This is a genomic window from Collimonas antrihumi, from assembly GCF_018304965.1.
Lineage (GTDB): Bacteria > Pseudomonadota > Gammaproteobacteria > Burkholderiales > Burkholderiaceae_D > Collimonas > Collimonas antrihumi.
In genome coordinates this window covers 1-57,671 of the sequence record NZ_JAGQED010000012.1, presented here as the reverse complement: position 1 = coordinate 57,671, position 57,671 = coordinate 1, and the positions used below count along the sequence as shown (strand labels likewise).

The following is a 57,671-nucleotide window of genomic DNA, read 5'->3' as shown; positions in this document are numbered from 1 at the left end:
TCGTAAGTGCTTGAATGAATGGTCAAATTTATAGTTATCCACAGAAAAGCAGGGCGTTAACTACTACTACTATTTATATATATAAATCTTTAAATACAAAACCGAAAAGCTTTTTCTTTTGAAGTTGCTTTAAAAAAATAATTAACAAAAAAAAGTTAAAAAACCAACTTCTCAAAAAAAATTGGTTTTTTGTTCAAGTTCCTTTTGATGAAATTTACAAAAGACATCTACAGCGAAAGTAGAAAAGAAGGAGATTCAGAAAAGCAACTGTGGATAAGTCTTTGGATAACTGCAGGAATCCATTGTGAATAATCGCGTTAGATATCCACACCTCATTTTTTATCCAAGAAATGTTCTTTCCAGATACAAGGTTTACTCAGCCTTTATCCAAGTCGTAAGTGCTTGAATGAATAGTCAAATTCATAGTTATCCACAGAAAAGCACGTGGTTAACTACTACTACTATTTATATATATAAATCTTTAAATACAAAGCTGAAGAAACTGGTTTTCCAAAAAAAGAGGATTTCTGCTCTAAAAAAATGTTTTTAAGACATTAATTACGCCAAATCGTCTTCAATATGGCAAATATCGCAGCTATGACTGGTTCGTCTTTACGTTTATCCAGGGTAATAAACGAAAGTTCGGTGGATAAATTGACCGTATCTGAAATTACGAGGCCATGAGCATGTGCTTCACGCAATGCAATTGACTCACGCACTAAAGATAGACCGACTCCGGATTTCACCAGATCCAGCATCGATGGTTCCTGGTCAACCAAAGCAACTTTGTATTGAGCAAAGGTTTTACTGAGTAAACGATGATGGGCCGACTCTGGCGGCGTCCAAATCCAGGGTAATTCAGCCAAAGCCGGCCAGTCTTTTCCAGAAACACGGCTTTTCCAACCTGATGGTGCAAGCACGCAGTAAGTAAATTGTGTCAGTGTGAGCCGATGGAAAGTTTTGTTTGGTATACCAAGGTAGTAACCGACATCGAGATGGCCTGATTTGATCTGCCGCAGTACATCGTCAGACATGCTGTGTTGCAACTGTGTGGAAAGCTGTGGATAACTTTCTACCAAACGCTGGAGAAAGGTACCGAGCCGGATGAATTCAGGATCGAGAATTGTACCGATCGCGAGTTTTCCGCTCAGGATTTCTGAGCTGTTTGAATGCAGGCTTTCTGCTTGTTGGCGTAACTCGGACACGGCAGCAATTGCACGTTCTGCAAATGGCAGTAACTTGCTGTCATCGTCGGTCAACGTCATGCTACTTGGAATGCGTATAAATAATTGCAGATTCTAGCGGCTCTGCAATGACTTGATTTGCAGGCTGACAGCCGGTTGTGTGACATGTAGTAATTCGGCAGCGCGGGTCAGGTTTCCTTCCCTGGCGACGGTGACGAAGGCGCGAAGTTGGGTAATATCCATTTGATTAATTTTTCATCAGGTGATTTGATTGTTAGCATTTATTAAATAGTATAAATAATTAAAAATAGAAAGAGACGCATGGAAACAGCAGGTAAGTACGACTACATCGTGATTGGCGCGGGCACCGCCGGCTGTGTGTTGGCGAATCGTTTGACGCAGGATGGTTCGGTCAAGGTATTGCTGATTGAAGCAGGCGCAAAAGACGATTACATCTGGATCCACATTCCTGTCGGCTACCTGTATTGCATCAATAATCCTCGTACCGACTGGATGTACCGTACTGAACCTGATGTCGGTTTGAATGGGCGTAGCCTGATTTATCCGCGCGGTAAGGTATTGGGTGGAAGCTCATCGATCAATGGCATGATTTACATGCGCGGCCAGGCCCGTGATTATGATCAATGGGCGCAGCTTACCGGCGATCCGGCATGGCGCTGGGAGCAGGTGCTGCCGCTGTTTAAAAAGAGCGAGGATCACTACGGCGGCGCTAACGAATTCCACGGCGCGGGCGGTGAGTGGCGCGTTGAAAAACAGCGTTTGTCGTGGAAAATCCTGGATGCTTTCCGGGATGCCGCGGCTGAAGTCGGCATTCCCAAAGTTGACGACTTTAATCGCGGCGACAATGAAGGATCCGGCTACTTTGACGTCAACCAGAAACGCGGCATTCGCTGGAATGCAGCCAAGGCGTTTTTGCGTTCAGCCAGCGGCCGCGGCAACTTGACGATCATGACTGGTTGCCAGGTAAAGCGCCTGTTGCTGGAGCGTGGCGAGCAGGGGCTGGTGTGCAAAGGAGTTGAGTTTTCCGGTGGCGGCAAGGAGTGGCATGCCGAGGCCAGCCGCGAAACTTTATTGAGCGCGGGCGCTGTAGGGTCTCCGCAAATTTTGCAATTGTCAGGCATCGGTCCGGCGGCGCTGTTGCAGCAACATCAAATTCCGGTCATGCAGGATACGCCAGGCGTGGGCGAGAATCTGCAAGATCATCTGCAGATCAGGATGGCGTTCAAGATTAGCGGCGTCAAGACCCTGAATACGATGAGTAACAGCTGGTTTGGCAAAGCGAAAATCGGCATGGAATATTTGCTGAGGCAGAGCGGACCGATGTCGATGGCGCCTTCGCAATTGGGGGCGTTTGCCAAATCCGATGCGATGCAAGCGACTGCAAATCTGGAATATCACGTGCAACCTTTATCGCTGGAGAAATTCGGCGATCCTTTGCACGCGTTTCCAGCCTTTACCGCCAGCGTCTGTAATTTACGCCCGACCTCGCGCGGCCATGTGCGGATTGGCTCCGGTAGGGCAGAGGGTGCGCCAAAAATCACGCTGAATTATCTGGATACCGATGAAGACCGCAAAGTGGCGGCGGCTTCGCTGCAACTGACCCGCAAGATCATCGCAGCGCCGGCGCTGCAAAAATATGCGCCGGAAGAATTCAAGCCTGGCATGCAATACCGGACTGAAGAGGAATTGATCAAGGCCGCCGGCGAGGTCGGCACCACGATTTTTCATCCGGTAGGGACTTGCAAGATGGGCCGCAGCGACGATCCGATGGCGGTGGTGGATAGCCAGCTCCGGGTCAAAGGCGTGGCCGGATTGCGCGTGGTTGATGCCTCCGTGATGCCGACGATCACTTCCGGCAATACCAATTCGCCAACCTTGATGATTGCGGAAATGGCAGCAAAATTCATAAAGGAAGGCCGCTAGGAGGAAGAATCAAACAAAATTTGGTTTCCTGACATAAATATTTAGCAAACTATTTTGTCAGGCATAGTTAATTTCTGTAAAGTTTTTGTATAGTATTTCTACGTATTGCTCCAGTAGAGTGGCACCGGTAGTATCCATAAAAAAATATAAGGCTGATAAGATGATTGCCATTTCATCTTTGAACCAGGAATGTTCCGAACAAGCAATATCAATAGGAGACCAGATGACCGACATCATCTTGGAGACAAAAAATCTGACCAAGGAGTTCAGGGGGTTTACGGCCGTCAATGGCGTTAACTTGCAGGTCGAGCGCGGCCATATCCACGCACTGATCGGTCCCAACGGGGCAGGGAAGACGACTTGCTTCAATCTGCTGACTAAATTCCTGGTGCCGACTTCCGGCCAGATTCTGTTCAACGGCCGCGACATCACCACCGAAGCGCCGGCCCAGATCGCCCGCCAGGGGATCATCCGTTCCTTCCAGATTTCTGCTGTTTTCCCGCATTTGAGCGTGATGGAGAACGTCCGCATAGGATTGCAGCGCACACTGGGGACTTCTTTCCATTTCTGGAAAAGCGGCAGTTCGCTGGCGCAATTGAACGAGCGCGCGATGGAATTGCTGGCAGAAGTCGACCTGACCGAATTTGCCGATACCCTGACAGTCGATCTGCCATACGGCCGCAAGCGGGCGTTGGAGATTGCCACCACCCTGGGCATGGAGCCGGAACTGATGCTGCTGGATGAACCCACGCAAGGCATGGGACACGAAGATGTCGATCGGGTCACGGCGCTGATCAAGAAGGTATCTGCCGGCCGCACCATCCTGATGGTGGAGCACAACATGAATGTGGTGTCAGGCATCTGCGACAAGATCAGCGTGCTGCAACGCGGTGCGATGCTGGCGGAAGGCCGCTATGAAGAAGTCTCGAAGAACCCGTTGGTAATGGAAGCCTATATGGGCACCACTACCGAGGTACTGGCAGGAGCGCATTGATGTCTGCAGTTGAATCCCCACAATCTCCATCTGTCGGCGCGGCTGCAAAAGGTACGCTTGGTACGCCTGCGCTCGATATCGAAAATCTGCAAGCCTGGTATGGCGAATCGCACATTTTGCACAATGTGAACCTCAGTGTGCACAAGGGCGAAGTGGTGACGCTGCTGGGCCGCAACGGCGCCGGCCGCACTACTACCATGCGCGCGATCATGGGCTTGACCGGTGCGCGCAAGGGTTCGATCAGGATCGGCGGGGTCGAGACGATCGGCCTGCCGACCCACAAGATTGCGCATCATGGCGTCGGTTATTGTCCTGAGGAGCGCGGCATATTTTCTTCCTTGTCGACGGAAGAAAACCTGTTGTTGCCGCCGTCGCTGTCGACCACTGAAAAGGGCATGTCTGTCGAAGAAATCTATGACATGTTTCCCAACCTGAAAGAACGCAGGAACAGCCAGGGTACGCGGCTGTCCGGCGGTGAACAACAGATGCTGGCAGTTGCGCGCATCTTGCGCACCGGCGCGCGTTTGTTGTTGCTGGATGAAATTTCCGAGGGCCTGGCGCCGGTGATTGTGCAAACGCTGGCACGCATGATCACCACGTTGAAAGCCAAGGGTTACACGATCGTGATGGTTGAGCAGAACTTCCGTTTTGCAGCGCCTTTGGCAGATCGTTTTTATGTGATGGAGCACGGCCAGATTGTCGAGTCGTTTGCGTCGTCGCAGCTGGAAGAAAAGATGCCGGTGTTGAATGCACTATTAGGTGTGTAGTTTTTGGGCAGATGGAGTCTCGGTGATTGCGAGATGACGAGTCGTTTAAAAAATGGAGAAGACAATGAATATCAAATTAAAGACTTTGGCAGTCGCGGTGAGTAGCACCATCGCTCTCGGTTTTGCGGCGCCGGCATCGGCGCAGATTTCCGGGGACGTTATCAAGATCGGCTTCATCACCGACATGTCGAGCGTCTACTCCGACATCGATGGTCCTGGCGGCGCCGAGGCGATAAAGATGGCGATTGCCGATATGGGCGGCAGCATCAACGGTAAGAAAATCGAACTGGTGACGGCCGATCATCAGAACAAAGCCGACATCGCATCGAGCAAGGCACGCGAATGGTTTGACCAGCAGGGACTGGACGTGCTGATCGGCGGCACCAACTCCGGTACGGCTCTGGCGATGGCAAAGATTGCTGCTGAAAAGAAAAAGCCATTCTTCGAAATCGGCGCCGGCAGCACGCGCCTGACTAATGAAGAATGCACGCCTTACACCGTGCACTATGCTTACGATACCTACGCCTTGGCCAAAGGCACCGGCTCGGCCGTGGTTAATCATGGTGGCAAGACCTGGTATTTCCTGACTGCCGATTATGCGTTTGGCGCCTCGCTGGAAAAAGATACGACCGCGGTGGTGAAAGCTGCCGGCGGCACCGTATTGGGCGCGGTCAAGCATCCGCTCAACGCTTCCGATTTCTCTTCATTCATGCTGCAGGCGCAATCGTCCAAAGCGCAAATCATCGGCCTGGCGAATGCCGGCGGCGACTTGATCAATGCGGTCAAGGCTGCGAATGAATTCGGTGTTACCAAGAACGCCAAGCTGGCCGGTTTGCTGGTGTTCATCAACGACATCCATTCGCTGACGCTGAAACAAACTCAGGGCATGTACCTGACCGACAGCTGGTACTGGGATCAAAACGACGAGTCGCGCAAATGGGCCAAGCGTTATTTCGAAAAAATGAAAAAGGAGCCATCCAGTTTGCAAGCTGCAGATTATTCCGCTGCGATGCAATACCTGATAGCGGTCAAGGCAATCGGCACGGATGACGGCGAGAAAGTCATGGCGCACCTGCGCACCGCCAAGTTCAACGACATGTATGCCAAGAACGCTTATCTGCGCCCGGACGGCCGGGTAGTGCATGACATGACGCTGTATCAGGTCAAGGCGCCGGCTGACTCCAAATATCCTTGGGATTACCTGACCAAGATCCAGACCATCCCAGGCGAACAAGCTTTCACCACCAAGGCCGAGAGCAAGTGCGGATTGTGGAAATGATATAGCAGCTCTGCAGTAACCGCACTTGACCTTGGTTAAGAATCAAGCTCAAGGACCGAGGTCGAGAACCAAGGTCGAGGACCAAGGTCGTATGCGTGGTCCGAAGATATGCCTGGCGCATCATCAACCTGATGCCGGCCTGCACATTTCTGATGAGATGTGCAGGCCGGTGCGCTGTTTGATATTTTTTTGATGCGCTGTTCGATAGTTCTTCACTCGCCCGAGTGATTTTTTTGATGACATTGCCATGGAAATATTCGGCATTCCCTTTCAAGCCTTGATGAGCCAGTTGTTGCTGGGGCTCGTCAACGGTTCGTTTTACGCCATGCTGTCGCTCGGCCTGGCCGTGATCTTCGGCCTGCTCAACGTGATCAATTTCGCTCACGGTGCGTTGTACATGATGGGCGCGTTCCTGGCCTGGATCGGCCTGACTTATTTCAATCTGAATTACTGGGTGATGCTGATCCTGGCGCCGCTGCTGGTGGGCTTGTTCGGCATCGTCATAGAGAAGACCATGCTGCGCTGGCTGTACAAGCTGGATCATCTGTACGGCTTGCTGCTGACTTTCGGCATCACCTTGATGGTGGAGGGTATCTTCCGCTCCTTCTACGGCGTCTCAGGCCAGCCGTTTTCGGTTCCGGACCTGCTGAATGGCGCTACCGATCTCGGCTTCATGGTGCTGCCGAACTATCGCGCCTGGGTGGTGGTGGCGTCACTGGCGGTGTGTTTCTCAACCTGGTTCGTGATTGAAAAGACCAAGCTCGGCGCTTATCTGCGTGCCGGCACCGAGAATCCGAAGCTGGTTGAAGCGTTCGGCGTCAACGTGCCGCTGATGGTGACCTTGACCTACGGCTTCGGCGTCGCTTTGGCGGCCTTTGCCGGGGTGCTGGCGGCGCCGGTGATCCAGGTCTCGCCACTGATGGGTTCGAACCTGATTATCGTCGTATTCGCCGTTGTAGTGATCGGTGGCATGGGTTCCATCATGGGATCGATCATTACCGGCCTGGCGTTAGGCGTAATTGAAGGATTGACCCGCGTGTTTTATCCGGAAGCGTCGGCCACGGTGGTGTTTATCGTGATGGCGATTGTGCTGATGATCCGGCCCGCAGGCCTGTTCGGTAAAGAGAAATGAGCGGAGCAGCTATGAGGATGAGTATGAGTATGGATACCAAGAAGATCGGCTACGGTTTGCTGTTAGTCGCCTTACTGGCGGCACCGTTCGGCATTTATCCGGTGTTTCTGATGAAGGTCATCTGCTTTGCGCTGTTTGCCTGCGCTTTCAATCTGCTGATCGGCTTTACCGGTTTGTTGTCGTTTGGACATGCTGCGTTTTTCGGTGGCGCCGGTTACATTGCAGGTTATACGCTGACGACTGTGGGCTTGCCAACGGAAGTCGGGCTGATTGCCGGAACTGCCGCGGGTGCCTTGATCGGCCTGGTGATGGGTAGCCTGGCGATCCGTCGCCAGGGGATTTATTTCACGATGATCACCTTGGCGCTGGCGCAGATGCTGTATTTCGTTTGTCTGCAAATGCCGTTCACCGGTGGCGAGGATGGTTTGCAAGGCGTACCGCGCGGGCATTTGCTCGGCTTTATCGATCTCGGCAATGACTTGAGTTTGTACTATGTGGTGCTGGCGATTGCCGTGGCCGGCTTTGCGCTTATCGTGCGTACCGTGAATTCTCCGTTCGGCCAGGTATTGAAAGCCATCAAGGAAAATGAACCGCGCGCCATCTCGCTGGGCTACGACGTCAATCGTTACAAGCTGCTGGCCTTCGTGCTGTCGGCGGCGTTGTCCGGTTTGGCCGGTTCTACCAAGACGCTGGTGCTGGGCTTTGAAACGCTGACCGACGTGCACTGGACCATGTCCGGGCTGGTGGTATTGATGACGCTGGTAGGTGGCTTGGGCACTATCGTCGGGCCGATTGTCGGTGCGGTGATCATCATCATGCTGGAAAACAAGCTTGGTGATATAGGCAACTGGCTGGCATCTGTTACCCACATCGACTGGTTTAGCGGGTTGGGCGAATCGGTGACTATCGTTACAGGCTTCATTTTCATCGTTTGCGTGTTGGCGTTCCGGCGCGGGATTGTGGGGGAGATTTCTGCTTTGATTGATAAGCGATCTTCCGAGAGTAGATGATGTAATCCTGATCGGTTTTTAAAGGCCCGTACGCAGCTTAGCTGGTACGGGTTTTTTTGTTTCTGTCTGCTTAAATAATAGGCAGGTATATCAATGTTGCTTATCCAAACTTTTCGATCCGAACCTTTCAAGTTTTTCTGGCCAATCGAAATACTTGGATAGCTATGACTAAATAACATATCCATCCAGCATGTCTACTTAGCCTCAGGCACGTAAAATTGCATGTCTTCAATATTCGTCAAACTTCGTTTGCCACACCATGCCTGAGTTATTTCCCGATTTTCTTATTTTGGCTATTGCCAGTTTCGTTGCAGGTCTGATTGATGCCGTGGTTGGAGGAGGGGGCTTGATCCAGATTCCAGCCCTGTTCTCGATGCTGCCCAATACCGCGCCGGCCACCATTTTCGGAACCAATAAACTGGCAGGGATATTCGGCACTAGCGCTGCCGCGATCAATTTCGCCAAGCGGGTCAAGCTGGCGTGGAGCGCTGCACTACCGGCTGCTGGAGCGGCATTTTTGCTTTCGTTCCTGGGTGCTTATGTGGTCACCCATATACCGACCGAGGCGATTCGTAAATCTCTGCCTTTCATTTTGCTGGCTGTCGCCATATACACGGTGAAGAAGAAAGATTTCGGCAGTATCCATGCTCCCCTTCATACCGGGTCGAAAGAGAAGTTGTTAGCGGTATTGATCGGCGGCGGCATCGGATTTTATGACGGTGTTTTTGGCCCTGGTACAGGTAGCTTCCTGATTTTCCTGTTTGTGCGATTTTTTGGTTTCGATTTCCTTGCTGCATCAGCCGTATCCAAGGTTATTAATGTCGCGACCAATTTGGCTGCCTTGCTTTGGTTTGGATATAGCGGACATATCATCTGGCAGCTTGGATTGATAATGGCTATCTGTAATGTCGCTGGGTCATTGGTCGGTACGAGGCTTGCACTCAAGCATGGCAGCGGTTTTGTGCGGAAGCTATTTTTGCTGGTGGTATCGGTATTGATTTTGAAAACTGGTTACGACGCCTTCCTTAAGTAGATACTAGATATGTAAATCAGTTTTGAGAGCGGCGATTGTTTCACGTGAAACAATCGCCGTTTTGTTCTCACGTTTTCAAAAATCCGATATTGCAATGTTTCACGTGAAACATCTGTTGTGTTGTTGAGCGGCATAGTGATCCGGAGTGTAGGCGAGGGCTGCATGCTTTATAATCACGCCTCTGCTCACCGTTTTTCATCGTCTCCAAGAGGCGCACTATGCTTTTTCCTACACATTTTGACGTAATCGTCGTTGGCGGCGGTCATGCCGGCACCGAAGCCGCACTGGCATCCGCTCGCATGGGCCAAAAGACTTTATTGTTGACCCACAATATCGAGACCTTGGGCCAGATGTCGTGCAATCCTTCAATTGGTGGGATAGGTAAGGGCCATCTGGTAAAAGAGGTCGACGCCATGGGTGGTGCGATGGCAATTGCCACCGATGAAGCCGGTATCCAGTTCCGTATCCTGAACTCCTCAAAAGGACCGGCAGTACGCGCAACCCGCGCGCAAGCCGACCGCATCTTGTACAAGCAAGCGATTCGCTCACGCCTGGAAAACCAGGAAAACCTTTGGTTGTTCCAGCAAGCCGTGGATGATCTGCTGGTAGAGGGCGATCGCGTGGTTGGCGCCGTGACGCAAGTTGGTATCCAGTTCCGGAGCAGGGCAGTGGTGTTGACCGCTGGTACTTTCCTGGATGGGAAGATCCACGTTGGTCTCAATAACTATTCCGCTGGCCGTGCCGGAGACCCACCGGCGATTTCCTTGTCGGCGCGTCTGAAAGAATTGAAGTTGCCGCAAGGCCGCCTGAAGACAGGCACGCCGCCACGTATCGACGGCCGTACTATCGATTTTTCTGTAATGCAGGAACAACCGGGCGATCTCGATCCGGTGCCGGTATTTTCCGTGATGGGCAATACCGCGATGCATCCGGCGCAATTGCCATGCTGGATTACCCATACCAACCAGCAAACGCATGACATCATTCGTGCCGGCCTGGATCGCAGCCCGATGTATACGGGCGTGATAGAAGGAGTAGGGCCGCGCTACTGTCCGTCAATCGAGGATAAGATCCACCGCTTTGCCGGCAAGGATTCGCACCAGATATTCCTGGAGCCGGAAGGCTTGACCACCAACGAGTTTTATCCAAATGGCATTTCGACAAGTTTGCCATTCGATGTGCAGCTGGCCTTGGTGCATTCGATGCGCGGCTTGGAGAACGCTCACATCCTGCGTCCAGGCTACGCTATCGAATACGACTATTTCGATCCACGTGGTTTGAAGGCTTCGCTGGAAACCAAATTGATTCAAGGCTTGTATTTCGCCGGGCAGATCAACGGCACCACAGGTTATGAAGAGGCTGCTGCCCAAGGCATGCTGGCCGGATTGAATGCCGCACTGCAAACACAGGAGCGCGATGCCTGGACTCCACGCCGCGACGAAGCTTACCTTGGCGTATTGGTCGACGACTTGATTACCCAAGGCGTCCAAGAGCCTTATCGCATGTTCACCAGCCGCGCCGAGTATCGCCTCAGCCTGCGTGAAGATAACGCCGACTTGCGCCTGACCGAGATTGGCCGCCAGTTGGGTTGTGTCGGCGATGCGCAATGGGCGCAGTTCGAGAAAAAGCGTGAAGCGGTGGCGCTGGAAATGGAGCGCCTGCGTTCGACCTGGGTGAATCCCCGTATCGTGGCCGAAGCAGAAGCTGAGCGTTTGCTCGGCAAGGCCATTGAGCGCGAATATTCCCTGGTCGATCTGTTGCGCCGGCCAAACGTTACTTATGATCAACTGATGACGCTCAAGGGTATCGATGGCCAGGATCTGGGTGGTCCCGGTGTGCAGGATGACACGGTCAAGGAACAAGTCGAGATCCAGGTTAAATACGCCGGTTACATCGACCGCCAGGCGAAGGAAGTAGAGCGCCATGAGAACAATGAAAACCTGAAGCTGCCTGCCGATCTGGATTATATGGACGTACAAGCCTTGTCGATCGAGGTACGCCAAAAGCTGAACCAGCACAAGCCGGAAACTTTTGGCCAGGCTTCGCGGATCTCCGGCGTTACGCCGGCGGCATTGTCACTGCTGCTGGTACACCTGAAAAAGGGTGGCATGAAGCGTCTGGGTGCTGACGATCAGGCTGCCTGATTAGCTAATTGCTTAGTTACGTAATTGCTTAATAATCAACTACCATCAAGGTAATTGCCGGGATATACAAGGAGTGGCACCATGAGTTCAACGCAGACCGCGCCGGCGGCACAGCAAGCGCTGGAAGCGAGCCTGCAGCAAGGTGCGCAAGCATTGGGAATTGCATTGGATCAGCAACAGCAGCAGCAATTGCTGGCTTATCTGGCATTGTTGGCGAAGTGGAACCGGACCTATAACCTGACTTCGATCCGCGAACCTGCGCAGATGATGACGCACCATTTGCTGGACTCTCTGGCGGTGGTGCCGGCCTTTGCGGCGGCGGAACATGTGCTGGATGTCGGCTCCGGCGGCGGCCTGCCAGGGGTGATCCTGGCGATCTGGGCCGCCAAGGCGAAGCCGGCGATGCGGGTGTCGATGATCGACACGGTGCACAAGAAAACGGCATTTCTGACGCAAGTCAAAGCCGAGCTCGGCCTTGGCAACGTCACCGTGCATACCGCAAGAGTAGAGCAGTTGCAGGTAGCGCAAAAATTTGATGTGATCACTTCCAGGGCATTTGCCGAACTGGCGGATTTTATTAACTGGTCGGCGCATTTGTTGACGGATAATGGCCAATTCATCGCCCTCAAAGGCGTACAGCCGGACGAAGAAATCGCCCGTCTGCCAGCCGGTTGGCAAGTAACGGAAGTGCAGCCATTGGCGGTGCCGGGACTGGATGCGGAACGCCATCTGATTTTTATCAAGCGCAGTGCAGCGTAGACATGGCAGCAATACCAGGCAACAGTAAGGTAGTCGGACTAATCTCAGCCAGATTCATCACAGGAGTAAATTCATCATGGGCGCCTTGTTTCATACTCTCGGCATTACAGATGTCTGGCAATTGATCGTTGCCACCATGGTGTTTCTGATGCTGCCGGGCGCAGGTACTTTTTGTATCCTGACCAGCGCCGGCCGGCATGGCGTGCGCGGCGGCTATGCTTCGCTGTTCGGCATCATGATGGGCGACGCCGTGCTGATGTTTTTGGCAGCGGTAGGCGTAGCAGCCTTGCTGACCGCGAATCCGCTGGTGTTCAAGGGCGTGCAATATCTGGGCGCGGCTTATCTGGCCTACCTCGGCTGCAAATTGTTATTTGCCAGGAAAGGCGGTGACGCCAGTGCCGCCGTCGGCTTTGCCGGCGCCGGTAATTTTTCCCGCGGCTTCCTGGTGACATTGATCAATCCCAAGGCGATTGTGTTTTACATGGCGTTTTTTCCGCTGTTCATCGATCCGGCGACGCAGCGCGGCAGCCTCACATTCCTGACCATGGCTGCAATCATCTCCAGTTGCGCACTGTTTTACGGTAGTCTGCTGGTACTGCTCGGGAACACTGCTGCCAAACGCCTGGGACACAATCGCCGTATCGCCGCATTCGCCTCCAAAGCCGCGGGAATTTTCCTGATCGGCTTTGGCATCAAATTAACGACTAACTAAATCACGACCTTCATACCAATACATGGCAAAAATATTTTGTGTCGCCAATCAAAAGGGCGGGGTCGGTAAAACCACCACCGCCGTCAATCTGGCCGCTGGCCTGGCGCAACTGAATCAACGCGTCTTGCTGGCCGATCTCGATCCACAGGGTAATGCCACCATGGGCGCGGGGATCAACAAAGGCACGCTGACGGCTTCGATCTATGAAGTGCTGTTGGGAATGTCGGATATCAAAACGGTGCGCAAAACTTCAGAGACGGGTCGTTTTGACGTGCTGCCGGCAAATCGCGAACTGGCCGGCGCTGAAGTGGAAATGGTCGAACTGGAAAATCGCGAGAAGCGTTTGAAAGACGCGTTCATCAGCGTTGCAGACGAATACGATTTCATCCTGATCGATTGTCCGCCGGCGCTTTCGATGCTGACCTTGAACGGTTTATGCGCAGCGAATGGGGTAATCATCCCGATGCAGTGCGAATACTATGCGCTGGAAGGCTTGTCGGACCTGGTCAACACCATCAAGAAGGTGCATGCCAATCTGAATCCCGACCTGAAGATCATCGGCCTGCTGCGCGTCATGTTCGATCCGCGCATGACGTTATCGCAACAGGTTTCTGAGGAATTGGAAAAGCACTTTGGCGATAAAGTGTTCAAGACGGTTATCCCGCGTAATGTGCGCCTGGCGGAAGCGCCTTCATATGGCATGCCGGGAGTCACTTTTGACGCGGCTTCCAAGGGCGCACAGGCTTATATCGCCTTTGGCGCCGAGATGGTGGAACGTATCAAGACAATGTAATACATAAGTTGTACACCGGCTATACACCGCCTATGCACAGACTTATACGCAACTGATCAACAGCTTATTAATACGGTTGCAAACAGGGTTATCAACAGAGTTATCCACAGCCCGTTGTAATGTAATCAGTAATTTACGGTAGGAAAAGATGGTCACGAAAAAATCAAAAGGACTGGGCCGCGGCCTGGAAGCTCTGCTGGGCGGCTCCACCGATATCACGGAAGCCGTGCCGACTATTGTCGGCGCGCCATCGGTATTGGCGGTCACTGTCATGCAAGCCGGCAAGTACCAGCCGCGTACGCGCATGGATGAGGGTGCCCTGGCCGAACTGGCGGCGTCGATCAAGGAGCAGGGCTTGCTGCAGCCGATCCTGGTGCGGCCGATCGCCTTGCACAATGGTTCCCAGCACTATGAAATCATCGCTGGCGAGCGGCGCTTTCGTGCGGCTCAGCTAGCCGGCCTGATCGAGGTGCCGGTGCTGGTCAAGGATGTCGACGACCAGACCACCGCGGCGATGGCGCTGATCGAAAACATGCAGCGCGAAGACCTGAATCCGCTGGAAGAAGCGCAGGGTATTCATCGCCTGATTACCGATTTCAGCTTTACCCACGAGCAGGCGGCGGTATCGGTAGGGCGTTCGCGCAGTGCGGTCTCGAATCTGTTGCGTCTGCTGAACCTGGCCAAGCCGGTGCAAACCATGCTGATGGCCGGTGATATCGATATGGGCCATGCGCGGGCGCTGCTGGCGGTGGATGCGGCAACCCAGATCACGCTGGCCAACCAGGTCGTGGCCAAACGGATGTCGGTGCGCGATACCGAAAAGCTCGTGGTGCGCACCACCACCGAAGCCGATGCAGCCAGCCGGCCTGCCAAAACCAAGGAAAAGTCGCGCGATATCGCCCGGCTGGAAGAAGAATTGTCAGATTTGCTGGCGACTCAGGTAACAATCAAGACCGCGGCCAAGAATCGCGGCCAGCTGATTATCGATTTTTCCGATCTGGATACGTTGGATGGTTTGATTGCACGCCTCAAAGGTGCTGAATAAAAACGCAAAACGGAAAAAATAGGGCGGTCTCACAATATTGGTGCATGGATCACAATCAAATTGACTGCCGATCCGATTGTACGGACCAGCAAGGCCGACCATTTAAAGCCAATCCAGGTGTTGCATAAGCTTATGATTCGGCAGCAAAAGTTTGACGAAAGCCGCGGCCAGCCTTTATAATCCTCGGGCTTCTAAAACAGCCGTAGACTAGAATGAGCTGGAGGAAATTAGCTGCGCTGCATCGACCACGATGCAATCGCGTTCTGTTCGGCGAGTAGCTTTCGCACAATATTGGGTCAGTATGCTGCGCATCGTGCTTACGCAATTTATTACTACGGTCGTGCTGGCAGCTGTGGCAGGTTTACTGGCCGGCGTATCCGGATTTTGTTCCGCGCTTTTAGGTGGTGTGTGCTGCGCGGTTCCCAACGGACTGTTTGCTCTCCGTCTTTACATCAGCGCGCGCAAACCAGGTGGCGCCAATCCGATGTCTTTTTTCATCGGCGAGTTTGTCAAAATTGCTACAACGATTGCGCTGGTTGGCGCGGTCGTATGGTTGTATCACGATTTGAATTGGCCGGCATTTATCGTCAGCTTCATTGTGGTACTCAAAAGTTACATAATTTTACTTTTTAGACATCGATCATGACTGTAGCTCCAAGCGAAGCACTAACCCCCTCAGAATATATTGTCCATCACCTCGGACATTTTTCCACTGGCCATCAATCCAAGATAGTCGATTTTTCGATTATCAATATCGACACGATTTTCTGGTCGGTATTTGCCGGCGTAGTTGGTTGCCTGCTGATGTATCTCGCCGCGCGTAAAGCGACGGCGGGCGTGCCAGGACGTTTCCAGGCTTTCGTCGAAATGGTAGTCGAGATGGTCGACGATCAAGCCAAGGGCATCGTCCACGGCGATCGCAGCTTTATCGCACCGTTGGCGCTGACAGTATTCATCTGGGTTGCCTTGATGAACTCGCTCGACTTCCTGCCGGTCGACATGTTCTCCAGCCTGTTCAAGCTGGTTGGCCTGGACGGCTTCATTTCCCATCATCGCGTAGTGCCGACCGCCGACTTGAACGGCACCATGGGCATCGCCCTGGGCGTACTGGTGCTGATGCTGTACTACAGCTTCAAGATCAAGGGCATCGGCGGTTTCCTGCACGAGCTGGTCGCCGCGCCTTTCGGTATCTGGCTTGCTCCAGCCAACCTCTTGTTGAACGTCATTGAATTTGCTGCAAAAACCGTGTCGCTGGCGATGCGACTGTTCGGCAACATGTATGCCGGTGAATTGCTGTTCCTGTTGATCGCGCTGCTGGGCTCCACCGCTACTGCGTTTGGTTTTGTCGGCCACGTGATTGCCGGTTCTATCTGGGCGATCTTCCATATCCTGATCGTGTTGTTGCAAGCGTTTATTTTCATGATGCTGACTCTGGTGTATATCGGCCAGGCACATGAGGCTCACTAAAGAGCCAGAGCGCCGGTTTTGAATTTGTAGTTTTAGTTTTAGATCTGTTTTCAGTATTAGTTTCAGTATTGGTTTTTTGTATTAATTTTCTGTATTAATTTTTGTATTCACTTAACTTTGAAGGAATTGTCATGACTGATCTGTCTTTTGTTGCTTTGGCTTGTGGTTTGATCATCGGTTTGGGCGCTATCGGTGCTTGTATCGGTATCGCAATCATGGGTGGTAAGTACCTCGAAGCATCGGCACGTCAACCAGAACTGATGAACACCCTGCAAACCAAGATGTTCCTGCTGGCCGGTCTGATCGACGCTGCGTTCCTGATCGGTGTTGGTATCGCTATGTTGTTCGCATTCGCAAATCCGTTCATCGCTAAGTAATTTAATCGAGCGTAACCGAATCGGCTGAAAGCATTTCAGCCCACGTTATTCTGAGAAGGAAATTACTGTGAACTTAAATGCAACATTGTTTGCGCAGTTCCTGGTCTTCTTCATCCTCGCCGGCTTCACGATGAAATTCATCTGGCCGCCGCTGATGAAAGCGCTCGATGAGCGCGCCAAGAAGATCGCGGACGGCCTGGCAGCCGCTGATCGCGGCAAGGCAGATCTGGCAGCCGCTGAAAAGCGTGCTTCGGCAGAACTGGCAACCGCGCGCGACGAAGGTCAAAAGCGTATTGGCGAAGCTGAAAAGCGCGGTCAATCGATCGTCGACGAAGCCAAGAAAACGGCTTCCGAAGAAGCTGCCCGCATCATCGCTAACGCTAAAGCCGAAGCGGAACAGCAAATGACTAAAGCACGCGAAGCTCTGCGCGGTGAAGTTGCGACCCTCGCGGTCAAAGGCGCCGAACAGATCCTCAAGCGCGAAGTCGATACAGCGGCACATGCCGATTTGCTGAACCAACTGAAAACAGAGCTGTAATCATGGCTGAACTTGCAACGATTGCTCGTCCTTATGCAGAAGCACTGTTCCGTGTGGCCAAGTCGCAAGACCTGGCTGCGTGGGCGGATCTGGTTGTCGAGATGGGCCAGGTAGCGGCCAATTCCGATGTCAAGGCGCTGGCGCACAATCCTGCGCTGACGCATCAGCAAATCGCCGATACGTTCCTGGCGCTGTTGAAATCGCCGCAAGCAGCCACCGCCGAAGTGAAAAACTTCGTCGCGACGCTGGTTGATAACGGTCGTTTGATCGCGCTGCCGGAAATCGCCGAGCAATTTCAAGTGCTGAAGAACGCACAAGAAGGCGCTGCGGATGTCGAGATCACCAGTGCTTTTGAAATGACAGAAGCGCAAGTGAAAGATTTGACCGCCACGCTGGAAAAGAAGTTCGGCCGCAAGCTGAACCCATCGGTAACTGTGGATAACTCGCTGATCGGCGGCGTACGTGTAGTAGTCGGCGATGAAGTGCTCGACACCTCGGTGCGCGCCAAGCTGCAGGAACTGCATGCTGCCCTGGCTGCGTGATCATCGATTGGCTTTGACTTTTGCGTATCTGCGTAACTGAGCAACGAGAAAAATTTTAGGAGTTAATATGCAACTCAACGCGTCTGAAATCAGCGAACTGATCAAGAGCCGGATTCAAGGCCTTGGCGATACCGCTGAAATTCGCAATCAAGGCACGGTTATTTCCGTGTCCGACGGTATCTGCCGTATCCATGGTCTGTCTGACGTGATGCAAGGTGAGATGCTGGAATTCCCAGGCAACACATTCGGCCTCGCGCTGAATCTCGAGCGCGACTCTGTCGGCGCCGTTATTCTGGGTGACTTCGAACACATTTCCGAAGGCGATACAGTTAAATGTACCGGCCGTATTTTGGAAGTGCCTATCGGTCCGGAACTGCGCGGCCGTGTAGTGAACGCACTGGGCCAGCCGATCGACGGCAAGGGTCCGGTCAACACCAAGCTGACAGCGCCGATTGAAAAGATCGCACCAGGCGTTATTGCCCGTCAATCCGTTTCGCAGCCAATGCAGACCGGTATCAAGTCGATCGACTCGATGGTACCGATCGGCCGCGGCCAGCGCGAACTGATCATTGGCGACCGTCAAACCGGTAAGACTGCCGTGGCGATTGATGCGATCATCAATCAAAAGGGCCAGGACGTGACATGTATCTATGTCGCTATCGGTCAAAAGGCATCGTCGATCAAGAATATCGTGCGCGCGCTGGAAGCACACGGCGCCATGGAATACACCATTGTTGTTGCTGCATCGGCTTCCGAGTCGGCTGCGATGCAATACCTGTCGGCCTACTCCGGCTGCGCAATGGGCGAATATTTCCGTGACCGTGGTCAAGACGCACTGATCGTGTATGACGATCTGTCCAAGCAAGCTGTTGCATACCGTCAGGTATCGCTGCTGTTGCGCCGTCCACCAGGCCGTGAAGCTTATCCTGGCGATGTGTTCTACCTCCACAGCCGTTTGCTGGAACGCGCAGCACGCGTGAACGAAAAATACGTCGAAGATTTCACCAAGGGTGAAGTCAAGGGCAAGACTGGTTCGCTGACTGCTTTGCCGATCATCGAAACCCAGGCTGGCGACGTTTCCGCTTTCGTTCCGACCAACGTGATTTCGATTACCGATGGTCAGATCTTCCTGGAAACTTCGTTGTTCAACGCCGGTATCCGTCCTGCGATCAACGCCGGTATTTCGGTGTCGCGTGTTGGTGGCGCTGCTCAGACCAAGGTTATCAAGAACCTGTCCGGCGGTATCCGTACCGACTTGGCCCAGTATCGTGAACTGGCTGCGTTCGCGCAGTTTGCTTCCGACCTCGACGAAGCGACCCGCAAGCAACTGGATCGCGGTGCACGCGTTACCGAGCTGTTGAAGCAAGCGCAATACTCGCCATTGTCGATCTCGCTGATGGCTGTGACTTTGTTCGCGGTCAACAAGGGCTTCCTGGACAGCATCGACGTCAAGCAAGTACTGCCGTTCGAAAGCGGTCTGCATAACTACATGAAGACCAGCCACGCGCCTTTGCTGCAAAAGATCGAAGAAACCAAGCAACTCGACAAAGATGGTGAAGCTGCAATGTCTGCTGCCGTTGCTGATTTCAAAAAATCGTTCGTGGCTTAATTTAACTGGAGCACGGAATGGCTACAGGTAAAGAGATACGCAGCAAGATCAAGAGCGTAGAAAATACGAAGAAGATCACGAAGGCGATGGAAATGGTCGCCGCATCCAAAATGCGCAAGGCGCAAGACCGGATGCGTGCGGCACGTCCCTACAGTGACAAGATTCGTAATATCGCTTCTAACTTGTCGCAAGCCAATCCAGAGTACACGCACCCGTTCATGGTGAAGCAGGACAACTCCAAGAACGTTGGTTTCATCGTTGTAACGACCGACAAGGGTCTGTGCGGCGGCATGAACACCAACTCCTTGCGTTTGCTGACCACGAAACTGCGTGAGCTGGAAGGGCAAGGCAATAAGGTTCAGGCAGTAGCGATCGGTAACAAGGGTCTGGGTTTTCTGCACCGGATCGGCGCCAAGGTCGTTGCGCATGCCGTGCAACTGGGCGATACGCCGCATCTGGACAAGCTGATCGGGCCAGTCAAAGTACTGCTCGACGCTTACCAGGAAGGTCGCCTGGACGCGGTTTATCTGGTGTACACCAAGTTCATCAACACGATGAAGCAAGAGCCGATGCTGCAGCAGTTGCTGCCGCTGTCGAGCGATCGTCTTGAGGCTGATAAAACCGGGGCCCATGACTGGGACTACATTTATGAGCCGGATGTGCAAAGCGTCATCGATGAATTGCTGGTGCGTTACGTGGAAGCGCTGATTTATCAGGCTGTCGCTGAAAACATGGCGTCCGAGCAATCGGCGCGGATGGTAGCGATGAAGTCGGCTAGCGACAACGCGGGTAACGTGATTGGCGAACTGAAACTGGTATACAACAAGACGCGTCAAGCTGCGATCACGAAGGAATTGTCTGAGATCGTCGCCGGTGCTGCTGCGGTGTAACGCAAACTGCGTTTAACAGAAATTTATTTTATATATTGAAGGAACGAAAATGGCTGATGGCAAAATCGTTCAGTGTATCGGCGCTGTGGTGGACGTTGAGTTTCCACGTGACGCGATGCCTAAGATTTACGATGCCTTGAAGATGGATGGCTCGGAACTGACGCTGGAAGTACAACAACAGCTGGGCGACGGCGTAGTCCGTACCATTGCGCTGGGTACATCCGACGGTTTGCGCCGCGGCATGACAATCAAGAACACAGGCCAGCCAATCATGGTGCCGACCGGTAAAGCAACACTGGGCCGCATCATGGACGTGCTGGGTAACCCGATCGACGAATGCGGTCCGGTAAGCCACGAAACCACTGCCTCTATCCACCGCAAAGCTCCTGCATACGACGAACTGTCGCCATCGCAGGAATTGCTGGAAACCGGCATCAAGGTTATCGATCTGGTTTGCCCGTTCGCCAAGGGCGGTAAAGTTGGTCTGTTCGGTGGCGCGGGTGTGGGCAAGACCGTGAACATGATGGAACTGATCAACAACATCGCCAAGGCACACAGCGGCTTGTCGGTGTTTGCCGGTGTTGGTGAACGTACTCGTGAAGGTAACGACTTCTATCATGAAATGGCCGACGCTAAAGTGGTTGATCTGGAAAATCCGGAAAAATCCAAAGTGGCGATGGTTTACGGTCAGATGAATGAACCGCCAGGTAACCGTCTGCGCGTTGCGCTGACCGGCCTGACGATCGCTGAAGGCTTCCGTGACGAAGGTAAAGACGTGTTGTTCTTCGTCGATAACATCTACCGTTACACACTGGCCGGTACCGAAGTGTCGGCGCTGCTGGGCCGTATGCCTTCCGCCGTGGGTTACCAGCCTACACTGGCTTCGGAAATGGGCCAGTTGCAAGAACGTATTACATCGACAAAAACCGGTTCGATCACATCGATCCAGGCCGTCTACGTTCCTGCGGATGACTTGACCGACCCGTCGCCTGCAACTACGTTTGCTCACTTGGATTCCACCGTTGTGTTGTCGCGTGATATCGCCTCGCTGGGTATCTACCCTGCGGTTGATCCGCTCGATTCGACTTCGCGTCAGCTGGATCCGCAAGTGGTTGGCCAAGAGCACTACGAAACTGCCCGCGCTGTGCAAGGTATCTTGCAACGCTACAAGGAATTGCGCGACATTATCGCGATTCTGGGTATGGACGAACTGGCTCCTGAAGACAAGTTGCTGGTGGCGCGTGCACGTAAGATGCAACGTTTCCTGTCGCAGCCTTTCCACGTTGCTGAAGTGTTTACCGGTTCGCCAGGTAAATACGTTTCGCTGAAGGACACGATCAAGGGCTTCAAGATGATCGCCAGCGGCGAACTCGATCACCTGCCGGAACAAGCGTTCTACATGGTAGGCACGATCGAAGAAGCAATCGAAAAGGCCAAGAAGATCGGCTAAAGCAAGTTTCGCATAGTCATCCCCGCGAACGCGGGGAATCCACATTTCTGAGTAACTGTTTCACTAAGATGGATTCCCGCGTTCGCGGGAATGACGCAGCGAGGTTTGTTGGTAGTTGATTTAATGGACAACAAAGGGTTTAAGATGGCACACACTATTCACGTAGACGTTGTTTCCGCGGAAGAGCTGATCTTCTCCGGTGAAGCCGAATTCGTCGCGTTGCCGGGTGAGTCGGGCGAGCTGGGGATTTATCCTCGTCATACCCCGCTGATCACGCGCATCAAGCCGGGTGCTGTACGGATCAAGGTGGCAGGTCAGGCGCAGGACGAGTTTGTATTCGTTGCCGGTGGTCTGCTGGAAGTGCAGCCGAATAACGTGACCGTCCTGGCCGACACCGCGATTCGCGGCGCCGATCTGGATGAAGCGAAGGCAACCGAAGCCAAGCGTCGCGCGGAAGAAGCGCTGAGCAACAAGGAATCCGTGATCGATTACGCAAAAGCACAGGCCGAGTTGTCGGCAGCAATTGCGCAGTTGGCGGCGATTGCGAAGTTGCGTCAAAAAGGGCGTTGATTTTGTAGTTCGCCTGCATTTCGGATGGCAACAAGAAAAAGCAGCTTCGGCTGCTTTTTTGTTGCCTGAACGGTTTGTCTTTAATACTTTCCATCGCGGTTTTTAATGATGTACTTATCACATAGGAGGCAAAAAGGCCTGGCCGCCCTGCATGCTAAGATGTATCAAACCGTGCGCAACCAGCCTTTCGTACCTAAAATACTGGCAGGAGAAGGCATATGAAAATCCGGTTATGGCATTTCCTCACTATTGCTCTGCTGGCAATCGGCCTGTGCGCTTGCGAGAAACCAGTCGACACGGCGCCGACACCTAAAGTCGACCCGGCCGGCATGAACGTTGTCAGGTAATTGGCGCGTTATGTTGTTTGGTTGTGTGGTTGTGTGGCAAGAGCAGGGTGGTTGAACAACCCGCCGTGAGGTTGCTGGCAGGAAATCAGATTCTCGCGGTAAGATCATGCAAAGCGCTTTAAGCAAGATCTCTCACGCAAGAATCCACTCACGCCGACAAGTCCATCATAGTAGAACTCATGCCAAATACATCCGCTCCCGTTTCCAACCCTGCCAACCCGATCATCGCCATCGTCGGCCTGTCGTCCAAACCGGACCGGCCGAGCTACGGCGTGGCCCGTTACATGCAGGAACGCGGTTATCGGATTATCCCGGTCAATCCGATGCATGTAGGCGCTCACATCCTTGGAGAGCATTGCTACGCCAATCTGTTCGATGCGGCGAAAGCACTGGCAGCGGACAACCAGAAAATCGACATCGTCGATTGTTTCCGCAAGGCAGAGGACATTCCACCGATCGTCGGCGAGGCAATCATGATCGATGCACGCTGCATCTGGATGCAGCTCGGCATCGTCAATGAAGGCGCCGCGGCCAAGGCGCGCGCCAACGGCATCCAGGTCGAGATGGATAGCTGCATCAAGATCGAGCACGCGCTCGGCAATCTGCACGGGATTCTGTAAGCACCCAGCACTACCAGGACAATACCACCCGCGTGGCCACGTTATCGGAGAGAGCAATGAAAGCATGCAAGCAGTTCCGCGCCGGCAAGCAGACCAAGATCAAGGATGCCGACGCCGCGGAGAAGCCGCTTTCCAGCGGCGACAAAATCAAGGATAAAGAGCTGGTTATCGAGTTGGCGGCACAAATCGCCGTGCAACAGGAAATGCTATATGCCGCCCAGCAGCACAAGATACTGGTGGTATTGCAGGGCATCGACACCAGCGGCAAGGACGGCACCGTAAAAGGGGTGTTTAACCTGATCAATCCCCAAGGCATCCAGATTGCCGATTTCAAGGCGCCGACCCCCATCGAACGCGCCCACGATTATTTATGGCGGGTGCATCAGCAGGTGCCGCGGCAGGGCGAAATCGTGGTGTTCAACCGCAGCCACTATGAAGACGTACTGGTCACCCGGGTGCATGACTGGATCGATGAGGCCGAATGTGAACGCCGCTACGGCCAGATTCGCGATTTTGAAAGGATGTTGGCCGAAACTGGTACTACAATCATCAAGTGTCTGCTGCACATTTCGAAAGACGAGCAGCGTGCTCGCCTGCAAGAACGTATCGACGATCCAACCAAACATTGGAAATTCGACCTGCAAGATCTGGAAGAGCGCAAAAGCTGGGACAAGTATCAGGAGTTGTTCGGGAAAGCGATCGAAGCTACCGATGCCGATCACGCGCCTTGGTACGTGATCCCGGCCAACTCCAAGACGCATCGCAACCTGGCGATTGCCAGTATTTTGATGGAAACCCTTGCTGATCTGAAATTGAAACCGCCGCCGCCCAAGCCAGAATTAAAAGGCTTGAAGATTGAATGAATTGACGGCCGCTAACCACTATAATTGCTTGCCGTTAAGCAAAACGTTAAGCAAAACGTTAAGCAAAACGTTGAGCAAAATCATATAAATAAAATAGTTTGATCCTGGACGATAGTAATAATCAAGGAGACATGAAGTGCGCCGCTGGTTGCCGGAACTGATTGCATTACCGCTCTTGCCGTGGCTGATCATACAAGGCCGTCGCACTCGCCGCCTCACGCCACGCCTGCCGGAAGCCAAGGGACCGACTATCGGCCAGGCACAGATTGCCAGCGCCACGGAACCGCCGCAGCGGCCGCTGGCATTACTGACTATCGGCGAATCGCCGGTAGCCGGGGTCGGCGTCGCCACCCATTACGAAGCGATTACCGGCCAGTTTGCCGCTGCGCTGGCGATGCGCCTGCAGCGTACCGTGACCTGGCAGGCGGTCGGGGAAAATGGCGCGACCCTGAGCGATGCGGTCAAGACCATGTTGCCGCAGGTGGCGTCGCAAAAAGTGGATATCGTGCTGATCGCCTTTGGCGTCAATGACACCACCGCGTTCCGTTCCTGCCGCCGCTATCGGGCCGAGCTGTTGCAATTGATGCGTGACCTGCAGGCGCATCTGTCGCCGCGTCTGATCGTGATTTCCGGTATTCCGCCTATCCACGCTTTTCCGGCGTTGCCTGAACCTCTGCGTTATGTGCTTGGCATGAAAGCCAAGGCGCTGGACGAAACGGTGGAGGAGTTGATTGCCACTCTGCCCGCCGATCTCAACAATTTGCGCGTGACACGGGTGCCGATCCTGATCGACATCAACGATCACACGCTGATGGCTTCCGATGGCTATCATCCGTCGGCCAGCGGCGTCTCGCTATGGGCGCGTCAGCTGGCGACCGCTGTCGCTGCCCATCTGAAATCGATCAGGAAGAACAAGATCGCGCAGCAGTCGGCCAGCAAGCAGGGTTAATTTTCGCAAGCCTGGTTCTATTTTAGCCACTGGTTGAATACCCGGTCGTAGTCGCCGGTCGCTTTCAGCTGATGCATCCAGGTGTCGACGAATTCCTTGAACGGCACGTCGCCGCGCGGCAGCATGAAAGCTTTTTCCGAGAATTGCAGCGGTTGTTCAGGACGAATCGCGCATAACTGCGGATGCAGCTTCGCCTGCCACAGGGTTTCGCTGGCGTCGGTCACCATCACATCGGCTTTTCCCTGCACGATCTGGTCGAAGATGGTGACGTTATCGGGATACAGGATCAGCTGCGCCTGTTTGTAGTTGGCGCGGGCGAAACGCTCATTGGTGCCGCCCGGATTGACGATGGCGCGGGTCGCCGGCTGGTCGATCGCCGTCAGCGACTGGAACTTGCCGACATCGCTGCAACGCGCAATCGCAGCCTTGCCATCCACCATGTGCGGTGCCGAAAACGACACTTTCTTTTGGCGCTCCAGCGTCACCGATACCCCGCCCATCGCGATATCGCACTTCTCCAGGAAGTCGCTGGTCAGGTTGGTCCAGCTGGTTTTGACAAAGCGCGCTTCGACGCCGAGCGCCTTGGCCAGCGATTTGGCCAGATCGACATCGATACCTTCAAAACTGTTGTCACTCTTGAAAAAAGTAAACGGCTTGTAATCGCCGGTCATGCAAACGCGGAGATTACCGGATTTGACGACTTCGTCCAGCCGCGATGGCACCGCTTGGGCGGATGCCGAGGTAGTTACAGAGGTGCCTGCGGCGCTGAGCACCAACATCAGCGCAAAAACAAATTTCTTCATGAGTTCTCCTTGGTTTCGGTCGGGCTCGGGACAGCTTTCATTTTTCATTTCCAATGCGCCTTTATGATGGCCGCCAACTTGTCGAAAGCCGGTGCTATCTGCTCATTCGGCACGCAGGCATAACCCAGCAGCAAGCCATTGCGGGTAGTCTCGGCATTCATGTAATAACGCGACAGCGGCCGCGCCACAATCCCCGCTTCACGCGCCGCGCGGCTGATCGCCCGATCGTCGCATTGCACCGGCAAGCGTAGCGCCAGATGCAGGCCGGCCTCACCGCCGGTGAGCGTGATGCGGTCGCCGAAATGACGTTCGATTGCAGCTTGCAGCAAGTGCAGGCGCTCGGCATACAACACCCGCATGCGCCGGATATGCGAAGCGAAATGTCCTTCGGTCATGAAGTCGGCCATGATCGCCTGCATGAACACCTGGCTGCCGCGATACAGCTCGGAGACGCCGATCGCAAATACCTTCGCCAGCGATTCCGGCACCACCATGAAGCCGATGCGCAGGCTGGGGAACATGGTCTTGCTGAAGGTGCCCATGTACAGCACGCGGTCGTCGGTATCCATGCCTTGCAATGACGCCAGCGGCCGGCTGCCGTAACGGAATTCGCTGTCGTAATCGTCTTCGATGATCCAGACTTTGCGGGTTGCCGCGTACTCCAGCAACATGCGCCGCCGCGACAGGCTCATCACCATCCCCAGCGGATACTGGTGAGACGGCGTGGCGCAGATAAACCGTGGCGGCTGACGCAGGTTGGCCAACCGCATGCGCATGCCTTCCGAGTCGACCGGGATCGCTACCGGCTTGATCCCGAGCGAATTGAGGACGCTGCGCGTGCCCCAGTAACAGGGATCTTCGACCCAGGCGCTATCGCCATGTTCTCCCAGCAACTTGACGACGATATCCAGCGATTGATGGATGCCGGTAGTGATGATCACCTGGCTGGCATTGCAGTTGACTGAACGCGCGATGCGTAAATATTCGGCTATCGCTTCGCGCAGCGGCATATAACCGCCGGCGTCGCCATAGGTCAGCAGCTCTGCGCGTGAGCGGCGCCAATGCTTGTTTTGCAGGCGGCTCCAGATCTTGTTAGGGAATAGCGTCACATCCGGCACGCCGGGCATGAACGCGCCCCACTGCAAATCGCTGACGCCAGCCTGCTGGATCAGTTGCGCGCCGTGCGCCGACAGTTCCGACTCGCCGCTGGGATCGGTCAGCGGCGGCGTGTTCAGGCGCATCTCTGGAATTTGGTCGGGCGTGGTGTCGGCGATGAAGGTGCCGGAACCGGCACGGGTTTCCAGATAACCTTCGGCGATCAGCTGCTCATAGGCATAGGTCACCGTATTGCGCGATATCGTCAGTTCGCGCGCCAGATCGCGTGATGAAGGCAATTGCCAGCCGGATGGCAGCAGTTGCGACAAGATAGCCTCACGGATGGCTTGATAAATCTGCCGGTTAAGTGGCGTGCCGACGGCCTTGGCGACTGTGCCGTCGGCGCCGCGCTCAATGCGCATCAGCAAGAAATCGGTAAGCGAGGCGATGCGCAAAGTGGCTCCATTAGAAAACTGAAAGTGGCACTATATTATAGATCCAGCTCGGCCTTAGTATGCATCAAAGCTAATACAAAAACCGCATAACGCGTACAACGCATTAAGGAGCCATTATGAAAAACGACGGATATCACGCAGCCGCCGCTGCAGCTGTAGCAAACCCGAACACCAACGCCGCTCTGCATCAACGCAAAAATGCCGCCACCCCGCGCGGCGTCGGCGTCATGTGTGATTTCTACGCCTCGCATGCACTCAACGCAGAAATCTGGGATGTGGAAAACCGCCGCTTCATCGATTTCGCCGCCGGTATCGCCGTTCTGAACACCGGCCATCGCCATCCGAAACTGGTGGCCGCGATCCAGGAACAACTGGGCAAATTCACCCACACCGCCTATCAGATCGTGCCGTACGCCAGCTATGTCGAACTGGCTGAGCGCATCAACGCCATCACCCCGGGTGATCATGCTAAAAAAACCACTTTCTTTTCGACCGGCGCCGAGGCGGTAGAAAACGCCGTCAAGATCGCCCGTGCCGCTACCGGCCGTAGCGCGGTGATCGCGTTTTCCGGTGCTTTCCATGGCCGTACCATGATGGGTATGGCGTTGACCGGCAAAGTGGCGCCGTACAAGGTCGGCTTCGGGCCGTTCCCGGCCGAGGTGTATCACGTGCCGTTCCCGATCGAATTGCATGGCGTCAGCGTCGAAAGCTCCCTGGCGGCGTTGCAAGCGCTGTTCAAGGCCGACGTCGATCCCAAGCGCGTTGCCGCCATCATCCTGGAACCGGTGCAAGGCGAGGGTGGTTTCTACGCTGCGCCGCCTGCGCTGATGCAGGCGCTGCGTAAATTGTGCGATGAGCATGGCATCTTGCTGGTGGTGGACGAAGTGCAAACCGGCTTTGCCCGTACCGGCAAGCTGTTCGCTGTGGAACATTCCGGCGTGATTCCGGATTTGATGACGATGGCCAAGAGCCTGGCCGGTGGCATGCCGCTGTCCGCGGTGTGCGGCCGCGCAGAGATCATGGATGCTGCTGCGCCCGGTGGCCTGGGCGGCACGTACGCCGGCAACCCGCTGGCAGTGGCTTCCGCGCTGGCGGTGCTGGACGTGATCGAGGAAGAAAAACTGGTTGAGCGCGCCAATCTGCTCGGCGCCAAACTGAAACAGGTGCTGGAAGGTCTGCGCGCAGAGATTCCGCAGATTGCCGATATCCGTGGCCTGGGAGCGATGGTGGCAGTGGAATTCCTGCAACCGGGCACACGCCAGCCGGATGCCGACTTTACCAAGAAAGTACAGGCAGAAGCTCTCAAAAATGGCTTGCTGTTGTTGAGCTGCGGGGTCTACAGTAACGCGATCCGCTTCTTGTTTCCGCTGACGATTGAGGATAACTTGATGGATGAGGCACTGGCCATCCTGAGTGCCGCGATGCGCACTGTCGCAGCTGCTTGAAACTTGTCGGGAGAATGAGTTGAAGCAAGAAAATATCGCCACCCACCTGCCCTTGGTCTCCAAGGAAGTTGCCGATAAGCCAGGCGCGCCGGATATCCTGGTGCAGTTTTCCGGCGTCAAGAAAACCTATGACGGCGAGAATCTGGTCGTCAAGAACCTGAACCTGGATATCCAGCGCGGCGAGTTCCTTACCTTGCTGGGTCCGTCCGGTTCCGGCAAGACTACCTGCCTGATGATGCTGGCCGGATTCGAGTTTCCTACCGGCGGTGAAATCCGGCTGGACGGCCAACTGCTCAACAAAGTGCCGCCGCATAAACGTAACATCGGCATGGTGTTCCAGAACTACGCCCTGTTTCCGCACATGACGGTGGCGCAGAATGTTGCCTACCCATTGCAGGTACGCAATATCAGCGGTAGCGAGCGCGTCGAAAAGGTAAAAAAAGCGCTGGATATGGTGCAGATGGGCAAATTCGGCGATCGTTATCCGGCCCAACTCTCCGGTGGCCAGCAGCAACGGATCGCGCTGGCGCGGGCGTTGGTGTTCGATCCCAAGCTGGTGCTGATGGATGAGCCGCTGGGCGCGCTCGACAAGCAGCTGCGCGAGCACATGCAGCTGGAGCTGAAAGCCTTGCACAAGCGTCTCGGCGTGACGTTTGTCTACGTTACCCATGATCAAAGCGAAGCGCTGACCATGTCGGACCGCGTCGCCGTATTCGACCAGGGCATCATCCAGCAGCTGGCGGTGGTCGACCGTCTCTACGAATATCCGGAAAATCAGTTCGTCGCCGGTTTCATCGGTGACAACAATCGCTTCAATGGCGTGCTGGCCGCGACCGATGGCGGTAGCGCCACCGTGCGCTTGCCGCATGGCGGTTTGCTGAACGGCCTGAATGCCAACCAGGCTAGCGTCGGTCAGCAGGTTGTGGCTTGCATCCGGCCGGAACGGATTCGTTTGTTACCACTCGCCGATGCTCCGGAAAGCGCTATGCGTGTCAGCGTCAGCAGCCTGATCTATTTCGGCGATCACGTGCGGGTGCGCTGCACCATCCCGCAACAAGACGACTGCTTCGTCAAACTTACCTTGAACGACCCTGCGCTGGCCGGGTTATATGAAGGCACCCAGGTAGCATTGGACGTAGATCCCAAGCACCTGCGCATTTTTATTTAGCAGTTTTCCGCAATTGTTTTTACATCCACGAGGAGACGTGATGAAGGCTTTATTGAAACCCGTTTTTACCAGCGTTGTATTGTCGCTGGCTGCAATCGGCATGGCTCAGGCGGCAGCCCTGACGGTGGTTAATTTCGGTGGCGCCAACGGTGCAGCGCAGAAGGTTGCCTACATCGATCCCTATGCCAAGGCTAGCGGCGACAAGATCACGGTAGTCGAATTCAATGGTGAGCTGGCGAAAGTCAAAGCCATGGTCGAAGCCAAGAAGGTAAGCTGGGACGTAGTGGAAGTGGATGCCGGCGATATCGGCCGCGCTTGCGAAGAAGGCTTGCTCGAAAAAATCGACTTCAGCAAGATCGGCAACAAGGCCGATTTCAGTCCTGCGGCCATCCACGAATGCGGTGTCGGTGCATTTGTCTGGTCGACCGTGCTGGCCTACGATGCAGACAAGCTGAAAGTCGCACCGAAGACCTGGGCCGATTTCTGGGACGTCAAGAAATACCCTGGCAAACGTGCCATGAAGAAGGGCGCCGAATACACGCTGGAATTCGCACTGATGGCGGATGGGGTGGCGCCGAAAGACGTCTACAAAGTGCTTGCCACCAAAGCCGGTGTCGATCGCGCCTTCAAGAAACTGGACCAACTCAAACCGAATATTCAGTGGTGGGAAGCCGGTGCGCAGCCGCCGCAATTCCTGGTGGCAGGCGATGTCGTGATGTCGACCGCATTTAACGGCCGTATCGATGCCGCGCAACGGGAAGGCAAGAATCTGAAAGTGAGCTGGATCGGCAGTATCTACACGCTCGATTTCTGGGTGATTCCAAAGGGTACGCCGAACAAGGTCGATGCTGAGAAATTCATCGCCTTCGCCAGCAAGCCGGATTCGCAAAAAGCTTACGCCAGCAATATCTCTTACGGCCCGGTGAACAACAATGCACTCAAGATGCTGGACCAGAAAGTGCTGGCTAATTTACCGACCTCGCCGACCAATGCCAAGGATGCCTTGCAACTGAGCCTGTCGTTCTGGACCGATCACGGTGAAGAACTGGAGCAACGCTTCACTGCCTGGGCCGCCAAGTAAAAGATAGGGTTAGCCGCAAGCGGTACTGCATGTAAGTACAGCGCAGCACCGCTTGCGGTAGTTCTTTGCAATTCACTATTCAGCATACCCGGAACACCATGACTTCTATTGCATCTGCCGGCGTCGGTTCTGTCATGACGCCGCCTGCATCACCGCAGAATTCCCACCTCAAGCGCGAACTGCGCCAGGCACAATTTCGCAAGCGCGCCGCCGCGTTGGCATTGATCGCACCGTTGGCGATTTTCCTGTTATTGACCTTCCTGGTGCCGATCGCCATGCTGCTCAAGCGCGCAGTGGAAAACCCGGAAATCGCCACCACATTGCCGCATACCGTGGCGGCACTGAACAATTGGGATCGCAAGAGCGCGCCGCCGGACGCCGCCTATGCCGGACTGGCAAGCGATCTGTTGCAAGCTAAGGAAGACAGCTCGGCCGGTTCGTTGGCGCGCCGTCTCAATTCGGAAATCTCCGGCGCCCGTTCTATCATCATGAAAACCGCGCGTGCTTTGCCGTTGCTGGATGCAGACGGCAAGCCGCTGCCGGCCACGCAGATCAAGCAAGCGTTGATCGATATCGATGAACAATGGGGCCAGCTGCCGTACTGGCAAGTGATTGCCAAGAACGGTGCGCCGTACTCGCCGTACTACCTGCTGGCGGCGCTGGACCTGAAGCAAGACGCCTTCGGCCATATCGAAAAGGCCGATGCCGGCGCTTCGGTGTATCAAAAGATTTTCGGCCGTACTTTCTGGATGGGCCTGGTTGCCACGCTGGCTTGCCTGGTGCTTGGCTATCCGCTGGCGTACTGGCTGTCGACCATGTCGGAACGGCGCGCCAACCTGTTCATGATCCTGGTGCTGATTCCATTCTGGACGTCGATCCTGGTGCGGGTCGCGGCCTGGATTGTATTGCTGCAATCGGAAGGCCTGGTCAACAAAGCCTTGATGGTGACCGGCCTGACGCAAGCGCCGCTGGAGCTGCTGTTCAACCGTATCGGCGTGTACATCGCTATGACGCACATCCTGCTGCCGTTCATGATCCTGCCTTTGTATAGTGTGATGAAAGCAATCCCGCCGACCTACCTGCGCGCTGCGGTGTCGCTCGGCAGCCATCCGTTTGCCGCGTTCTGGCGCGTGTATGTGCCGCAGACCTATCCCGGCATTGGCGCCGGCGCTTTGCTGGTGTTTATCCTGTCGGTCGGTTACTACATCACGCCAGCGTTGCTGGGCGGACCGAACGAACAGATGGTCAGCTATTACATCGCTTATTTCACCAATGTCACCATCAACTGGGGCATGGCTTGCGCACTCGGCGCCTTGCTGTTTGCTGCGACGCTGGTACTGTACGGTGTGTATCGCCGCTTCACCAAAAACGACGTGGCGATGGGGTAAGAAAATGAAAACGAAATTATTTCCGCAATTTCCTCCCTACGTCTCGTTGAGCGAACGTGTCTGGTTCTTTTTTTCGCGCGGCTTCAATCTGCTGGTGCTGTTGTTCCTGCTGCTGCCGATTCTGGTCATCATTCCACTATCGTTCAGCGACAGTACTTTCCTGGTGTACCCGATCCATGGTTTCTCCTTGCGCTGGTATCAAAACCTGGTGCAATCGCAAGAATGGGTTAGCGCCGCCAAGAACAGCTTCATCGTGGCGCCGTTAGCCACCGTGCTGGCGACCATACTTGGCACCCTGGCGGCGGTTGGCCTGAACAAGGCAGACTTCCACGGCAAAGGTTTGCTGATGGCGGTGCTGATTTCGCCGATGGTGGTGCCGGTGGTGGTGGTTGGTGTCGGCGTCTATCTGTTCTTCGCGCAGATCGGTTTGTCCGACAGTTATACCGGCTTGATATTGGCGCATGCGGCGTTGGGCGCGCCGTTCGTGGTCACTACGGTATTGGCGACGTTGCAGGGATTCAACCAGAATCTGGTGCGTGCCAGCCTCAGCCTGGGGGCCAATCCGCTCTCCACTTTTTTCCGGATTACCTTGCCGGTGATTGCACCGGGTTTGATCTCAGGCGCGTTATTCGCCTTCGCCACCTCGTTCGACGACGTAGTGGTAACCTTGTTCGTAGCCGGTCCCGGACAAGCTACCTTGCCGCGCCAGATGTTTACCGGCATCAAGGAAAATATCAGTCCGACGATTGCTGCGCTGGCTACCATCCTGATCGTGTTTTCCACTTGCCTGCTGCTGGTGCTGGAATGGATACGCGGACGCAACAAGGCGCTCGCCAAATTCTAGTGTAGTGCCGCCAAACTACTACTTTCCACTGCTTTCGGCACGCGTATCTCAGCTCTACCTCAGTTCGACCTCAGCTTGGCCACAGCTTGATATGCGTGTCCTCAACGTTCACAGGAGTTATCCACATGATCGAATTAAAAGATCCCTCATTGTTCCGTCAGCAAGCCTACATCAATGGCGAATGGTGCAACGCCGATAAGGGTGGCAGCCATGCCGTGACCAATCCAGCCACCGGCGAGACCATAGGCAGCGTGCCATTGATGGGCGCCGCCGAGACCAAACGCGCGATTTCCGCCGCCAACGACGCCTGGCGCCAATGGCGACGCAAAACCGCCAAGGAACGCAGCATCATCCTGCGCAAATGGAACGACCTGATGCTGGCCAATCTCGACGATCTGGCGCTGATCATGACCGTGGAGCAGGGCAAGCCGCTGGCCGAAGCCAAGGGTGAAATCGCTTACGCCGCCTCATTCATCGAATGGTTTGCAGAAGAAGGCAAGCGTGCCGGCGGCGATACCATTCCGTCGCCGTCGCCGAGTTCGCGCATCGTGGTGGTGAAAGAACCGATCGGGGTTTGCGCAGCGATCACGCCATGGAATTTCCCGGCAGCGATGATCACCCGCAAGGCCGGCCCGGCGCTAGCCGCAGGCTGCACCATGGTGCTCAAGCCGGCTGAATCGACGCCGTTCTCGGCGCTCGCCCTGGCGGTGCTGGCCGAGCGCGCCGGCATACCCGCCGGCGTGTTCAGCGTGGTGACCGGTTCCGCCCGTGAAATCGGCGCAGAAATGACCAGCAACCCTATCGTGCGCAAGCTGACCTTTACCGGCTCCACCGGCGTCGGCCGGCTGCTGATGGAACAATGCGCAGCCACCATCAAGAAATTGTCGCTGGAACTGGGCGGCAACGCGCCGTTCATCGTGTTCGACGATGCCGATCTGGATGCGGCAGTGGAAGGCGCAATGGCTTCCAAATATCGCAACGCCGGGCAAACCTGCGTATGCGCCAACCGCCTGTATGTGCAAGATGGCATCTACGACGCTTTCGCTGAAAAACTGGTCGCCGCAGTGGCCAAGCTGAAGGTCGGCAACGGTCAGCAAGAAGGCGTCAACCAAGGCCCGCTGATTGACCAGAAGGCGGTCGCCAAGGTTGAAGAACACATCGCCGATGCGGTGGCGAAAGGCGCGCGGATCCTGGCCGGCGGCAAGCGCCATGCGCTGGGCCAGAGTTTCTTCGAACCGACTGTGTTGGCCGATGTGACTTCCGACATGATCGTGGCGCGCGAAGAGACCTTTGGTCCGATGGCGCCCTTGTTCCGCTTCAAGACTGACGAAGAAGTGCTGGCGCTGGCCAACGACACTGAATTCGGTCTCGCCAGCTACTTCTACTCACGCGATATCGGCCGTATCTGGCGCGTGGCCGAAGGCCTGGAGAGCGGCATGGTCGGCATCAACACCGGTTTGATTTCGAATGAAGTCGCGCCGTTCGGCGGCGTCAAGCAATCCGGGCTGGGGCGCGAAGGTTCGAAGTACGGTATTGAGGATTATCAAGTCATTAAATATCTGTGCATGGGCGGGATTTGAGATCGGCCGATCGCCAATTTTGCTGTGATTGATACAGCAGCAACGATTTCTAAATTCCTCATCTGCCTCGCCTGCCTTTAAAAGCGAGCGAGGTTTTTTTTTGCATCCATGCATTTTTTGCAGAAGTAACATATCGTTACTGAAATTACACCGCCTGAAGGCATGCAGGGTTTGCTTGCCGGTTTAATTGATTTTGTTATTTCATCATCGCATGACGTCTCTTTCCTTGAAACGGCGGCAACAAAATGGACTGGCATCATCAACTGCTCGACAGTGTCATCTGGCTTTGCAAGGCATTCGCTATCAGCATGGTGGCAATCGCCTGCATCACGGCCTTGATTGGAAAATTCACCGATTGGGGTCAACAGTTCTTACGGGTGACGTGGGCCTGGTTCTCACCGGTCCGCAGCTGGCGGCCGCTGGCAATACTTTCGCTGCTGATCCTGATGACCTTGTTCTCGGTGCGCATGGAGATCTTGTTCACGTTCTGGAGCAACGGCATGTACACCTCGCTGCAGGACTTCAATGCTGCTGCGTTCTGGTCGCTGATGGCTGTCTTCGGTGTCCTTGCGAGCGTCCACGTATTGCGCGCACTGGTGAATTTTTACATCAGTCAGGCGTTCCAGATTCATTGGCGTGTCTGGCTGACAGAGAACCTGATGGCGCGCTGGCTGGATAGGCAGGCTTACTACCGCAGCCAGCATCTGCCCAACAGAACCGATAATCCGGATCAACGTATCCAGCAGGATATCGCCGGTTTTGTCAGCAGTTCGCTTACGCTATTCCTGGGACTCATCAGTTCTGTCGTTTCGCTGTTTTCATTCACGCTGATCCTGTGGCGCTTGTCCGGCACACTCACCCTGTTTGGTGAGGAAATTCCACGGGCGATGATCTTTTTGGTCTATGCGTATGTACTGGTTGCCACTGTGTTTGCCGTGAAACTCGGGCGGCCGCTGATCAAGTTGAATTTTCTGAATGAAAAACTGAACGCCGATTTTCGTTATGCCTTGATACGTTTGCGCGAATACGGAGAGAACATTGCGTTCTTCCGCGGCGAAGCGGTGGAGCATCGGACCTTGCTCAAGCGCTTCTCGCATGTCATCGAGAATGCCTGGGCGATTGTCTTTCGTTCACTGAAATTCCAGGGTTTCAACCTGGGGATCAACCAGTTGGCCGTCGTGTTTCCGATGGTGGTGCAGGCGCCGCGTTTCTTCAGCAAGCAGATTACGCTGGGCGATCTGACGCAGACGGCGCAGGCTTTTGGCCAGGTTCAGGATGCCTTGTCCTTCTTCCGGTCCTCATATGACGAATTCGCCGGTTATCGCGCCATTGTCAACCGCCTCACCGGTTTCCTGGATACGGTCGACGCCGCCGACCAGCTCACCATGCCGCAGATTGTGCATCGGGGACAAAATTTTGCGGTCGAAGCGCTGACCGTCAAAAGTCCGGGCGGCGCGATATTGACTGCAAACCTGAACCTGGCTTTGGCGCCCGGTGCCGCACTGTTGGTACGCGGCCCGTCCGGTGTCGGCAAAACTACGCTGTTACGGGCCATAGCGGGCTTGTGGCCGTATGCCGGCGGCGAGATTGTCTACCCGGCCGGACAGCAATGCCTGTTCTTGCCGCAGAAACCTTACTTGCCGCTGGGGACTCTGCGATCGGCCCTGTATTACCCCTTGGCCGAGCCAGTCCAGCCGGACGATAGCGCGGCTCGGGCGATATTGGAACAGATACAACTCGGACATCTGGCGGCAGAGCTGGATACGGAGAGTGAATGGAGCAACATTCTGTCGCTCGGCGAACAGCAGCGGCTGGCGCTGGGGCGCGTGCTGCTGCACCGGCCGCAACTGGTCTTTCTCGACGAAGCCAGTTCTGCCATGGACGAAGGCCTGGAGCATGCAATGTACAGTTTGCTACGCAAGCAACTGCCGGATGTGATGCTGATCAGCGTCGGCCATCGCAGCAGCCTGGCGGCATTTCACGGCAGCGAACTGATATTGCAGCATAACGGGAAATGGCGCTTGAATAGTTTGGAATAAGCGGTTTGACATAAGCGGCTTGGCATAAGCAGTTGGCGGTTACGCGTTGGTTTTATCGCAAAAATCCAACACTTTCCTCATCGGCGCGCCTATTTCATGCCTGAAATTTGGTAGCGCTACCACAAATAAATCGCCGTTGATATAATGTTGCTTCGCACCATGTCCCCCGGTGCGCGCCTTTTACTGCCGCGCAGTTCCTGCAATTCGGCGGTTCCCTTTCCGGACGATCATCATGCTGTCTTTGCCCCTATTTGCCCTTGCTGTTGCCGCTTTCGGCATCGGTACGACGGAGTTCGTCATCATGGGCTTGCTGCCCGATGTGGCGCGTGACTTGGGGGTGACGATCCCGGCGGCGGGGATGCTGGTGACCGGTTACGCACTGGGCGTGACAATCGGCGCGCCGATCGTGGCGATTGCCACCGCCAACATGCCGCGCCGGACGGCGCTGCTAAGCCTGATCGGCCTGTTTATTATCGGCAATGTCTTGTGCGCCTTGTCGCCCAATTACACCGTGCTGATGCTGGCGCGGGTAGTGACGGCGTTTTGCCATGGCGCGTTCTTCGGTATCGGCTCGGTGGTGGCGGCCGGACTGGTGGCGCCGAACCGGCGCGCGCAGGCGATCGCCCTGATGTTTGCCGGCCTGACCCTGGCCAACGTGCTCGGCGTACCGTTTGGGACTGCCCTCGGGCAACAGTTGGGCTGGCGCTCGACGTTCTGGGCGGTGACGGTGATCGGTGTGCTGGCGGCAATTGCGCTGGCGCTATGGCTGCCGACAAAGATCGAAATGCAAAAGACCAGCCTGCTGCAGGAATTTGCCGTGCTCAAGGATAAGCAGGTCTTGATGGTGCTGGGGATCAGTGCGCTGGCTTCGGCTAGCTTGTTTTCGGTGTTCACTTACATTACGCCGATTCTGGAAGATGTCACCGGGCTGACGCCGCATGCCGTGACGCTGGTGCTGCTGGTATTCGGCTTGGGCCTGACGGTGGGCAGCGCGCTCGGCGGCAAGCTGGCCGACTGGCGCCTGATGCCGTCGCTGATTGGCTTCCTGATGGCGCTGGCCATAATCCTGACCGTATTTACCTTGACCATGCGCACGCCGTTGCCAGCAGTAATCACGATTTTCATCTGGGGCGTGCTGGCCTTCGCGATCGTGCCGCCGTTGCAGATGCTGGTAGTGGAACGCGCCAGCGCCGCACCGAACCTGGCTTCGACCTTGAACCAAGGCGCCTTCAATCTCGGTAATGCAAGCGGCGCCTGGTTTGGCGGCATGGCCATCAGCGCCGGTTTCCAGTTGACCACGTTGCCTTATGTCGGCGTAGTGGTGGTGGTGCTGGCGCTGGGTCTGACTTTGTGGTCGGCCGCCATTGAGCGCAATGACGGCTTGGCGATGACGCCGAGCGATTAGGGCAGCGCCTGCCGATTCCAGGCAGAGATATAGATAATATCTCAGTAAATCAGAGTGCTAGCGCTTACTTCAATTCAATAAATGTAATCAGGATGGCACCACCGAGCGTGCCCATGCGAGATCGCTGCTAAGCCAGCGGGCGGCCTCGCTTTGCTGGTCTTGCTTGCTCCAGATCAGGTCGACGCTCTTCAGGAATGCCGGCTCCTGGTACTCGTGTTCCAGGATTTTCAAGCCCTCCCGGGCATCGATTTCCTGCATCGCATGCTGCGGCAGGAAAGCCCAGCCCATTCCCCGTTTGAGCAAATCCAGCAGCAATTCCGGACTTTCCATACGCCACATGATTTCGCTGTAACGGCCGAAAATCGAAGCATCGCCGCCATCGCGGCTGGACGCCAGCAATTGCCGGTGTTGCGCTAGATCGCTGTTATGCACCAGCGGCAAGCGGCTCAGTGCGTGATCGGCAGCCGCTACCGGCACGAATTGCAGCTGGCCTAGCGAGCTGGCGTTGAAGTCGCTGGGCATGGGATCGACCGTGACCGCAATCGCGATATCCAGCAAGCCGCGCCGCATGAGGTCGGTGGCGTCGATGCTGGTTGGGCGGAACAACTCCAGTTGCAATTGTGGAAAGCGCCGTTCCAGCTCCGCACACAAGGCATGGCTGTGCGTCACCGGCAAGGCTTGGTCGATGCCTAGTCGCAGGCGATGGCCGTGGCCGGCGCTCAGGCTATGCGCCTTGCGTTCCAGGTTGCCGGCCGCGGTCAGGGTCGAGCGGGCAAACCCGAGCAGCACCGCGCCGTCCGCAGTCAGGGCCAGGTGATGCAAATCGCGTTCGAACAAGCGTGTACCCATATCCACTTCCAGGTTGGCCAGCGCGGTGCTGACGGTCGATTGCGCCTTGCCCAGGCGCCGCGCCGCCGCCGACAGGCTGCCGCAATCGGCAATGGTGGCAAAGACCAGCAGGTTTTCGAGAGTCATGGGAGTGGCATGAAGACGGATACAAAGAATGATTCGGGCGCCGTTATCGACAAAACAGATGACCGTTAATTATGGCATGGCGCGCATCGTGATTAGTATGCATCGGCAGCTAGCCAATCTACTAATCCGGAGACGATCATGACCACAGAAGCCAAACAAAGCGCGCTGGGCTGGGTGAGCGATAACGCCAGCCAGTTATCCGACTGGCATCAAACTATCTGGCACTACGCCGAGCCAGCCTTTCGCGAATATAAATCCAGCGCCTGGTATGTCGCCATGCTGCGTGAATACGGGTTTGAAGTCGAAGTCGGCAGCGGCGGCATGCCGACTGCCTTTGTCGCCACTTTCAAGAACGGCGAGGGGCCGACGATCGCCACTTATGCCGAATACGATGCAGTGCCGGGCAACTGCCAGGCGGCGTCGACCAGGAAAGAACCGCGCCAGGGTTTGTCCAAATACGCGCCGGGCCATACCGATCCGCATTCGGCGCTGGGGATCAGCGCACTCGGCGGCGCACTGGCCACGCAAAGCGCCATGCTGAAATTCGGGATACAGGGCACGCTCAAGATCTTCGGAGAACCGGCTGAAAAATTGCGGGCATCCAAACCCATCCATGCCGCCAAGGGTTATTACGATACGCTGGACGCGGCGGTGAGTTTTCATCCGACCTACATGCTGCCACTGTGTAACACCACGGTCTGGGACGCGCATTGCGGCGTCGGCTACAACTATATCTATACCTTCACCTGCGACGCGCCGGAAAACTGGATCGCCGCCGACAAGTTCAGCCCGATACCGCAAAACCACCTGGCCGCGCGCGCTCCTGGAGCGAACGATGCGCTGGTGCTGTTCTACAACCTGAATGAGAGCCTGCGCCGTTCGATGCTGCCGGCCACCGGTTTGTGGAGTTTCAACGAAGCGATCCTGTGCGCCGGCCAGGCGACCGCCGATAATCTGACGCCGCATGTTTCGCAAATCAATTTCATGCTGCGCACTGATTCCGTCGAGCAGGCCGAGATCATCAGCCAGGTGATGGATAACAATGCGGAAGCCGCGGCCAAGGCGACTTTTTGCGAATGGAAGAAAACCTGGGTCAGCAAATCGCGCGGCGGTTTGCCCAATCATGTGATGGCGCGCGCGACCTACGACAACATGGTGCTGGCCGGACCGCCGAAATGGGGCCGGCAAGCGATCAAGATTGCGCAGGAAATGCAGCAGAATCTCGGTATCCAAAGGATGGAAAGCCCATTTTTGGGAGTTACCGAACAATTGATCGACCCGGAAGACTGCGAACGCGAGTTGCGCAAGCAAATGCCGGCCTGGCAGAAATACCTGACTTCGGACGACTACACCGATTACACCTGGCATTGCCCGACCGTGCGCCTGTATGTGGCGCGGCCGATGCTGGCGGCGCCGCGCGGCTTCGTGTATCCGGACTGGGTGGCGAATGCGCTGGGTGGTATACCCGCCACGATCGATCCGATGATCCAGTCCGCCGCCAAGACTATCGCCGCGACCTTGATCGATCTGTTTGCCAAACCGGATCTGTTGGAGGCTGCCGGCGCGGAATTCAGGCAGCGCACCGGCGGCGGCATCGGCGGTAGCGAATGGCAGGCGCCCTTGCTTGCCAAGGATTTCAAGGTGCCGCATCAGTATCGCTGGCCGGAATACATCACCACCGTGCGCGGCGAGGAATGGACTATTCCCTGGCGCGACGATGAGTGAGCACAGTAATGCTTAAATAGTTATCGACGCGGTACGCCCGGCAGCACGCACAGCATTTCATAGGCCAGGTTGGCGCCGAGCAGCGCGGTGGTGCCAACCGGATCGTAAGGCGGCGATACTTCCACCAGATCGGCGCCGACGATGTCCAGGCCCCAGGCGCCACGGATGATTTCCAGCGCTTGCGGCACGGTCAGGCCGGCGATTTCCGGGGTGCCGGTACCGGGTGCATAGGCCGGATCGATACCGTCGATGTCGAAACTCAGGTACACCGGGCCGCCTGCTACACGTGCACGCACTTCTTCCATCAGCGGCGTCAGCGATTTGTTCCAGCAGTCTTCCACCTGCACCACCCTGAAACCCTGGTCGCGGCACCAGTCGAAATCCTCCGCGGTGTAGCCGGTGCCGCGCAAGCCGATTTGCACCACGCGTTGGCAATCCAGCAAGCCTTCTTCCACCGCGCGGCGGAACGGCGTGCCGTGGGCGATCTTTTCACCGAACATGGTGTCGTTGACGTCGGCATGGGCATCGACGTGGATCAGGCCGATCTTGCCGTATTTGCGATGCAGCGCGCGCAGGATGGGTAGCGCGATTGTATGGTCGCCGCCCAGTGAAATCGGCCGGCAGCCGGAGGCGACGATGTTGTCGTAGGCGGTTTCAATCAGCTTGATCGAATCGAGCAGGTTGTAAGGATTGATGGCGACGTCGCCCAGGTCGGCGATACGCAGCGCATCGAAAGGGGCAGCGCGGGTTGCCATGTTGTAAGGCCGTAGCAGCACCGATTCAGTACGGATCTGGCGCGGCCCGAAGCGCGTGCCGGAACGATTCGAGGTGCCCAGGTCGAACGGGACGCCGACGAAACAGGCATCCAGTTCGGCGCTGCTGCTCACGTGCGGCAAGCGCATCATGGTGGCGATGCCGCCGAAACGCGGCATGTCGTTGCCGCCAAGCGGTTGATAAAGTGGGGTTTCCGTCATGATCGTCTCCGGCAAGGGGAAGGGAAGGTGGTTTTCTGAACACCATCTACTCTAGCGGGAAATAACATCATAAAAAATGCGCGTAATGTAATCTTTACATTGATAATGATAGATGTATTATCGATCTGACCTGCACTTTCCTTTGACTTTATCCGATGCAACATGCTCCAGCAACTATCCGATCTTGACCTGCGTCTGATCCGCGTTTTCCTGTCGGTGCTGGACGCCGGCGGCATTTCCGCTGCGCAGACGGCTCTGAATGTCAGCCAGTCCACCATCAGCACGCAGGTGGCAACGCTGGAGACGCGGCTCGGATTTCGTTTGTGCGAACGCGGCCGGGCCGGGTTTCGGCTAACGCCGCGCGGCGAACAGTTCGCCCAGTCCAGCCGCCGGCTGCTGGAGAACGTCGACCATTTTTGCCTGGATGCGCGCCAGATCGGGCGCAAGCTGGTCGGACAATTGCATCTGGGCCTGATTGGTCACGCCGCCATGAGCGCCAACGCGCGCCTGAGCCAGGCCATCGCCCGGTTCCGTGCGCGGGACGAGGCGGTGACGCTGTCGCTGGCGGTGCTGGCTCCCGGTCAGCTGGAAGAGGAAGTGATCAACGGCCGACTCGATCTGGGCATCGGTTACTTCTGGCACCGTCTGCCGAATCTGGAATATCTGCCCTTGTACACCGAGCATCAGGTGGCATATTGCGCCGCCGCGCATCCGCTATTCAGCCGGGCCGGCAACTTGGAAGCGGCAGATCTGGCGCAGCACGACTGGGTCTGGCGCAGTTATCCTTTGCCAGAGGCGGAAGGCAAGGGTGGCATGTCTGCACCGGCGCGGGTGACGGCGCTGGCTGACAACATGGAGGCGGTTGCGGTCCTGATCCTGTCAGGGCAGCATCTTGGATTCCTGCCGCAACACTTCGCTGCGCCGCTGGTACGGCAAGGATTGCTGGCAGCCCTTAATCCGGCGCAGTTCTCCTATGAAGTCACATTGCACATGGTCGTACGCCGCCAATCCAGCCGAGGCGAGATCCTGCAAGCGTTTCAGGATGACCTGGTTGCAGTGCATCGGGAGGGACCGTAGTATCTCAAACATACCAACCATACGATGCAGCAATGCCGCAGCCGTGGATTTGGATGAGATAATGGGGCGTTATCACATGCATCCAGATTGCTTCTCATGTCCCAATTCGCCCCGCTCAAGAACGACACCTTCCTGCGCGCACTGTTGCGCCAGCCGACCGAATACACGCCGCTGTGGCTGATGCGCCAAGCTGGCCGCTATCTGCCCGAGTATCGCAAAACCCGCAGCCGCGCAGGCTCCTTCATGGGGCTGGCAACCAATCCCGATTACGCTACCGAAGTCACGCTGCAGCCGCTTGACCGTTTCCCGCTGGATGCCGCGATTCTGTTTTCCGACATCCTGACCGTGCCGGACGCCATGGGACTGGGCCTGTATTTCGCTGATGGCGAAGGCCCCAAGTTCCAACGGCCGCTGCGTGATGAAAAAGACGTAATGGCGCTGCAAAGCCCGGATCTGGGCAAGCTGGAATATGTTTTCAAGGCGGTCACGCAAATCCGTACTGAACTCAACGGCCGCGTGCCGCTGATCGGCTTTGCCGGCAGCCCCTGGACCCTGGCTTGCTACATGGTCGAAGGTGAAGGTTCGCGCGAATTCCATACCGTCAAGACGATGTTATACAACCGTCCGGACCTGATGCACCACGTGCTCAGCACCAACGCAGCGGCAGTGGCGGCCTACCTGAACGCACAGATCGACGCCGGCGCGCAAGCCGTGATGATTTTCGATTCGTGGGGCGGGGCGCTGGCGGATGGCGCTTACCAGGAGTTTTCACTGGACTATATGCGGCAGGTGGTTTCCCAGTTGAAGCGCGAGAAAGACGGCGTGCCGATTCCGGCGATTGTATTTACCAAGGGCGGCGGCTTGTGGCTGGAACAGATTGCCGATATCGGCGCCGATGCTGTAGGCCTCGACTGGACCGTCAATCTGACCGAGGCGCGGGCGCGTATCGGCCAGCGGGTTGCGTTGCAGGGCAACCTGGATCCTGCGGTGCTGTTTGCCAAGCCAGAGCAGATCCGTAGCGAAGTCGAGCGCTTGCTGAACGCGTACGGTGTGCCGCAAGCGGATAGCGGCCATGTATTCAACCTGGGCCACGGTATTTCGCAATTCACGCCGCCGGAGTCGGTCGCGGTCATGGTTGATGCGGTCCATGAAATCAGCCGTAAATTAAGAATATAGGCGCGAGAGGGTAGGCATGTGCGGATAGGCGCTTGCCGGCGCGAATCGATGCCTGCTGCCCGGTGAAGAATGTTGTTACACGGTGTCATGCATAACACATTCGGCACCAATCAGGCGATTGCCACTCGCTAGTTATGCACAAAAAAATCTGCTGCACCACGGAAATTATTTATAACTATATTTATTATTTTCCACTTGGGTGCGTTTTGTAAGTGTTTGATTTTAAAAGGTTTATTTTCTGCTTTTAGTTTAGGCAATTTATTGAAACCCGCATCAAATATGCGTCTGCGGCCTGTCAAGAGCAGGTTACCCACAAAGTTATCCACAGACATTGTGGATAATTTGAAAAGCGCTTATGAAACCGATGGTTAGGACATGTCCTAATACTTTACTTTAAGTAGAATCCTAGAAATCAAGAATTCCCGAGCATTTTTGACAGTTGACATCGGGCTAATTTTTCCGGTGCGAAACTTGGTAACCCGACTGAAAAAAGCAACATGATGGTGCGCACCAATGGATTTGATTGTGCCCATGAATGTTACTTTTTGGTGCTGGCGACTGTGCCGGTTCTCGCAGATTCCGACTTTAGTTATGCACATATTCGAGTTTCTTCAAGGCTATTTTTTGACTACATGAAAAATGTTACTCGTCTGGTAAGTGCTCGTTAAGTATTTGATTGTAAATACTATTTTTATTGATGCTAGTTTGAGCAAAAGCAAAAAAATGTCGTAAACAGGCGCTTTCACGTTGTTTACGCAACCTTGTCCACAAAGTTATCCACAGATTTTGTGGATAGTCATAAAAGCACTTATGAAACCGGTAGTTAGCTTATTTCCTCGGGAATTACATTAAGTTCGTGAAACAAAGCATTCTCCAAATCGTCCTCGACACTCCCTTGGATAGCAGCTTCGACTATCGTTGGCAGGCCAGCGATGAAAACGAAGCCACGCCCCGAATCGGGCAGCTGGTTCAGCTTTCTTTCGGTCGCCGCGAAGTGGTCGGCATGATTGTCGGCACCAGCGCCGAGAGCGGCGTCCCAGCCGAGAAATTGAAAAACGTCCAGTCGGTGCGCCATCAACTGCCGCCGCTATCGAAGCAATGGCTCGCGCTCTGCCGTTTTGCCGCCGATTATTATCAGCGGCCGCTGGGCGAAGTGGCGTTGCCGGGTTTGCCGAAAAACCTGCGCGCGCTGACCACTGTTGCATTGGATCGCGGCTTGAAGAAATTGCAGCAAGCCGGTGCTCCGCATGACGCTACCCCGATCGACGTGGCGCGGCTGAATCCGGCGCAACAGCAGGCGGCCGATGCGATTGCCGGCGCCACTGGTTTTGCGCCTACGCTGCTATACGGCGTCACCGGTAGCGGCAAGACAGAGGTCTATCTGCAGGCTGCGGCACAAATCCTGGCTCACAGTGACAATGGTGAGGACAACCCCTCGCAAATCCTGATCCTGGTACCGGAAATCAACCTGACGCCGCAACTGGAGGGAAACATCCGTGCCCGTTTCCCAGGCGTGATGGTGGCGACTTTGCATAGCGGCCTGGCGGAAGGCGAGCGCATGCGTCACTGGCTGGCAGCGCACTTGGGACAGGCACGGATTATCCTAGGGACCCGGCTGGCGGTGCTGGCTTCTTTGCCGCATCTAAAATTGATCGTCATCGACGAGGAGCACGACCCGTCCTACAAGCAGCAAGAAGGTTTGCGCTATTCGGCGCGCGATCTGGCCGTATGGCGCGCTCACCAACTGGGGATTCCGATCGTGCTGGGCTCGGCCACGCCATCGCTGGAAACCTGGCATCACACTCAATCCGGACGCTACAAGAAACTCGAACTGCGCGAGCGGGCGGTCAAGGATGCGGTATTGCCGCTGGTGCGCCGTATCGACATGGAGCGTGACAAACCCAGCGAGGGCTTGACCTCGACCCTGGTCAGCGCGCTCAAGCAAAGGCTGGAGCGGGGCGAACAATCGCTGCTGTTCCTGAACCGCCGCGGTTACGCGCCAGTGATTGCTTGCGACGCTTGCGGCTGGGTCAGCAACTGCACCCGCTGCACCTCGTTCATGGTGCTGCACAAACCCGAACATCGCCTGCGTTGCCATCACTGCAGCCTGGAGTTGCGGATCCCCAAATCCTGCCCAACTTGCGGCAACATTGATTTGCAGCCGCTGGGACGTGGCACGCAACGGTTGGAAGAAGGCTTGCGCGCGATGTTTCCGGAAGCACGGGTATTGCGCATCGATGCCGATTCCACCCGTCGCAAAGGTAGTGCGCAAGCAGCTTTCGATAGCGTGCACAACGGTGAGGTAGATATCCTTATCGGCACCCAGATGGTCGCCAAGGGACATGATTTCAAGAACCTGACCCTGGTCGGCATCCTCAATCCCGACACCGCGCTGTTTTCCCGCGACTACCGCGCTAGCGAGCGCTTGTTTGCGCAATTGATGCAGGTGGCGGGACGCGCCGGCCGCGCTGCGCAAAAAGAGGGCGGGAGCGCCAGCGAGGTGCTGATCCAGACGCGTTATCCACAGCATCCGTTGTACGCGGCAGTAATCGCGCACGATTACGATCACTTCGCCACTTCGCTGCTGGAGGAGCGCGCGCAGGCCTGCCTGCCGCCGTACATCTATCAAGCGTTGCTAAGGGCTGAGGCGAAAGAGCTGGAAACTGCGATCGAGTTTTTGCAACAGGCTGCCAACTGCATCGAGCACGCCGGCATTACCATGCACGATCCGATTCCGATGACCATGACCCGGGTCGCCAATGTCGACCGCGCGCAATTACTGATCGAATGCCCGTCGCGTCCCGGCTTGCAGGCCTTCCTGACAGACTGGATGGCGCAGTTGCGACAAATTAAGACGCGCGCGAAGTGGTCTTTGGAAGTGGATCCGGTTGATATTTAGGTCAACGAGCCCGAATATCCTGCTCCGGCACCGAGCGAGAAAAAATCTTGACCACGGAATCCATATGCGCTCGCATCGCCCGGCGCGCCGCTACCGCATCGCGCGCTTGCAGTGCTTCCAGGATCAGCTGATGTTCATGCTCTGAGCGATTCGGCATGTCCTTCGAGCTATACAGGGTTTGCAGGCGCTGGAACATCATGCCGTATTTGCGTCCCAGCAGATGGCTGACCAGCAGCAGGTAGGCCGGGTTGCCGCTGGCTTCGGCGATACGGATATGAAACAGGCGGTCGCCGGGATGCGTGTGCGAGCCGCTGCGGTTGTCTTCGACATTGCGCGCATAAGCCTCGGCGATGCTGCGTAGTTGTTCGTCGCTGGCATTCAGTGCTGCCAGGGCGGCGGTCTCCGGTTCCACCAGGCGCCTTGCCTGCAGCAGCTTGAAGGGCGGTATTTCATCATCCAGGTCAAGACGGATTTCCTGATCGAGTTCCGGATCGATTTCCCAGCCGCTACGGTGCGCTGCTTGTTGCAAGGCCGGCGCCTGGCTGCCGCCGGTACGCTCACTTGTGTCTTCCGTTGGCGGCAACACCATCACACCGTTGCCGACACGAACGCTGACAATGCCAATCACTTCCAGCGCAATCAAGGCTTCCCGCACTGAGGTACGGCTAACGCCGAATTGCTTGGCCAGTTCGCGCTCGGGCGGCAGGTTGTCGCCGGGACCGTATTCGCCGCGATCAATCATGTCACGCAACTGATCGGCGATTTGTTGATACAGGCGGCGGTTGTGGATAACTTGTATGGGCATGGGAGCAAGGAATGATATTTTTCACATTGTGCCACGGCGCGGCAGTTGCGAGCCGAACCGAATAGCGTCGGCGTTTGTATAGCACCTGTGCAGCATGACTATTTAAATCGGTCTTATCAATTGCTCTCTGGATTTTTGCCGTGCTAGTATTGGTCCAGCCAATAAACCTTTGCAGTATACAATATCTTTTCGAAAAAGCCGCGGATACCGGATAAGTTAGGGGGCTTCAAAAATATGCGTTACTGCCTGGCGCTGGACCTGAAGGACGATGCCGATCTGATCAGCCGTTATGAAGCGCATCACCGCTGCATCTGGCCTGAAATTGCGGCCCATCTGCGCTTGCATGGCGTGCTTTGCATGGAAATCTATCGCTTGGGCACCCGCCTAGTGATGCTGATGGAGACCGATGACGCAATTTACAGTGCGGAGCGGATGGCTGACGCAGCCCGCAGCAACCCTAAGGTACAAGAATGGGAAACGCTGATGTGGCAATTCCAGGCTCCCACGCCATGGACTCCGGCTGGAGAGAAGTGGGTGGCCATGGCGCAGATTTTTGATCTGCGGCAGCAGTCCTGAGACAGCTCAGATTCAGTTTCTATTTAGTTTCTATAGTCACCATACTCGGGGCCTGGCAGAAACCAGTCGCCACATCCCGGCAACTGGACGGTATCGCCACTGACCGCAGCGCAGTAGCGGCCCAGTTCGATGTCGTTGCGCAGGCCGAGTTTTTTCATCGCCGAAGCCTTTTGCAAACTGACCGTTTTAACGCTCTTGTTCATCCGCCTGGCGATATCGCGCAGGCTGTTACCCGCCGCATATAGACGCAGCACCTCGGTTTCACGCGGACTGGGAATATGGCTTCTGGCGTGTCCTTCAATGCCGTTCCGCAGTAGCGCCTTGAAGGACGGCCCCATATATGTGGAACCGTTGCCGAGGTGACGGATAGTCTTGCCGAGTTCGGGAATTTCATCGCTTTTGTGTAGCAAGCCATTCGCGCCGCTATTGACGATCTGATACAGCACCACCGGAAACGCATTCATGGTCAGTACCACCAGCCAGGTTTGCGGATGGTGACGCCTGATGTAGGACAGCAAATGCAAACCGTCGCTGACGCGCACCATCGGCATCGCAAATTCGGTAATGACCAGGTCACATGGCGTGGATTCCAGGCATCTGACCAGTTCATCGGAACTGGTGACGCTGGCCACCACACGGCAATCCGGCACGTGATTGAGATAATTGCGCACCCCTGCGGTAAAAATGGGGTGATCGTCCGCCAGAACAATCTTCACTTTGACTACTCCATCGCTAATGCCATACGGGATCGGAGCTGGTCCAGAAAACTCAAAGTGTCCCAGCGAGGGTTGCAGCGGAATTGATTCTAGTTGCTTTGTCAAAAAGTTAACAATTAAACTATACATTTATGAAATTTACTTATATATTTAATAATATGTAAGTCCGGCGTTTCCTAATTGATAACGATAAGGAGAATCCTAAGCTGGTGCTGTCCATTTGTTGCGGGGAGAAAATTTCATGATCAAGATCATCCTGGCCGACGATCAGCCGGCCATCATTTCCGGAGTGCGGCAATATATCGAGCAGATGTCCGGTTTTGCCATAGTGGCAACGGCGACCTCGGCCGCAGAGTTGTTGGCGCGCTTGAAAGATACGCCATGCGACATATTGATCACGGAGTTCTCCATGCCGATCAATCGGATTGGCGGCGGCTGCGCATTATTCAGTCAGCTAAAGCGCGACTACGCATCGCTGGAGCTGATTGTGCTGACGATGATCGACGTACCCGCAGTGCTGTATCAGATCACCAACTGCGGCGTGAAGGGGTTGCTACACAAAAGCGACGAGATGGCAGAACTCGGCCGCGCCTTGCTGGAAGGTTCGCCTGGCACGCCGTATATCGGCAAATCAGCACTACCGTTACTGAGAAAAGGCCCGAGCGGCAGGTTGCCAACCAGACGCGAAGTCGAAGTGCTCAAGATGTACGTGATCGGCAACAGCCTGCGTGAAATTGCCGAGAAGCTCAACAAGAGCGTCAAAACGGTGGGCTTGCAAAAGGCCTCTGCAATGAAAAAAATGGGCCTGCGCAATGATATCGAACTGGGTAGGTATACCAGCACCATGGGGCGCATCAGCTAGGTATAAGCTGGATACACGCTAGAAACAAGCCAGATTCCGGTGGCGATTCAGGCGTGGCTACCGGCAGTTATAAAAGCCTCTTGCCGCCGAAGCCGTTATACTTGCGTAATAGCCGGTCAGTCCGGCCGACAGAAAGCAAGCTCCATGAACGGTACCAAGCAAGAATCCATTTCCTCCAGTCAGCAGCCGTCCAAGCACGAAATTCGTCCCGGTCAATCGATAGAGTTGCTCAAAGAGTTGCATATCCTGACGCGCGACGGAAAATTGAATCAAGACAGCCGCCGCAAGCTCAAGCAGGTATATCATTTATATCAATTCATTGAGCCGTTACTGCAGGAAATCCAAAAAGAACAGGGTGGGGTGCAACTGGTCGACCATGGCGCCGGCAAGTCGTACCTGGGATTCATCCTGTACGACCTGTTTTTCAAGACGCTGGCTGACAACTCGCATATTTTCGGCATCGAAACCCGGGAGGAACTGGTAAGGAAATCGCAAGAACTGGCGCAACGCCTGGCGTTTCCAGGCATGTCGTTCCTCAATTTGTCGGTAGCGGAATCGATAGAGTCCGCTGCGCTGCCAGGTCGGATCGATGTTGTCACGGCCTTGCATGCATGCAATACGGCGACGGATGATGCGATTGAGTTTGGCCTGAAGAAACAGGCACGTTTCATGGTACTGGTGCCTTGTTGTCAGGCAGAAGTGGCTTCGGTATTGAAAAAGAACAAGGGTAAATCGCTGGCGAAAGAAGCATTGACGGAAATCTGGCGCCACCCGCTGCATACGCGCGAATTCGGCAGTCAGATCACCAACGTGCTGCGTTGCCTGCAACTGGAAGCGCATGGTTATCAAGTCAGCGTAACGGAACTGGTAGGCTGGGAGCACTCCATGAAGAATGAACTGATCGTCGCCAGTTATCGCGATCTACCCCGCAAGCGGCCGACCGAGCGTTTGCACGAAGTACTGCACACACTGGGGCTGGAAGAAATGGAACAACGATTTTTCACCACGCCTTGATGAACGAAATTTAAAAGCGGAACTCAATCCTGATCACATAACAGCTTTGCCTGCCGCAAGCGGGCCGTCCACCATCGCACCACCTAACCGAGGAGAGTGACATGACTAAGACGAGTGGCACACATGCCGTAAAGGAGTTCACCAAGGCACCGCTGACCGAGGGAGGACTGACCGAGACGTTGCAGCGCATTACAGCCGGTGTGGATGAGTTCAGTGTGTTGAATCACGCCGCACGTGCAGCACTCGCCGCCAAGGTCACGGAGCAATGGCAAGAAGATTTCGTCGCCAATTTCCATATTCCGGCGGACCTCGCCAAGGCAGGGGAAGAATACGCGGCCATAGAGCAAGGCGACAAATATCCGAGTTTATCCGATTCAGCGCGCGAAGCCGTGCTACAGCGCTTTGACGATCGTTATGGCGATGGCGGCCCGCGGTGTTGGCCGGCGCTGAACGGTAAATAAATTTCGGTTTGAAGATCGATTTGCGACAAAGAATTCTGTCGTTAATCCATCCATCGACATTCGCTTGATCATAGCTGCGAGTCTAATGCCGTTAAGTTAAGCCACGAACGGTATTCTTTAGATGGCCCAATGCGGTCACTGCGTCATCCCCGCGAACGCGGGGATCCATGTTGCACAGTATGGTGGTTAAAATGGATTCCCGCGTTCGCGGGAATGACGTGCCAAGCGCTATAACCGGTAACCCTAACTTAACGGCATTAAGCTGCGAGGCCGGATTTCAAGGTGCAGCAAATAGCGCCTCCGCCTCCGCGAAGCCATAAAATGACAATGTCCGAAAAGCGCTAGACATCACCTGCCGTCGGCGCGATCATGCCCGCATGGAACTCGATCACGACACTTGTTACAGAGCCCTGGCCAGCCGCGATGCGCGCTTTGACGGACGCTTTTTCGTTGCAGTCAAAACCACGCGCATCTACTGCCGGCCAATTTGTCCGGCACGTACCGCCAAATCGGAAAACGTCTTGTTTATGCCGACCGCTGCCGCTGCACAGGAAGCCGGCTTTCGCCCCTGCCTGCGATGCCGGCCGGAAGCCGCGCCTGATTCAGGCGCGTGGCGTGGTGTTTCCAATTCGGGTGTATCGAATACCGTCGCGCGCGCCATGGCGTTGATTGAGACTGGCGCGCTGGATGACAGCGGGATGGAAGCGCTGACAGAGCGCCTGGGTGTAGGCGAGCGGCAATTGCGCCGTTTGTTTGCGCAGCATCTGGGAGCTTCGCCAGTTACCGTAGCGCAGACGCGTCGGGTACTGCTGGCCAAGCAGTTGATCCACGAGACCCGCATGCCGCTTACTGAAATTGCCTTCGCCGCAGGGTTTGGCAGCATCCGGCGTTTCAACGAGGTTTTCCAGGATTTGTTCCAGCGCCCGCCCAGCGCACTGCGCCACGGCAGCCAGCCAGAGCAATCCGCGCAGACCGGAGTCACGCTGTTGCTGCGTTATCGACCGCCCTACGACTGGCCAGCCGTGCTGGCGTTTTTGAGTGCGCGCGCAATCACCGGCCTGGAGTTGGTGGCAGACGGTTGCTATTACCGCACTATCAACCTTGATGGCGTGCACGGCACGCTGGCGGTGCAACAGGGCGACGGCAATGCCCTGAAAGTCACCATACGCTTCCCACGTCTGTCATCGTTATCCGCCATCATCGCCCGGTTGCGCAGAATGTTCGACCTCGCAGCCGACCCCGAAATCATCAACCGTCAACTGTCGGCAGATCCATTGATGGCCAAACTGACCGCTGCCAGGCCCGGCCTGCGCGTACCCGGCGCCTGGGATGGTTTCGAACTGGCGATGCGGGCGGTGTTGGGCCAGCAAATTACCGTGGCCGCCGCGATAAAACTGGCGAGCAAGCTGGTAGAGCAATATGGCGAAGCGCTTAGCGATCCCAGCGCAGACCGGCCCGGCCTGACCCATGTATTTCCACAAGCCGCTCGTGTGGCTGAAGCAGATCTGGCGACACTCGGTATGCCGAAAGCGCGTGCGGCAACCCTGTCTGCAGTGGCAGCTGCGCTGGTAGCCGATCCGCAATTGCTGGACACCCGCGCCAGCCTGGAAGAAGCGGTGCTCAAATTACGTGCACTGCCAGGAATAGGCGACTGGACCGCACAATACATCGCGCTCCGCCAGTTACGCGAGCCGGATGCTTTTCCGGCGGGCGATGTGGCGTTGATGAACGCGGTTGCAGTACATGAGGGTGTCAGGCCGAACGCCAAGGAATTAACCGCGCGAGCCGAAACCTGGCGGCCATGGCGCGCGTATGCAGCGCAGCATCTTTGGGCGTCGAATGCTTGAACTAAGGGTGGCTTATCGGGGTGATTGACCGCTTCATACGAAAAGCCGCCGGTCCAGTGTGAATAGCTGCTTATCCAGCACGCTGACAAGCCTCATGTCGGGATGCGCCGGATTAAGAATCAGATTACTGTCGCTCGGGCAGACTACCGACGGCACGCACATCGCGAGCTGCTTTCCTGCATCCAGCCAATTTCTTGCAAGATCGACGGTAGAGGCAGGGTCGCAGTCCAGCGCATTCCAGTCGTCCGGCAAATCGGGCACATATGCGTTGGAGGCGACATCATCGGGTAGGCTCAAGGTCACCAAAAAGAAATTTGCGACTGGTAATAAGCCGGAAGCATGAACACGAGCCTCCAGGACGGCTGTTGATGCGTGGCAGCAGGTATACAAAACCGCCACCCCCCGAGGGTTCCACCGGCCTCCTGCCAGTGCTGCGCCATTACCGCTAAGATCGTCTGCTCGATATCTGCCTGGTTTTTCCTTCGCAAGACGAAATACCTTCATACGCCGACGCCATGTTCCAGCCGTACCAGGACATCGCGCACGCGATCGAAGCCCGTTTGCGTGTCCAACATGTCAAGCGGCCGCTCTCCGCGCAACTCGACGCTTGGGCGCTGGAGCCATTCGGCGGCCAGCTTGCCATCTTCCAGAACGTCCTTGGCCTGCGCGTAGATCAGGACGGTTCGCGCGGCACGATCCGATTCACTCGCACTCAACCGCTCACCAGAGGAAATCTTGCGGTTGATGGTACTGCTGGGCAGCCGCAGACTGGTGAGCAGCGACTGTAAAGGAATGTTGAGCAGTTCGCTCGCGATGCGGCTGATAATAACGGCCTCCATGCCTTCACGAATCTGCCGTGCTTGCTCGATCTGATCCATGTGCAGGAAAGATTCAAAGTCGCGCTCTTGCGCACCCAGTCCATGCGTTCCAACGTGCGCCATCTGTACCGCCTTGGCTTTGCGCGGACGCTGTGGCCTATCAATTGCATGTGTACTCATGGGGTTCTCCCAAATGAGAAGTTGTATTTGCTCATTATAGCATCCAACCAAATGGATAATGACTTCATCCCATTTGAGCTAGAACCGGAGTCACTCCGAATTTGTGAGCGTTGGGACGAGCTGTGGCCGAAATGCGGATCAAAATTTAATTACCAGGGTGTATGACTGCGCCGACAGATTCCGACAGCTCATAGGAGACTGCACAATTTTGTGCGCAGTCAGCGTGCCAAAACATGCGAAACATGGAATTGCATCGCAACATCGAACAACATATAAGTGATTGAATTTATTGAGAAAAACTGGTGCGGCTGGCTGGAATCGAACCAGCGACCCTTGGCTTCGGAGGCCGGTTAAAATTTTTATAAGCCTTTGATTTTAATGGGAAATTTTCGATAATTAGTAATAAAAACAAAGGCTTGTCCGAATTTCGGTAGGTCAAATTATATCCAGTTATTTTTCAATATACTGAAATTTCCCTACACTCAGTTGGACAAAATTTGGACAAGGCTTACGCGGGCAGTCTATCGATCTGCCGGCCTTGCTTAATTCTAGTAGCTTGAATTATTATCCAGTATGTCAGGTTTCGGCCTGACGTTCTTCGGGGTGTCAACCCCGGATGCAATCCGACAAAGAGTGCGAGGTCGAGAGATGGTTGTCTCGATGCTTTCAAGACAGGCGAGTGTTTCGCCTATGCTGCCAGCGGTTAAGGTGTCGAGGAAAGTAAATCTACTGCGTATGAACCACTCTGGATTGCTGGACGCTTAATGCGGTAGTTGAGCCTCCCTAAAAGGTGAGATAAGGGACTGGCAAAAGCGGATTCGATACAGCGCCGGGGTAGCGACCCGGCTAGACGTAAAAGGTATGAGGGCATGCGAGTGACCTCATCTTCCTTGCATTGACAGGCAAGAGCTTTTTACTTCGAGACAACAGGACTATCAGTGCTTGCGGAATGGACTAGGAGCTTTGCTCTGAAACTGCCCTAAAGAGCCTCACCGCAGCTCGCGTAACGGCGCGTTCTTTTGAGAACGCCGCTTCTACGCCCGAGGTGCCTTGATGCATATTTTTACAGTCAGTACGCTGGATTTTCTCAGCAAAAATTTCCCGCCTACACTCACAGTCGAGCAAGTCAGCCAGATCACCAGCGAGCACTCTCAAACTATTCGCAACTTGGTGAGTTTGGGCAGCTATCGCATTCCCTCCTTCAAGATTGGCCGCAAGCGTGTTTTTCGCTTGATTGATGTCGCCGAATATATAGAACAGCAACGCGCCGCAGATCCAAGCCATCCAAGGCACAAACGCGTCCGTCGTGGACGGCCGACGAAGGTCGAACAACTGGTACGACAGCAAATCGTAGCGCATAGCGGTACAGGAGCGTGAGCGTTGGATAATTCACTCATGCAATTGCCGGCTACCGGCACGTTACAGTCCTCCTGTTTGAGCCGAATGACCAAAGCTGGTCGAGCGAAGATTTCCATACTTGAGGAGGACGCCGCCAGTGCTGGCGAGATCGGTTACATGGCACGAGCGATGATATGGGCGTCTATGCCACACAGTAAGGTCGATGGAGCACACTACAAACGCGATAACGGAATTGCGTCGATTACGATGTTGGTTGATCCAGAAATAGGACTGCCTTACGGGAAATTGCCTCGACTAATTACGGCTTGGATGACGCGCGAAGCAAAGTTGACAGGCAGCCGCGAGCTTATGCTTGGTCGAAGTTTAAACGAGTTCGCAGGTAAATTAGGTCTATCAACCAGCGGTGGGAGGCGTGGTGACACGTCACGCTTGAAAGTACAGGCAACCAAACTATTTAGTACCTTCGTATCGTTGAAGGCACATCAAGGTAATGATTTCAACTACAAAAACGTTGCCGTGTCAGATGACGGCATGTTGCTCTGGAATCCGACGCGACCTGGCGAACGCTCACTTTGGGAGAGTACCGTCACTTTGTCGGAGCAGTTCTTTGCCGAATGCGTTAATCATGCGGTGCCGTTTGATCTGAGGGTTCTACACGTTCTACGCTCACCGCTGGCAATTGACCTCTATATGTGGCTGACATGGCGCGTATACAAAATGCCCCGACCTACCTTAGTGCCTTGGAAGTCATTACGTTTTCAGTTTGGTGCCGGCTATATGGAAACATCACAAGGCATGGCACATTTTCGAGCAGAGTTCCATCGTTGCTTGCGTGATGTATCAGCTCTTTATCCGGCCGCCCGGTTTACATCTGAGCAGGATGGCTTGCGGCTTTACCCAAGCCGGACGCACGTCTCTGTCCGTTCCGTACATAGTTTAGGAGCAAGATCATGAATCAAAATCTCTATGAAACATCTGAAAAAAGCGATAAACAAAAAATGGCATCTGATGAATATTTCGATATTTCGCGGCCACGTGGTAGAAGAGCTAGACCATGGACGTTCGATCAATTCACCGAAGAATGCGATACCCCAGGTGCATCCCGAATACAAGCCGTATTGGCTGCGAACGATAGTGCAGGTTTCACATTGTATGCCCGGCAGAATGGTAGCCTTCATGCTGTTACGCACAACGAAAAATCAGTCCGGTTTCGCACCATCGAACAAGCATTGGCCACATTGACCGACGTGTCGTATTTATTGTCAGAGATAATCATCGACACGTCGCGCTGGCGACGTTGCGATAGTTGGTGATGCAAGCGAACCACTGAGACGTATTGCTGTCATCAATTAAGCGTGGATAAGCCTGTGGATAAAAACACTTATCCACGCTGAAACACCGATACGCAGCCAATTTTGTTAAGAGCCTTATCCAGAAAGGGTTTCAGCCAATTCAGGCAAAGTTATTCACGCTGAAACGCCGATAGCCGTGCGCTGAAACTCCGATACAACTACGCTGAAGTGCCGATACATGAGCTACTTAATATCCCTCTATCTCTTTGATAAATAAGAATTATTTTTGTAGTAAAAATGCAGCAGGTAGTTATGCAGTTAGTTTTACAAATATTTTTACAGGTAGTGAGCAACTAGAAGAAGTGGATAAGTTGTTCTGCGCATCAAAATTTAAGCTTCAGTGAACGATGCAAGAAGGTCTATGACAAGCATATTCCAAGCGGCGAACTTTGAAAGTTTGTGCGTGAACCCCCTGTGCCAATATAACTTGAGACACCTACCCGATTAATTTAGAGTACAACGGTAGGTTCCCAACATGCACAACCGAAAGCAACAAATTAGCACTCCAGCAGACCCTGATATCGCAACCGGCTC

General features: G+C 55.1%; 54 protein-coding genes and 1 pseudogene. 45 read left to right on the top strand and 10 right to left on the bottom strand.

All coding sequences use genetic code 11. The features are described from left to right. Nucleotides 1–554: 554 nt before the first annotated feature. A pseudogene (locus KHU29_RS12360) lies at nt 555–1,427 on the bottom strand (LysR family transcriptional regulator). Between the two features lie 78 nt (nt 1,428–1,505). On the opposite strand from KHU29_RS12360, the gene KHU29_RS12355 reads away from it, so the two are divergent. From KHU29_RS12355 to KHU29_RS12240, 25 genes are all read left to right on the top strand, one after another. Next, nucleotides 1,506–3,128: a GMC family oxidoreductase gene (locus KHU29_RS12355; RefSeq protein WP_211453103.1), complete on the top strand. Its 1,623-nt coding sequence runs from the start codon at nt 1,506–1,508 to the stop codon at nt 3,126–3,128. 223 nt (nt 3,129–3,351) lie between these two features. Then, nucleotides 3,352–4,122 carry an ABC transporter ATP-binding protein gene (locus KHU29_RS12350; protein ID WP_211453102.1) on the top strand — a complete coding sequence of 257 codons (771 nt, stop codon included), beginning with the start codon at nt 3,352–3,354 and terminating at the stop codon, nt 4,120–4,122. Further along, a complete protein-coding gene (locus KHU29_RS12345; protein ID WP_246541901.1) occupies nt 4,122–4,889 on the top strand; it encodes an ABC transporter ATP-binding protein in 768 nt (255 codons plus the stop codon). Before KHU29_RS12350 ends, KHU29_RS12345 begins: the two co-directional genes overlap by 1 nt. Before the next feature lie 70 nt (nt 4,890–4,959). Next, nucleotides 4,960–6,168 carry an ABC transporter substrate-binding protein gene (locus tag KHU29_RS12340; RefSeq protein ID WP_211453145.1) on the top strand — a complete coding sequence of 403 codons (1,209 nt, stop codon included), beginning with the start codon at nt 4,960–4,962 and terminating at the stop codon, nt 6,166–6,168. Between the two features lie 247 nt (nt 6,169–6,415). Then, nucleotides 6,416–7,300, top strand: a complete 885-nt coding sequence (locus KHU29_RS12335) for a branched-chain amino acid ABC transporter permease (protein ID WP_211453101.1) — start codon at nt 6,416–6,418, stop codon at nt 7,298–7,300. Further along, entirely contained in the window at nt 7,297–8,310 is a 1,014-nt protein-coding gene (locus tag KHU29_RS12330; protein ID WP_211453100.1) for a branched-chain amino acid ABC transporter permease, read from the top strand. Before KHU29_RS12335 ends, KHU29_RS12330 begins: the two co-directional genes overlap by 4 nt. Nucleotides 8,311–8,569: 259 nt before the next feature. Further along, nucleotides 8,570–9,343 (top strand): sulfite exporter TauE/SafE family protein, encoded by a 774-nt coding sequence (locus tag KHU29_RS12325; RefSeq protein WP_211453099.1) that lies wholly within the window; start codon nt 8,570–8,572, stop codon nt 9,341–9,343. 218 nt (nt 9,344–9,561) lie between these two features. Beyond that, a complete protein-coding gene (gene mnmG, locus KHU29_RS12320) occupies nt 9,562–11,487 on the top strand; it encodes a tRNA uridine-5-carboxymethylaminomethyl(34) synthesis enzyme MnmG (RefSeq protein WP_211453098.1) in 1,926 nt (641 codons plus the stop codon). A gap of 81 nt (nt 11,488–11,568) precedes the next feature. After that, nucleotides 11,569–12,246, top strand: coding sequence for a 16S rRNA (guanine(527)-N(7))-methyltransferase RsmG (gene rsmG / locus KHU29_RS12315; protein WP_211453097.1), 678 nt, complete (start codon nt 11,569–11,571; stop codon nt 12,244–12,246). 76 nt (nt 12,247–12,322) lie between these two features. Next, nucleotides 12,323–12,958, top strand: a complete 636-nt coding sequence (gene leuE / locus KHU29_RS12310; RefSeq protein ID WP_211453096.1) for a leucine efflux protein LeuE — start codon at nt 12,323–12,325, stop codon at nt 12,956–12,958. 22 nt (nt 12,959–12,980) lie between these two features. Beyond that, complete coding sequence (locus tag KHU29_RS12305) at nt 12,981–13,751, top strand: ParA family protein (protein WP_211453095.1); 771 nt, start codon at nt 12,981–12,983, stop codon at nt 13,749–13,751. Between the two features lie 148 nt (nt 13,752–13,899). Then, nucleotides 13,900–14,796, top strand: a complete 897-nt coding sequence (locus KHU29_RS12300) for a ParB/RepB/Spo0J family partition protein (RefSeq protein WP_211453094.1) — start codon at nt 13,900–13,902, stop codon at nt 14,794–14,796. Nucleotides 14,797–15,097: 301 nt separating this feature from the next. After that, entirely contained in the window at nt 15,098–15,442 is a 345-nt protein-coding gene (locus tag KHU29_RS12295; RefSeq protein ID WP_211453093.1) for an ATP synthase subunit I, read from the top strand. Then, nucleotides 15,439–16,263 (top strand): F0F1 ATP synthase subunit A, encoded by an 825-nt coding sequence (atpB, locus tag KHU29_RS12290; protein ID WP_211453092.1) that lies wholly within the window; start codon nt 15,439–15,441, stop codon nt 16,261–16,263. Before KHU29_RS12295 ends, atpB begins: the two co-directional genes overlap by 4 nt. A 131-nt stretch (nt 16,264–16,394) precedes the next feature. Further along, nucleotides 16,395–16,640, top strand: coding sequence for a F0F1 ATP synthase subunit C (atpE, locus tag KHU29_RS12285; protein WP_011872763.1), 246 nt, complete (start codon nt 16,395–16,397; stop codon nt 16,638–16,640). A gap of 67 nt (nt 16,641–16,707) precedes the next feature. After that, on the top strand, nt 16,708–17,178 hold the full coding sequence (locus KHU29_RS12280; protein WP_211453091.1) for a F0F1 ATP synthase subunit B: 471 nt from the start codon (nt 16,708–16,710) through the stop codon (nt 17,176–17,178). Nucleotides 17,179–17,180: 2 nt separating this feature from the next. Continuing rightward, nucleotides 17,181–17,720 (top strand): F0F1 ATP synthase subunit delta, encoded by a 540-nt coding sequence (locus tag KHU29_RS12275; protein ID WP_211453090.1) that lies wholly within the window; start codon nt 17,181–17,183, stop codon nt 17,718–17,720. Between the two features lie 67 nt (nt 17,721–17,787). Continuing rightward, nucleotides 17,788–19,329 (top strand): F0F1 ATP synthase subunit alpha, encoded by a 1,542-nt coding sequence (gene atpA / locus KHU29_RS12270; RefSeq protein WP_211453089.1) that lies wholly within the window; start codon nt 17,788–17,790, stop codon nt 19,327–19,329. A 17-nt stretch (nt 19,330–19,346) separates the two neighbouring features. Next, a complete protein-coding gene (atpG, locus tag KHU29_RS12265; protein WP_211453088.1) occupies nt 19,347–20,219 on the top strand; it encodes a F0F1 ATP synthase subunit gamma in 873 nt (290 codons plus the stop codon). A gap of 49 nt (nt 20,220–20,268) precedes the next feature. After that, the gene (gene atpD, locus KHU29_RS12260; protein WP_014008363.1) at nt 20,269–21,669 is read left to right on the top strand and encodes a F0F1 ATP synthase subunit beta; all 1,401 of its coding nucleotides are present in this window, start codon (nt 20,269–20,271) and stop codon (nt 21,667–21,669) included. A 144-nt stretch (nt 21,670–21,813) separates the two neighbouring features. After that, entirely contained in the window at nt 21,814–22,239 is a 426-nt protein-coding gene (locus tag KHU29_RS12255) for a F0F1 ATP synthase subunit epsilon (protein WP_211453087.1), read from the top strand. A gap of 218 nt (nt 22,240–22,457) precedes the next feature. Then, nucleotides 22,458–22,586 (top strand): hypothetical protein, encoded by a 129-nt coding sequence (locus KHU29_RS22360; RefSeq protein WP_281416117.1) that lies wholly within the window; start codon nt 22,458–22,460, stop codon nt 22,584–22,586. Between the two features lie 179 nt (nt 22,587–22,765). Beyond that, entirely contained in the window at nt 22,766–23,206 is a 441-nt protein-coding gene (locus tag KHU29_RS12250; protein WP_211453086.1) for a CoA-binding protein, read from the top strand. A gap of 56 nt (nt 23,207–23,262) precedes the next feature. Then, nucleotides 23,263–24,069, top strand: a complete 807-nt coding sequence (locus KHU29_RS12245; RefSeq protein ID WP_211453085.1) for a PPK2 family polyphosphate kinase — start codon at nt 23,263–23,265, stop codon at nt 24,067–24,069. A 136-nt stretch (nt 24,070–24,205) separates the two neighbouring features. After that, complete coding sequence (locus KHU29_RS12240) at nt 24,206–25,018, top strand: SGNH/GDSL hydrolase family protein (protein WP_211453084.1); 813 nt, start codon at nt 24,206–24,208, stop codon at nt 25,016–25,018. A gap of 17 nt (nt 25,019–25,035) precedes the next feature. Here the strand turns inward: KHU29_RS12240 and KHU29_RS12235 are convergent, their stop codons facing one another. Next, the gene (locus KHU29_RS12235; protein ID WP_211453083.1) at nt 25,036–25,821 is read right to left on the bottom strand and encodes a transporter substrate-binding domain-containing protein; all 786 of its coding nucleotides are present in this window, start codon (nt 25,819–25,821) and stop codon (nt 25,036–25,038) included. 44 nt (nt 25,822–25,865) lie between these two features. Further along, the gene (gene pdxR, locus KHU29_RS12230) at nt 25,866–27,371 is read right to left on the bottom strand and encodes a MocR-like pyridoxine biosynthesis transcription factor PdxR (protein ID WP_425514471.1); all 1,506 of its coding nucleotides are present in this window, start codon (nt 27,369–27,371) and stop codon (nt 25,866–25,868) included. 116 nt (nt 27,372–27,487) lie between these two features. Here pdxR and gabT point away from each other — a divergent pair, with 116 nt between their 5' ends. From gabT to KHU29_RS12190, 8 genes are all read left to right on the top strand, one after another. Beyond that, nucleotides 27,488–28,816, top strand: coding sequence for a 4-aminobutyrate--2-oxoglutarate transaminase (gene gabT, locus KHU29_RS12225; RefSeq protein WP_281416116.1), 1,329 nt, complete (start codon nt 27,488–27,490; stop codon nt 28,814–28,816). A gap of 34 nt (nt 28,817–28,850) precedes the next feature. Further along, nucleotides 28,851–29,984, top strand: a complete 1,134-nt coding sequence (locus KHU29_RS12220) for an ABC transporter ATP-binding protein (RefSeq protein ID WP_425514472.1) — start codon at nt 28,851–28,853, stop codon at nt 29,982–29,984. Nucleotides 29,985–30,024: 40 nt separating this feature from the next. Further along, on the top strand, nt 30,025–31,065 hold the full coding sequence (locus KHU29_RS12215; protein WP_211453082.1) for an ABC transporter substrate-binding protein: 1,041 nt from the start codon (nt 30,025–30,027) through the stop codon (nt 31,063–31,065). A gap of 98 nt (nt 31,066–31,163) precedes the next feature. Next, entirely contained in the window at nt 31,164–32,453 is a 1,290-nt protein-coding gene (locus KHU29_RS12210; RefSeq protein ID WP_211453081.1) for an ABC transporter permease, read from the top strand. Nucleotides 32,454–32,457: 4 nt separating this feature from the next. Further along, nucleotides 32,458–33,297 carry an ABC transporter permease gene (locus tag KHU29_RS12205; RefSeq protein ID WP_211453080.1) on the top strand — a complete coding sequence of 280 codons (840 nt, stop codon included), beginning with the start codon at nt 32,458–32,460 and terminating at the stop codon, nt 33,295–33,297. A 125-nt stretch (nt 33,298–33,422) separates the two neighbouring features. Next, a complete protein-coding gene (gene gabD, locus KHU29_RS12200) occupies nt 33,423–34,877 on the top strand; it encodes an NADP-dependent succinate-semialdehyde dehydrogenase (RefSeq protein ID WP_211453079.1) in 1,455 nt (484 codons plus the stop codon). 245 nt (nt 34,878–35,122) lie between these two features. Next, nucleotides 35,123–36,916 (top strand): ABC transporter ATP-binding protein/permease, encoded by a 1,794-nt coding sequence (locus KHU29_RS12195; protein ID WP_211453078.1) that lies wholly within the window; start codon nt 35,123–35,125, stop codon nt 36,914–36,916. A 235-nt stretch (nt 36,917–37,151) separates the two neighbouring features. Then, nucleotides 37,152–38,321 (top strand): MFS transporter, encoded by a 1,170-nt coding sequence (locus KHU29_RS12190; protein ID WP_211453141.1) that lies wholly within the window; start codon nt 37,152–37,154, stop codon nt 38,319–38,321. An 87-nt stretch (nt 38,322–38,408) separates the two neighbouring features. Here KHU29_RS12190 and KHU29_RS12185 read toward each other — a convergent pair whose 3' ends face one another. Further along, the gene (locus tag KHU29_RS12185; protein ID WP_211453077.1) at nt 38,409–39,296 is read right to left on the bottom strand and encodes a LysR family transcriptional regulator; all 888 of its coding nucleotides are present in this window, start codon (nt 39,294–39,296) and stop codon (nt 38,409–38,411) included. Between the two features lie 138 nt (nt 39,297–39,434). Here KHU29_RS12185 and KHU29_RS12180 point away from each other — a divergent pair, with 138 nt between their 5' ends. Beyond that, nucleotides 39,435–41,021 (top strand): zinc-binding metallopeptidase family protein, encoded by a 1,587-nt coding sequence (locus KHU29_RS12180; protein ID WP_211453076.1) that lies wholly within the window; start codon nt 39,435–39,437, stop codon nt 41,019–41,021. A gap of 20 nt (nt 41,022–41,041) precedes the next feature. Here KHU29_RS12180 and speB read toward each other — a convergent pair whose 3' ends face one another. Beyond that, complete coding sequence (gene speB, locus KHU29_RS12175; protein ID WP_211453075.1) at nt 41,042–41,995, bottom strand: agmatinase; 954 nt, start codon at nt 41,993–41,995, stop codon at nt 41,042–41,044. 162 nt (nt 41,996–42,157) lie between these two features. Between speB and KHU29_RS12170 the strand changes: the two genes are divergently transcribed. Together KHU29_RS12170 and hemE are read left to right on the top strand one after the other, a co-directional pair. Next, the gene (locus KHU29_RS12170; RefSeq protein ID WP_211453074.1) at nt 42,158–43,072 is read left to right on the top strand and encodes a LysR family transcriptional regulator; all 915 of its coding nucleotides are present in this window, start codon (nt 42,158–42,160) and stop codon (nt 43,070–43,072) included. A gap of 96 nt (nt 43,073–43,168) precedes the next feature. Further along, nucleotides 43,169–44,248, top strand: coding sequence for a uroporphyrinogen decarboxylase (hemE, locus tag KHU29_RS12165; protein WP_211453073.1), 1,080 nt, complete (start codon nt 43,169–43,171; stop codon nt 44,246–44,248). 128 nt (nt 44,249–44,376) lie between these two features. On the opposite strand, the gene KHU29_RS12160 is transcribed toward hemE, so the two are convergent. Further along, on the bottom strand, nt 44,377–44,562 hold the full coding sequence (locus KHU29_RS12160; protein WP_211453072.1) for a hypothetical protein: 186 nt from the start codon (nt 44,560–44,562) through the stop codon (nt 44,377–44,379). A 542-nt stretch (nt 44,563–45,104) separates the two neighbouring features. Between KHU29_RS12160 and KHU29_RS12155 the strand changes: the two genes are divergently transcribed. Beyond that, nucleotides 45,105–47,147, top strand: coding sequence for a primosomal protein N' (locus tag KHU29_RS12155; RefSeq protein WP_211453071.1), 2,043 nt, complete (start codon nt 45,105–45,107; stop codon nt 47,145–47,147). Between the two features lies 1 nt (nt 47,148). On the opposite strand, the gene KHU29_RS12150 is transcribed toward KHU29_RS12155, so the two are convergent. Next, a complete protein-coding gene (locus KHU29_RS12150; RefSeq protein ID WP_211453070.1) occupies nt 47,149–47,952 on the bottom strand; it encodes a FadR/GntR family transcriptional regulator in 804 nt (267 codons plus the stop codon). A 234-nt stretch (nt 47,953–48,186) separates the two neighbouring features. Here KHU29_RS12150 and KHU29_RS12145 point away from each other — a divergent pair, with 234 nt between their 5' ends. Next, nucleotides 48,187–48,528 (top strand): L-rhamnose mutarotase, encoded by a 342-nt coding sequence (locus tag KHU29_RS12145; RefSeq protein WP_211453069.1) that lies wholly within the window; start codon nt 48,187–48,189, stop codon nt 48,526–48,528. A gap of 23 nt (nt 48,529–48,551) precedes the next feature. Here the strand turns inward: KHU29_RS12145 and KHU29_RS12140 are convergent, their stop codons facing one another. Then, the gene (locus tag KHU29_RS12140; RefSeq protein ID WP_211453068.1) at nt 48,552–49,244 is read right to left on the bottom strand and encodes a response regulator; all 693 of its coding nucleotides are present in this window, start codon (nt 49,242–49,244) and stop codon (nt 48,552–48,554) included. A gap of 241 nt (nt 49,245–49,485) precedes the next feature. On the opposite strand from KHU29_RS12140, the gene KHU29_RS12135 reads away from it, so the two are divergent. The 4 genes from KHU29_RS12135 (at nt 49,486) to KHU29_RS12120 (ending at nt 53,428) form a co-directional block, all read left to right on the top strand. Then, entirely contained in the window at nt 49,486–50,106 is a 621-nt protein-coding gene (locus KHU29_RS12135) for a response regulator (RefSeq protein ID WP_211453067.1), read from the top strand. 144 nt (nt 50,107–50,250) lie between these two features. After that, the gene (locus KHU29_RS12130; protein WP_211453066.1) at nt 50,251–51,120 is read left to right on the top strand and encodes a class I SAM-dependent methyltransferase; all 870 of its coding nucleotides are present in this window, start codon (nt 50,251–50,253) and stop codon (nt 51,118–51,120) included. A gap of 101 nt (nt 51,121–51,221) precedes the next feature. After that, entirely contained in the window at nt 51,222–51,581 is a 360-nt protein-coding gene (locus KHU29_RS12125) for a hypothetical protein (protein WP_211453065.1), read from the top strand. A 377-nt stretch (nt 51,582–51,958) separates the two neighbouring features. Beyond that, complete coding sequence (locus KHU29_RS12120) at nt 51,959–53,428, top strand: DNA-3-methyladenine glycosylase 2 family protein (protein ID WP_211453064.1); 1,470 nt, start codon at nt 51,959–51,961, stop codon at nt 53,426–53,428. 33 nt (nt 53,429–53,461) lie between these two features. Here KHU29_RS12120 and KHU29_RS12115 read toward each other — a convergent pair whose 3' ends face one another. Beyond that, the gene (locus tag KHU29_RS12115) at nt 53,462–53,932 is read right to left on the bottom strand and encodes an RES family NAD+ phosphorylase (protein ID WP_211453063.1); all 471 of its coding nucleotides are present in this window, start codon (nt 53,930–53,932) and stop codon (nt 53,462–53,464) included. After that, on the bottom strand, nt 53,929–54,426 hold the full coding sequence (gene parS, locus KHU29_RS12110) for a type II RES/Xre toxin-antitoxin system antitoxin (RefSeq protein WP_211453062.1): 498 nt from the start codon (nt 54,424–54,426) through the stop codon (nt 53,929–53,931). The genes KHU29_RS12115 and parS overlap by 4 nt, the downstream gene beginning before the upstream one ends. Before the next feature lie 1,053 nt (nt 54,427–55,479). On the opposite strand from parS, the gene KHU29_RS12105 reads away from it, so the two are divergent. From KHU29_RS12105 to KHU29_RS12095, 3 genes are read left to right on the top strand one after another with little or no spacing between them, the layout of a single operon-like run. Then, nucleotides 55,480–55,803, top strand: coding sequence for a helix-turn-helix domain-containing protein (locus KHU29_RS12105; RefSeq protein WP_211453061.1), 324 nt, complete (start codon nt 55,480–55,482; stop codon nt 55,801–55,803). A gap of 3 nt (nt 55,804–55,806) precedes the next feature. After that, a complete protein-coding gene (locus tag KHU29_RS12100; protein WP_246541894.1) occupies nt 55,807–56,739 on the top strand; it encodes a replication protein RepA in 933 nt (310 codons plus the stop codon). Continuing rightward, on the top strand, nt 56,736–57,098 hold the full coding sequence (locus KHU29_RS12095) for a hypothetical protein (RefSeq protein ID WP_211453060.1): 363 nt from the start codon (nt 56,736–56,738) through the stop codon (nt 57,096–57,098). The genes KHU29_RS12100 and KHU29_RS12095 overlap by 4 nt, the downstream gene beginning before the upstream one ends. Nucleotides 57,099–57,671: the final 573 nt, after the last annotated feature.

Bases quoted from the DNA above. Each gene is read 5' to 3' on its own strand.
- speB (WP_211453075.1), bottom strand. From the start codon at position 41,995: ATGACGGAAACCCCACTTTATCAACCGCTTGGCGGCAACGACATGCCG.
- hemE (WP_211453073.1), top strand. From the start codon at position 43,169: ATGTCCCAATTCGCCCCGCTCAAGAACGACACCTTCCTGCGCGCACTG.
- KHU29_RS12295 (WP_211453093.1), top strand. From the start codon at position 15,098: ATGCTGCGCATCGTGCTTACGCAATTTATTACTACGGTCGTGCTGGCA.
- KHU29_RS12135 (WP_211453067.1), top strand. From the start codon at position 49,486: ATGATCAAGATCATCCTGGCCGACGATCAGCCGGCCATCATTTCCGGA.
- KHU29_RS12145 (WP_211453069.1), top strand. From the start codon at position 48,187: ATGCGTTACTGCCTGGCGCTGGACCTGAAGGACGATGCCGATCTGATC.
- KHU29_RS12205 (WP_211453080.1), top strand. From the start codon at position 32,458: ATGAAAACGAAATTATTTCCGCAATTTCCTCCCTACGTCTCGTTGAGC.
- KHU29_RS12250 (WP_211453086.1), top strand. From the start codon at position 22,766: ATGCCAAATACATCCGCTCCCGTTTCCAACCCTGCCAACCCGATCATC.
- KHU29_RS22360 (WP_281416117.1), top strand. From the start codon at position 22,458: ATGAAAATCCGGTTATGGCATTTCCTCACTATTGCTCTGCTGGCAATC.
- KHU29_RS12275 (WP_211453090.1), top strand. From the start codon at position 17,181: ATGGCTGAACTTGCAACGATTGCTCGTCCTTATGCAGAAGCACTGTTC.
- gabD (WP_211453079.1), top strand. From the start codon at position 33,423: ATGATCGAATTAAAAGATCCCTCATTGTTCCGTCAGCAAGCCTACATC.
- KHU29_RS12335 (WP_211453101.1), top strand. From the start codon at position 6,416: ATGGAAATATTCGGCATTCCCTTTCAAGCCTTGATGAGCCAGTTGTTG.
- KHU29_RS12170 (WP_211453074.1), top strand. From the start codon at position 42,158: ATGCTCCAGCAACTATCCGATCTTGACCTGCGTCTGATCCGCGTTTTC.
- KHU29_RS12330 (WP_211453100.1), top strand. From the start codon at position 7,297: ATGAGCGGAGCAGCTATGAGGATGAGTATGAGTATGGATACCAAGAAG.
- atpE (WP_011872763.1), top strand. From the start codon at position 16,395: ATGACTGATCTGTCTTTTGTTGCTTTGGCTTGTGGTTTGATCATCGGT.
- KHU29_RS12305 (WP_211453095.1), top strand. From the start codon at position 12,981: ATGGCAAAAATATTTTGTGTCGCCAATCAAAAGGGCGGGGTCGGTAAA.
- KHU29_RS12255 (WP_211453087.1), top strand. From the start codon at position 21,814: ATGGCACACACTATTCACGTAGACGTTGTTTCCGCGGAAGAGCTGATC.
- KHU29_RS12345 (WP_246541901.1), top strand. From the start codon at position 4,122: ATGTCTGCAGTTGAATCCCCACAATCTCCATCTGTCGGCGCGGCTGCA.
- leuE (WP_211453096.1), top strand. From the start codon at position 12,323: ATGGGCGCCTTGTTTCATACTCTCGGCATTACAGATGTCTGGCAATTG.
- gabT (WP_281416116.1), top strand. From the start codon at position 27,488: ATGAAAAACGACGGATATCACGCAGCCGCCGCTGCAGCTGTAGCAAAC.
- atpG (WP_211453088.1), top strand. From the start codon at position 19,347: ATGGCTACAGGTAAAGAGATACGCAGCAAGATCAAGAGCGTAGAAAAT.
- KHU29_RS12105 (WP_211453061.1), top strand. From the start codon at position 55,480: ATGCATATTTTTACAGTCAGTACGCTGGATTTTCTCAGCAAAAATTTC.
- KHU29_RS12120 (WP_211453064.1), top strand. From the start codon at position 51,959: ATGGAACTCGATCACGACACTTGTTACAGAGCCCTGGCCAGCCGCGAT.
- KHU29_RS12350 (WP_211453102.1), top strand. From the start codon at position 3,352: ATGACCGACATCATCTTGGAGACAAAAAATCTGACCAAGGAGTTCAGG.
- KHU29_RS12215 (WP_211453082.1), top strand. From the start codon at position 30,025: ATGAAGGCTTTATTGAAACCCGTTTTTACCAGCGTTGTATTGTCGCTG.
- KHU29_RS12210 (WP_211453081.1), top strand. From the start codon at position 31,164: ATGACTTCTATTGCATCTGCCGGCGTCGGTTCTGTCATGACGCCGCCT.
- mnmG (WP_211453098.1), top strand. From the start codon at position 9,562: ATGCTTTTTCCTACACATTTTGACGTAATCGTCGTTGGCGGCGGTCAT.
- KHU29_RS12125 (WP_211453065.1), top strand. From the start codon at position 51,222: ATGACTAAGACGAGTGGCACACATGCCGTAAAGGAGTTCACCAAGGCA.
- KHU29_RS12180 (WP_211453076.1), top strand. From the start codon at position 39,435: ATGACCACAGAAGCCAAACAAAGCGCGCTGGGCTGGGTGAGCGATAAC.
- KHU29_RS12095 (WP_211453060.1), top strand. From the start codon at position 56,736: ATGAATCAAAATCTCTATGAAACATCTGAAAAAAGCGATAAACAAAAA.
- KHU29_RS12300 (WP_211453094.1), top strand. From the start codon at position 13,900: ATGGTCACGAAAAAATCAAAAGGACTGGGCCGCGGCCTGGAAGCTCTG.
- atpB (WP_211453092.1), top strand. From the start codon at position 15,439: ATGACTGTAGCTCCAAGCGAAGCACTAACCCCCTCAGAATATATTGTC.
- KHU29_RS12195 (WP_211453078.1), top strand. From the start codon at position 35,123: ATGGACTGGCATCATCAACTGCTCGACAGTGTCATCTGGCTTTGCAAG.
- rsmG (WP_211453097.1), top strand. From the start codon at position 11,569: ATGAGTTCAACGCAGACCGCGCCGGCGGCACAGCAAGCGCTGGAAGCG.
- atpA (WP_211453089.1), top strand. From the start codon at position 17,788: ATGCAACTCAACGCGTCTGAAATCAGCGAACTGATCAAGAGCCGGATT.
- KHU29_RS12115 (WP_211453063.1), bottom strand. From the start codon at position 53,932: ATGAAGGTATTTCGTCTTGCGAAGGAAAAACCAGGCAGATATCGAGCA.
- KHU29_RS12325 (WP_211453099.1), top strand. From the start codon at position 8,570: ATGCCTGAGTTATTTCCCGATTTTCTTATTTTGGCTATTGCCAGTTTC.
- KHU29_RS12130 (WP_211453066.1), top strand. From the start codon at position 50,251: ATGAACGGTACCAAGCAAGAATCCATTTCCTCCAGTCAGCAGCCGTCC.
- KHU29_RS12150 (WP_211453070.1), bottom strand. From the start codon at position 47,952: ATGCCCATACAAGTTATCCACAACCGCCGCCTGTATCAACAAATCGCC.
- KHU29_RS12245 (WP_211453085.1), top strand. From the start codon at position 23,263: ATGAAAGCATGCAAGCAGTTCCGCGCCGGCAAGCAGACCAAGATCAAG.
- KHU29_RS12235 (WP_211453083.1), bottom strand. From the start codon at position 25,821: ATGAAGAAATTTGTTTTTGCGCTGATGTTGGTGCTCAGCGCCGCAGGC.
- parS (WP_211453062.1), bottom strand. From the start codon at position 54,426: ATGAGTACACATGCAATTGATAGGCCACAGCGTCCGCGCAAAGCCAAG.
- atpD (WP_014008363.1), top strand. From the start codon at position 20,269: ATGGCTGATGGCAAAATCGTTCAGTGTATCGGCGCTGTGGTGGACGTT.
- KHU29_RS12185 (WP_211453077.1), bottom strand. From the start codon at position 39,296: ATGACTCTCGAAAACCTGCTGGTCTTTGCCACCATTGCCGATTGCGGC.
- KHU29_RS12355 (WP_211453103.1), top strand. From the start codon at position 1,506: ATGGAAACAGCAGGTAAGTACGACTACATCGTGATTGGCGCGGGCACC.